This is a genomic window from Acinetobacter sp. UBA6571, assembly GCF_002434085.1.
In the GTDB taxonomy this organism is placed as follows: Bacteria; Pseudomonadota; Gammaproteobacteria; order Pseudomonadales; family Moraxellaceae; genus Acinetobacter; species Acinetobacter radioresistens.
Genome location: NZ_DJJJ01000010.1, coordinates 1 through 57671, shown reverse-complemented (window position 1 = coordinate 57671; position 57671 = coordinate 1). Strand labels below are relative to the sequence as shown.

At 43.4% G+C, this 57671-nt stretch carries 53 protein-coding genes, 1 rRNA gene and 1 pseudogene (1 of these 55 running past the window's edge); 30 read left to right on the top strand and 25 right to left on the bottom strand.

Annotation, left to right across the window (positions count from 1 at the left end):
- The 3 genes in view from B3X18_RS01495 to glmS are tightly spaced (at most 21 nt apart) and all read left to right on the top strand, a layout consistent with a single transcriptional unit that may run on beyond the window.
- Positions 1-24 carry the final stretch of a phosphatidylglycerophosphatase A family protein gene (locus tag B3X18_RS01495; protein ID WP_005404828.1) on the top strand. The gene continues 453 nt to the left of window position 1, outside the view, so 24 of the gene's 477 nt are visible here — the last part of the coding sequence; its start codon lies off the left edge, out of view; it ends in the stop codon at positions 22-24.
- Between the two features lie 21 nt (positions 25-45).
- Positions 46-1410: a bifunctional UDP-N-acetylglucosamine diphosphorylase/glucosamine-1-phosphate N-acetyltransferase GlmU gene (gene glmU / locus B3X18_RS01490; RefSeq protein ID WP_005023967.1), complete on the top strand. Its 1365-nt coding sequence runs from the start codon at positions 46-48 to the stop codon at positions 1408-1410.
- Between the two features lie 11 nt (positions 1411-1421).
- The gene (gene glmS / locus B3X18_RS01485; RefSeq protein WP_005017717.1) at positions 1422-3260 is read left to right on the top strand and encodes a glutamine--fructose-6-phosphate transaminase (isomerizing); all 1839 of its coding nucleotides are present in this window, start codon (positions 1422-1424) and stop codon (positions 3258-3260) included.
- Between the two features lie 75 nt (positions 3261-3335).
- On the opposite strand, the gene B3X18_RS01480 is transcribed toward glmS, so the two are convergent.
- Entirely contained in the window at positions 3336-4244 is a 909-nt protein-coding gene (locus tag B3X18_RS01480) for a DMT family transporter (protein ID WP_034669724.1), read from the bottom strand.
- 112 nt (positions 4245-4356) lie between these two features.
- Here B3X18_RS01480 and B3X18_RS01475 point away from each other — a divergent pair, with 112 nt between their 5' ends.
- Positions 4357-5769, top strand: a complete 1413-nt coding sequence (locus tag B3X18_RS01475) for a PLP-dependent aminotransferase family protein (RefSeq protein ID WP_034669722.1) — start codon at positions 4357-4359, stop codon at positions 5767-5769.
- Between the two features lie 402 nt (positions 5770-6171).
- Here B3X18_RS01475 and B3X18_RS01470 read toward each other — a convergent pair.
- From B3X18_RS01470 to mhpT, 3 genes and pseudogenes are all read right to left on the bottom strand, one after another.
- Positions 6172-7132 (bottom strand): annotated as a pseudogene (locus tag B3X18_RS01470) (bile acid:sodium symporter family protein).
- Between the two features lie 118 nt (positions 7133-7250).
- Positions 7251-7895, bottom strand: coding sequence for a bifunctional nicotinamidase/pyrazinamidase (gene pncA, locus B3X18_RS01465; protein ID WP_034669719.1), 645 nt, complete (start codon positions 7893-7895; stop codon positions 7251-7253).
- Between the two features lie 145 nt (positions 7896-8040).
- The gene (mhpT, locus tag B3X18_RS01460) at positions 8041-9243 is read right to left on the bottom strand and encodes a 3-(3-hydroxy-phenyl)propionate transporter MhpT (protein ID WP_034688140.1); all 1203 of its coding nucleotides are present in this window, start codon (positions 9241-9243) and stop codon (positions 8041-8043) included.
- A 708-nt stretch (positions 9244-9951) separates the two neighbouring features.
- Between mhpT and dapA the strand changes: the two genes are divergently transcribed.
- The 3 genes from dapA to purC are packed head-to-tail and all read left to right on the top strand — an operon-like array spanning position 9952 to position 12225.
- Entirely contained in the window at positions 9952-10848 is an 897-nt protein-coding gene (dapA, locus tag B3X18_RS01455; RefSeq protein ID WP_005017708.1) for a 4-hydroxy-tetrahydrodipicolinate synthase, read from the top strand.
- A gap of 13 nt (positions 10849-10861) precedes the next feature.
- Entirely contained in the window at positions 10862-11470 is a 609-nt protein-coding gene (locus B3X18_RS01450; RefSeq protein WP_005017707.1) for a hypothetical protein, read from the top strand.
- Positions 11471-11505: 35 nt separating this feature from the next.
- Positions 11506-12225, top strand: a complete 720-nt coding sequence (purC, locus tag B3X18_RS01445) for a phosphoribosylaminoimidazolesuccinocarboxamide synthase (RefSeq protein WP_005017705.1) — start codon at positions 11506-11508, stop codon at positions 12223-12225.
- 119 nt (positions 12226-12344) lie between these two features.
- Here the strand turns inward: purC and B3X18_RS01440 are convergent, their stop codons facing one another.
- The 5 genes from B3X18_RS01440 to B3X18_RS01420 all read right to left on the bottom strand — a co-directional run bounded on the left by B3X18_RS01440 (position 12345) and on the right by B3X18_RS01420 (position 18163).
- A complete protein-coding gene (locus B3X18_RS01440) occupies positions 12345-13916 on the bottom strand; it encodes a histidine-type phosphatase (RefSeq protein ID WP_286935071.1) in 1572 nt (523 codons plus the stop codon).
- Between the two features lie 357 nt (positions 13917-14273).
- Positions 14274-14510: a DUF378 domain-containing protein gene (locus B3X18_RS01435; protein WP_005017702.1), complete on the bottom strand. Its 237-nt coding sequence runs from the start codon at positions 14508-14510 to the stop codon at positions 14274-14276.
- A gap of 530 nt (positions 14511-15040) precedes the next feature.
- Complete coding sequence (locus B3X18_RS01430) at positions 15041-16312, bottom strand: replication-associated recombination protein A (protein ID WP_005017697.1); 1272 nt, start codon at positions 16310-16312, stop codon at positions 15041-15043.
- Between the two features lie 143 nt (positions 16313-16455).
- On the bottom strand, positions 16456-17628 hold the full coding sequence (locus B3X18_RS01425; RefSeq protein WP_034688863.1) for a PQQ-dependent sugar dehydrogenase: 1173 nt from the start codon (positions 17626-17628) through the stop codon (positions 16456-16458).
- 130 nt (positions 17629-17758) lie between these two features.
- Entirely contained in the window at positions 17759-18163 is a 405-nt protein-coding gene (locus tag B3X18_RS01420) for a MerR family transcriptional regulator (protein WP_005017695.1), read from the bottom strand.
- A gap of 72 nt (positions 18164-18235) precedes the next feature.
- Here B3X18_RS01420 and B3X18_RS01415 point away from each other — a divergent pair, with 72 nt between their 5' ends.
- Positions 18236-18853 (top strand): cation transporter, encoded by a 618-nt coding sequence (locus tag B3X18_RS01415; RefSeq protein ID WP_005017694.1) that lies wholly within the window; start codon positions 18236-18238, stop codon positions 18851-18853.
- Between the two features lie 46 nt (positions 18854-18899).
- Here B3X18_RS01415 and B3X18_RS01410 read toward each other — a convergent pair whose 3' ends face one another.
- A complete protein-coding gene (locus B3X18_RS01410) occupies positions 18900-19352 on the bottom strand; it encodes a YcgN family cysteine cluster protein (protein ID WP_005017693.1) in 453 nt (150 codons plus the stop codon).
- A 189-nt stretch (positions 19353-19541) separates the two neighbouring features.
- On the opposite strand from B3X18_RS01410, the gene B3X18_RS01405 reads away from it, so the two are divergent.
- The 8 genes from B3X18_RS01405 (at position 19542) to ahr (ending at position 24804) form a co-directional block, all read left to right on the top strand.
- Positions 19542-19700 carry a DUF1328 domain-containing protein gene (locus tag B3X18_RS01405; protein ID WP_005017692.1) on the top strand — a complete coding sequence of 53 codons (159 nt, stop codon included), beginning with the start codon at positions 19542-19544 and terminating at the stop codon, positions 19698-19700.
- 179 nt (positions 19701-19879) lie between these two features.
- Positions 19880-20614 carry a dienelactone hydrolase family protein gene (locus B3X18_RS01400; RefSeq protein WP_005017691.1) on the top strand — a complete coding sequence of 245 codons (735 nt, stop codon included), beginning with the start codon at positions 19880-19882 and terminating at the stop codon, positions 20612-20614.
- A gap of 85 nt (positions 20615-20699) precedes the next feature.
- On the top strand, positions 20700-21065 hold the full coding sequence (locus B3X18_RS01395) for an HIT family protein (protein ID WP_005017690.1): 366 nt from the start codon (positions 20700-20702) through the stop codon (positions 21063-21065).
- A gap of 211 nt (positions 21066-21276) precedes the next feature.
- Positions 21277-22308, top strand: a complete 1032-nt coding sequence (mutY, locus tag B3X18_RS01390) for an A/G-specific adenine glycosylase (protein WP_005017689.1) — start codon at positions 21277-21279, stop codon at positions 22306-22308.
- A 51-nt stretch (positions 22309-22359) separates the two neighbouring features.
- The gene (locus B3X18_RS01385; RefSeq protein ID WP_005017683.1) at positions 22360-22896 is read left to right on the top strand and encodes a M23 family metallopeptidase; all 537 of its coding nucleotides are present in this window, start codon (positions 22360-22362) and stop codon (positions 22894-22896) included.
- 9 nt (positions 22897-22905) lie between these two features.
- Positions 22906-23151, top strand: coding sequence for a hypothetical protein (locus tag B3X18_RS01380; protein WP_005017680.1), 246 nt, complete (start codon positions 22906-22908; stop codon positions 23149-23151).
- A 34-nt stretch (positions 23152-23185) separates the two neighbouring features.
- Complete coding sequence (locus tag B3X18_RS01375; RefSeq protein WP_005017678.1) at positions 23186-23779, top strand: DNA-3-methyladenine glycosylase I; 594 nt, start codon at positions 23186-23188, stop codon at positions 23777-23779.
- Positions 23776-24804 carry an NADPH-dependent aldehyde reductase Ahr gene (ahr, locus tag B3X18_RS01370; protein WP_005017676.1) on the top strand — a complete coding sequence of 343 codons (1029 nt, stop codon included), beginning with the start codon at positions 23776-23778 and terminating at the stop codon, positions 24802-24804. The genes B3X18_RS01375 and ahr overlap by 4 nt, the downstream gene beginning before the upstream one ends.
- On the opposite strand, the gene B3X18_RS01365 is transcribed toward ahr, so the two are convergent.
- The gene (locus tag B3X18_RS01365; RefSeq protein WP_005017674.1) at positions 24801-26228 is read right to left on the bottom strand and encodes a PLP-dependent aminotransferase family protein; all 1428 of its coding nucleotides are present in this window, start codon (positions 26226-26228) and stop codon (positions 24801-24803) included. The genes ahr and B3X18_RS01365 overlap by 4 nt on opposite strands.
- 89 nt (positions 26229-26317) lie before the next feature.
- On the opposite strand from B3X18_RS01365, the gene B3X18_RS01360 reads away from it, so the two are divergent.
- On the top strand, positions 26318-26692 hold the full coding sequence (locus B3X18_RS01360) for a hypothetical protein (RefSeq protein ID WP_005017672.1): 375 nt from the start codon (positions 26318-26320) through the stop codon (positions 26690-26692).
- Here the strand turns inward: B3X18_RS01360 and B3X18_RS01355 are convergent.
- Positions 26671-27579, bottom strand: coding sequence for a LysR family transcriptional regulator (locus B3X18_RS01355; protein ID WP_005017670.1), 909 nt, complete (start codon positions 27577-27579; stop codon positions 26671-26673). The two genes, B3X18_RS01360 and B3X18_RS01355, sit on opposite strands and share 22 nt — an antisense overlap.
- 110 nt (positions 27580-27689) lie before the next feature.
- Between B3X18_RS01355 and dkgB the strand changes: the two genes are divergently transcribed.
- The gene (dkgB, locus tag B3X18_RS01350; protein WP_005017667.1) at positions 27690-28493 is read left to right on the top strand and encodes a 2,5-didehydrogluconate reductase DkgB; all 804 of its coding nucleotides are present in this window, start codon (positions 27690-27692) and stop codon (positions 28491-28493) included.
- Positions 28494-28499: 6 nt separating this feature from the next.
- The gene (locus B3X18_RS01345; protein WP_034674844.1) at positions 28500-29666 is read left to right on the top strand and encodes an MFS transporter; all 1167 of its coding nucleotides are present in this window, start codon (positions 28500-28502) and stop codon (positions 29664-29666) included.
- Positions 29667-29706: 40 nt separating this feature from the next.
- Here the strand turns inward: B3X18_RS01345 and B3X18_RS01340 are convergent, their stop codons facing one another.
- Both B3X18_RS01340 and dapB read right to left on the bottom strand, forming a co-directional pair.
- Positions 29707-30360, bottom strand: a complete 654-nt coding sequence (locus B3X18_RS01340) for an START domain-containing protein (RefSeq protein WP_248065551.1) — start codon at positions 30358-30360, stop codon at positions 29707-29709.
- A 67-nt stretch (positions 30361-30427) separates the two neighbouring features.
- Positions 30428-31249 (bottom strand): 4-hydroxy-tetrahydrodipicolinate reductase, encoded by an 822-nt coding sequence (gene dapB / locus B3X18_RS01335; protein ID WP_005017661.1) that lies wholly within the window; start codon positions 31247-31249, stop codon positions 30428-30430.
- Positions 31250-31545: 296 nt separating this feature from the next.
- Between dapB and B3X18_RS01330 the strand changes: the two genes are divergently transcribed.
- Entirely contained in the window at positions 31546-31905 is a 360-nt protein-coding gene (locus B3X18_RS01330; protein WP_005017659.1) for a hypothetical protein, read from the top strand.
- Between the two features lie 111 nt (positions 31906-32016).
- Here B3X18_RS01330 and dnaJ read toward each other — a convergent pair whose 3' ends face one another.
- From dnaJ to B3X18_RS01310, 4 genes are all read right to left on the bottom strand, one after another.
- A complete protein-coding gene (gene dnaJ / locus B3X18_RS01325) occupies positions 32017-33129 on the bottom strand; it encodes a molecular chaperone DnaJ (RefSeq protein ID WP_026444231.1) in 1113 nt (370 codons plus the stop codon).
- A gap of 104 nt (positions 33130-33233) precedes the next feature.
- A complete protein-coding gene (locus B3X18_RS01320; RefSeq protein WP_026444230.1) occupies positions 33234-33611 on the bottom strand; it encodes a hypothetical protein in 378 nt (125 codons plus the stop codon).
- Between the two features lie 144 nt (positions 33612-33755).
- A complete protein-coding gene (locus B3X18_RS01315; RefSeq protein WP_026444229.1) occupies positions 33756-36878 on the bottom strand; it encodes an efflux RND transporter permease subunit in 3123 nt (1040 codons plus the stop codon).
- Between the two features lie 2 nt (positions 36879-36880).
- Positions 36881-37981 carry an efflux RND transporter periplasmic adaptor subunit gene (locus B3X18_RS01310; protein WP_001050644.1) on the bottom strand — a complete coding sequence of 367 codons (1101 nt, stop codon included), beginning with the start codon at positions 37979-37981 and terminating at the stop codon, positions 36881-36883.
- A gap of 144 nt (positions 37982-38125) precedes the next feature.
- Here B3X18_RS01310 and B3X18_RS01305 point away from each other — a divergent pair, with 144 nt between their 5' ends.
- The 4 genes from B3X18_RS01305 to B3X18_RS01290 all read left to right on the top strand — a co-directional run bounded on the left by B3X18_RS01305 (position 38126) and on the right by B3X18_RS01290 (position 44248).
- Entirely contained in the window at positions 38126-38758 is a 633-nt protein-coding gene (locus tag B3X18_RS01305; RefSeq protein ID WP_026444228.1) for a TetR/AcrR family transcriptional regulator, read from the top strand.
- A gap of 151 nt (positions 38759-38909) precedes the next feature.
- The gene (ppc, locus tag B3X18_RS01300) at positions 38910-41594 is read left to right on the top strand and encodes a phosphoenolpyruvate carboxylase (protein WP_026444227.1); all 2685 of its coding nucleotides are present in this window, start codon (positions 38910-38912) and stop codon (positions 41592-41594) included.
- Positions 41595-41958: 364 nt separating this feature from the next.
- A complete protein-coding gene (locus B3X18_RS01295) occupies positions 41959-43254 on the top strand; it encodes a solute carrier family 23 protein (RefSeq protein WP_005023905.1) in 1296 nt (431 codons plus the stop codon).
- Positions 43255-43342: 88 nt separating this feature from the next.
- Positions 43343-44248, top strand: coding sequence for a LysR substrate-binding domain-containing protein (locus B3X18_RS01290; protein ID WP_005017641.1), 906 nt, complete (start codon positions 43343-43345; stop codon positions 44246-44248).
- Here B3X18_RS01290 and B3X18_RS01285 read toward each other — a convergent pair.
- On the bottom strand, positions 44245-44988 hold the full coding sequence (locus tag B3X18_RS01285; RefSeq protein WP_005023901.1) for a sulfite exporter TauE/SafE family protein: 744 nt from the start codon (positions 44986-44988) through the stop codon (positions 44245-44247). The two genes, B3X18_RS01290 and B3X18_RS01285, sit on opposite strands and share 4 nt — an antisense overlap.
- 184 nt (positions 44989-45172) lie before the next feature.
- On the opposite strand from B3X18_RS01285, the gene B3X18_RS01280 reads away from it, so the two are divergent.
- Positions 45173-45919: an HAD family hydrolase gene (locus B3X18_RS01280; protein ID WP_005023898.1), complete on the top strand. Its 747-nt coding sequence runs from the start codon at positions 45173-45175 to the stop codon at positions 45917-45919.
- A gap of 64 nt (positions 45920-45983) precedes the next feature.
- Here B3X18_RS01280 and B3X18_RS01275 read toward each other — a convergent pair whose 3' ends face one another.
- Together B3X18_RS01275 and ilvD are read right to left on the bottom strand one after the other, a co-directional pair.
- A complete protein-coding gene (locus B3X18_RS01275) occupies positions 45984-47288 on the bottom strand; it encodes a hypothetical protein (protein WP_005023895.1) in 1305 nt (434 codons plus the stop codon).
- Between the two features lie 74 nt (positions 47289-47362).
- Positions 47363-49048: a dihydroxy-acid dehydratase gene (gene ilvD, locus B3X18_RS01270; protein WP_005023893.1), complete on the bottom strand. Its 1686-nt coding sequence runs from the start codon at positions 49046-49048 to the stop codon at positions 47363-47365.
- Between the two features lie 315 nt (positions 49049-49363).
- Here ilvD and fmt point away from each other — a divergent pair, with 315 nt between their 5' ends.
- Complete coding sequence (gene fmt / locus B3X18_RS01265) at positions 49364-50326, top strand: methionyl-tRNA formyltransferase (protein WP_005023891.1); 963 nt, start codon at positions 49364-49366, stop codon at positions 50324-50326.
- Positions 50323-51630, top strand: coding sequence for a 16S rRNA (cytosine(967)-C(5))-methyltransferase RsmB (gene rsmB, locus B3X18_RS01260; RefSeq protein WP_005023889.1), 1308 nt, complete (start codon positions 50323-50325; stop codon positions 51628-51630). Before fmt ends, rsmB begins: the two co-directional genes overlap by 4 nt.
- A 23-nt stretch (positions 51631-51653) precedes the next feature.
- On the opposite strand, the gene zupT is transcribed toward rsmB, so the two are convergent.
- The 3 genes from zupT to B3X18_RS01245 form a co-directional block, all read right to left on the bottom strand.
- Complete coding sequence (zupT, locus tag B3X18_RS01255) at positions 51654-52463, bottom strand: zinc transporter ZupT (RefSeq protein ID WP_005023887.1); 810 nt, start codon at positions 52461-52463, stop codon at positions 51654-51656.
- An 89-nt stretch (positions 52464-52552) separates the two neighbouring features.
- Positions 52553-52681, bottom strand: coding sequence for a methionine/alanine import family NSS transporter small subunit (locus tag B3X18_RS01250; protein WP_005017618.1), 129 nt, complete (start codon positions 52679-52681; stop codon positions 52553-52555).
- A gap of 8 nt (positions 52682-52689) precedes the next feature.
- Positions 52690-54168, bottom strand: coding sequence for a sodium-dependent transporter (locus B3X18_RS01245; RefSeq protein ID WP_005017616.1), 1479 nt, complete (start codon positions 54166-54168; stop codon positions 52690-52692).
- Positions 54169-54703: 535 nt separating this feature from the next.
- Between B3X18_RS01245 and B3X18_RS01240 the strand changes: the two genes are divergently transcribed.
- The 3 genes from B3X18_RS01240 (at position 54704) to B3X18_RS01230 (ending at position 57335) form a co-directional block, all read left to right on the top strand.
- Complete coding sequence (locus tag B3X18_RS01240) at positions 54704-55396, top strand: TIGR04219 family outer membrane beta-barrel protein (protein WP_005023885.1); 693 nt, start codon at positions 54704-54706, stop codon at positions 55394-55396.
- A 72-nt stretch (positions 55397-55468) separates the two neighbouring features.
- Positions 55469-56554 (top strand): zinc-binding metallopeptidase family protein, encoded by a 1086-nt coding sequence (locus B3X18_RS01235; protein WP_005023883.1) that lies wholly within the window; start codon positions 55469-55471, stop codon positions 56552-56554.
- Positions 56555-56789: 235 nt separating this feature from the next.
- Entirely contained in the window at positions 56790-57335 is a 546-nt protein-coding gene (locus B3X18_RS01230) for a type 1 glutamine amidotransferase domain-containing protein (protein WP_005023879.1), read from the top strand.
- 106 nt (positions 57336-57441) lie between these two features.
- Here B3X18_RS01230 and rrf read toward each other — a convergent pair.
- Positions 57442-57556, bottom strand: a 5S ribosomal RNA gene (gene rrf, locus B3X18_RS01225).
- Between the last annotated feature and the right edge of the window lie 115 nt (positions 57557-57671).

Genomic DNA, 57671 nt, shown 5'->3' with positions numbered 1-57671 from the left:
TATTTATATTTTTCCAGGATTTAACCCTATTTTTTAGGATTACTCATGTCTACAAGCGTTATTATTCTTGCGGCAGGTAAAGGAACCCGAATGCGTTCCCATTTACCTAAAGTCTTACAACCTCTGGCAGGGCGTCCATTGCTTGGTCATGTGATTGAGACCGCAAAAAAACTACAAGCTGAAAATATTATTACGATTTATGGCCATGGTGGCCAACTGGTTCAAGATGCATTTGTTGAAGAAAAAATTCAATGGGTAGAACAGGCAGAACAGCTCGGAACCGGACATGCGGTTCAAATGACGCTACCAGTATTACCTAAAGAAGGTATTTCCCTGATTCTATATGGTGATGTGCCGTTAGTGCGCCAGCAGACATTAGAACAGCTGCTGGAGGCATCCAGAGAAACCGGTATTGGCATGATTACTTTAACTGTAGACAATCCAGCAGGTTATGGCCGAATTGTACGTGAAAGTGGCAAAATTCAGGCAATTGTCGAGCACAAAGATGCGTCGGATGAGCAGCGTCTGATTAATGAAATCAATACCGGTATTTATTGTGTTAGTAATGCCAAGCTGCATCAGTGGCTGCCGCAGCTTTCCAATGACAATGTACAGGGTGAATATTACCTGACTGACATTGTAGCGATGGCCGTGGCAGACGGTCTGGAGATTGCATCAATTCAACCAGAACTGGCATTTGAAGTTGAAGGAATAAATGACCGCCTGCAACTTTCTGCACTGGAACGCGATTTTCAGCAGCAGCAGGCGAAAGATCTTATGCAGCAAGGGGTGCATTTGATTGATCCTTCACGCTTTGATTTACGTGGAACATTAAAAGCCGGCCAAGATGTGCGAATTGATATTAATGTCATTATTGAGGGCGACTGTGAACTCGGTGATTTTGTCGAGATTGGCGCAGGCTGTGTTCTCAAAAATACTAAAATTGCGGCTGGAACCAAAGTCCAGCCATATAGCGTATTTGAAAACGCGGTAGTGGGTGAAAATACCCAGATTGGGCCATTTGCCCGCCTTCGTCCGGGCGCAAAACTTGGCAATGATGTACATATTGGTAATTTTGTTGAAGTGAAAAATACCTCTATCGGTACAGGCTCGAAAGCCAATCATTTTACTTATTTAGGGGACGCTGAAGTCGGCGAAAATTCCAATATTGGTGCAGGCACAATTACCTGTAATTATGATGGTGCCAACAAGCATAAGACCATTATTGGTAATGAGGCCTTTGTCGGTTCAAATAGCTCACTGGTTGCCCCGGTCAGAATAGGTAATGGCGCAACAGTTGGTGCAGGCTCAGTCATTACCCGTGATGTTGAAGATTATTCTCTGGCTTTTGAACGTGCCAAACAGCTCTCCAAAGAAAACTATCAGCGTCCACAAAAAATTAAAAAATAGAGGAATAAACTATGTGCGGTATTGTTGGTGGCGTTGCTGAACGTAATATTATTAATATTTTAATTGAAGGCCTAAAACGCCTTGAATACCGGGGTTATGACTCAGCCGGTGTTGCCCTGCTGCATAATGGCCAGATTGTACGCGAACGCCGTGTCGGTAAAGTAGCCATGCTGGAAGAGGCAGTTCGTGACAGCCAGATTAGCGGTTCGGTCGGTATTGCTCATACGCGCTGGGCCACTCATGGTAAACCGACTGAAGATAATGCTCACCCGCATATCTCTGGTAATGTTGCAGTTGTTCATAACGGTATTATTGAGAATTACCAGGAACTCAAAGATGATCTGGAAGCTCTCGGCTATGTTTTCACCTCACAGACCGATACCGAAGTAGTGGCACATCTGGTTAATGATGCCCTTAAATCAACCTCAAATCTGCTGGAAGCAGTTAATCAGGTGGTTCCACAGTTAAAAGGTGCCTATGCACTGGGAATTATCCATACTGATCATCCGGATGAGTTAATTACAGTACGTGAAGGCTCACCTCTTGTGATTGGAGTAGGTATTGGCGAGAACTTTATTAGCTCTGACCAGCTGGCATTGCTTCCGATCACTAACCGTTTTATCTATCTGGAAGAAGGTGATATTGCACGCCTCACCCGTAACAGTATTGAAGTTTATGCTCATGGCCAGCGTATTGACCGTCCGGTAAAAGAGCTGGATGCTACAGTAAGCAATGCATCTAAAGGTGAATATAAGCACTATATGCTCAAAGAAATTTATGAGCAGCCGGAAGCGATTCAGCAGACAATATCTCAGGCTCTAAATAGTGACCACCTGCGTGAAGATTTTCTGGAAAGTGCTGAAAATGATTTCAAGAATATCCAGCAGGTACAGATTATTGCCTGTGGCACCAGCTATCATGCCGGGATGATTGCCAAATACTGGTTTGAACAGATTATCGGGCTGTCCTGCCAAGTCGAAATCGCCAGCGAATTCCGTTATCGTTCGCCGGTAATTATAGCAAATACCCTATATATCTGTATTTCTCAGTCTGGTGAAACTGCCGACACACTTGCTGCCCTGCGTGATACCAAAAAACGGGCTGCCGAGAAAAATATCCCTATTACCACCATGACGATTTGTAATGTTGCAACTTCATCAATGGTACGTGAAACAGATCATTATCTGCTGACTTTGGCAGGGCCAGAAATTGGTGTCGCCTCAACCAAGGCCTTCACTACCCAGCTGGCGGCATTAATGCTGTTAATATTAAAAGTCGGTCAGGTCAAGCAAAGTATTAGTGCTCAGCAGATTGCTGAGATTACGGCAGAATTATGGCACTGTCCAAAAGTAATACTGGATACCTTGCAACATGACAGTGAGATTTTACGTCTCTCTGAGCTGTTTGTAGAAAAACAGCATTGTCTGTTTTTAGGCCGGGGAATTCATTATCCGATCGCGCTAGAAGGCGCGCTTAAATTGAAAGAAATTTCCTATATCCATGCTGAAGGCTACGCAGCAGGAGAATTAAAACACGGCCCACTGGCATTGGTAGATAACGATATGCCAGTAGTTATTCTCGCGCCACAAGATGACATGCTCGATAAATTAAAATCGAATATGGAAGAGGTACAGGCGCGTGGTGGAGAATTATTTGTTTTTGCAGATGAGAACAGCGGTATACAGGAAAAAGAGCGTCAGCATGTGGTCAGCATTCCCACTGTAACTGCCTGCTTGGCGCCTATTGTATATAGTGTTCCAGTGCAGCTATTGTCTTACCATGTTGCAGTGCTACGTGGTACTGATGTGGACCAGCCACGTAATTTAGCCAAGTCCGTTACTGTTGAATAATTTAATATCTGATAATAAAAAAGAGAGTTTATTGCTCTCTTTTTTATTATTTAAAAGAAATGATCATCTTCATAATTAAGATTGTTTTACATTGTTTATAGAATTAGTAGACGAGGGATATACCGAAAATTTTTTAGCTCCTGCTACGCAAATGACAACCATGAGTGAAATCCCCCACATTATCGGGCTTACGGTTTCATTCAATAACCAAGCAGACAAGCCTAAACCTAAAAACGGTTGTAGCAGTTGTAATTGTCCTACTGCCAGTACCCCACCTTGTGCCAAGCCTTGATACCAGAAAATAAAACCGAGAAACATACTAAAGAAAGCGACATATAACAGCGCCAGTAGCTCAGAAATAGTAATCTGGCTAAAATTTTGTGGTAGATAGACATAACTCAGCATGAGCATAAGCGGTAAAGAAATTACCAAAGCCCAAGAAATTACTTGCCACCCGCCAAGCTGTCTCGACAGTTTTCCTCCTTCAGCATAACCCAGTCCACAAACCGTAATGGCAGCTAGCATCCAAAGGTTTCCAGACATGCTATTTTCACCCTGTACTTTAAGCAGCATAAAACCCATGACACCACTGCTCCCCAGAAGTGCAAATAGCCAAAATAAAGGCTGGGGCCACTGTTCACCACGTATTACCCCAAAAATAGCTGTAGATAGGGGCAGCAGAGCAATAAAGACAATTGAATATGATGCACTAATGTATTGCAACGCAAGTGCAGTACATAAAGGGAAGCCTATAACAACGCCTAAAGATACAATTACCAGAGAGCTCACATAAGTACGTTTAGGCCATTTCTCTTTCAATATTTTTAAGACCAATAAGGCCAGCAATCCGGCAATTGCTGCACGGGCAACAGTTAAAAACTCTGGGGTAAAACCTGCTACAGCGACTCGGGTTGCAGGCAGGGAGCCTGAAAAAATAATTACGCCAATCAGCCCATTTAACCAGCCTCTAGATGACTTATACATACTCTATCTTCCTATAACGGTTGATATGTTATAAGACATCTTATAGTTGTACTAACAGATACAGCCCCATACAATTTAAACATACTGTATTGCTCTAGAAATTGGCACTGTTATGGAAAATAATGTAAAGAAAACAAAAATAGAAATAGTCATGCAAAGTGTGCGTGAAAAAGTGGCAAACCGCCATCTGGTCTCAGGGGCACGCTTACCTTCAGTACGGGCAATGGCCCAGGAATTTAATTTTTCGGTCTCTACCGTTGTAGAGGCTTATGAACGGCTGGTCACGGAAGAACTTATAGAAGCACGTGCCGGAGCGGGCTATTTTGTTTGCTCGTCGGTCAGGGCTTATCCTTTAAATACGGTTGAACCTTGTTTGACCCGGGAAATAGATCCGCTCTGGATCTCACGGCAATCTCTTGAAGCAAAGCCAGATTCTCTTAAACCAGGATGTGGCTGGATGCCGGCAAACTGGATGCCAGAAGCTGCTTTACGAAAAGCACTGAGAAAAACCTCACGAACTGAACCTTATGGTCTGGTCAGCTATTCTACACCTGCCGGTTATGCACCCTTACGCCATCTGATTGCCAGACGTATGGAGATGACAGGGGTATACAGTCTACCTGAGCAGATAATTTTATCTGATAGCGGTACACAGTCAATCGACCTGATCTGTCGGCTCTTTTTAAATCCAGGTGATGTTGTCCTGATTGATGACCCTTGCTATTTTAACTTTCACGCGTTACTCAAGGTGCATAAAGTCGAAACCATAGCAGTTCCTTTTACAGCTCAGGGTCCAGATATAGCAGCGTTTCAAGCTGCACTGGCTAAACGGCCGCGACTTTATATTACCAATGCCGGTATACATAACCCGACCGGGGCCAGCCTCTCGATTTCTACTGCATACCAGATACTCAAACTGGCCGAGGCAGCTCAACTGATTATTATAGAAGATGATATCTTTGCTGATCTTGAATTAATTCCGGCGCCCCGTTATGCAGCATTAAATGGCTTTCATCAGGTAATACAGATTGGCAGTTTTTCTAAAACCCTGTCAGCATCTATTCGCTGCGGTTATATTGCTGCCAAACCGGAATGGGTTGAACGCCTGATCGATCTAAAGATCGCTACCTGTTTTAACAGCAATCATTTAAATACTGAAATTATTTATCATGCCTTGACAGATTCAGCCTACCGCAAGCATCTAGACTGGCTGCGCCTACATCTGGCAGAGGCTATGAGTAAAACCGCAGGAAACTTAAAGAAACTGGATATTCACCCTTGGTTGTTACCTAAAGCAGGTATGTTTCTCTGGTGCCAGTTACCTGCGGGCTATCAGGCGGATAAAATTTCTAAAGATTCGCTCAAACACGGCGTAATTCTCGCACCAGGCGGAGCATTCAGCTCATCACCAACCGCTAACCAGTTCCTAAGATTTAATGTGGCACAGTCCAATCATAAGAAAATCTACCAGATCCTGGAGAAAGTCTTAAACAAACAATCCAGAGCTGGCAGCACCGACATTTAACTGCAGGATTATTCCTGATTAGTATAGATGTCTAGTATATCCATCCTATAAGCCGATTAGAAAAGTTAGTCTCTGGGTGATCAGTTATATTTGTACCACTGACAGCTTCAATACTCATGAATTTTCAAGATTATGCGTAACGTCTATTTTCCAATATTATCGCTCGCTACATGGTATGGCCGGGTGAAGACTATAAGTTGTACCTGTTTTATCTGGTGGTTTAAAGCCAGGTAAATTTTATATTATACCGGCTAAAGGGCATGTAGTGCTTAAACCGGTCTGGTCACCAATCTATCTTATATTGAGCTTAATATTGCGCACTCTTATTGAACACTACCACTCTAGCTCTTTAAATGATCATCTCTGAGAAAAGCTGGGTTCACAGTTTAGATACAACCAGATTTATTCCTCATGCCGCTGTGGGGCTACTTCCTGCCGAGTTCGGCTGGCCCAGTAAGTTGCCAATGCCGGGCCGGAAATATTATGCCAGAGGCTAAAGATAGCACTTGGTACTGCTGTAACTGGTGAAGCAGCAAAATGTACGGCGGCAAGTGCAACACCCAGTCCTGAATTCTGCATGCCAACCTCGATTGCCACCGCTTTACTGTCTGCATAAGGTAACTTAAACAGGCAACTGGCCCAGAATCCCAACAAATATCCCAAGGTATTATGCAGCATGACTACTCCTAGAATCATTAACCCGGATTCCAGTATAGAAGCCTTGCTGCCACCAATGATCGCAGCCACAATGGCCACAATAGCAACCACTGAAACCAGAGGCATGACCTGAATATACTGTTCTACCTTTTGCTTAAGTAAGCTACGGACAATAAGCCCTAGCAGTATTGGAAATAGCACCACCTGCAAAATAGAAACCAGCATAGAAGCAGCATTAATTTCAATCCACTGGCTGGCCAATACATAAAAAATTGCTGGTGTAAAAATAGGTGCTAATAAGGTAGATACCGAGGTACAGGCTACTGATAGCGCCGTATTGCCCTTGGCCATATAAGTAATTACATTAGAAGCTGTACCTCCCGGGCAACATCCGACTAGAATGACACCAATGGCAATTTCAGGCGGTAACTGGAATAATTTACATAAAATAAACGCCAGGCCCGGCATGACTACGAACTGGGCAGCTTCCAATGATTACTGCTCTTGGGCTTTGTAATACGCTTTTAAAATCATTTGGTGTCATGGTCATGCCCATGCCAAACATAATAATACCCAGCATCCAGGTAATATAGGCCTTGAGCCAGACAAAAGCCTCAGGCACTAATAACGCAATCCCTGCAAACAGGACAACCCATAATGCAAAAGTTTTCTGAATAAACTGGGTCAAGCGTAACAAGGCAGCCATAAAATTCATCCATGTATTGACAGAGAAAATCAAACTTTAAAGTTTTACTATAAAAATATTCTTTTTCTGTTGAGGTAAGCGGGTTTAAACACCCATTCTGCCATATTCTTTGAGCGCATCATTCATCTTGAACTGTGACTTTAAATAAATCATCTGATTGGATACGCTGTACGCCCCTATCGAGCATCTGCTGCCAGGCTTGTTCAAGTGAACCCTCAAGGTCAATTGCCTTGGTGGCATCTTCAATTACAAAAGTATTAAAACCGAATTGACGTGCATCCATTGCTGTCCAGGCCACACAGAAGTCTGTAGCAATCCCTGCAATATATACTGTATCAATTCGGCGTTCTTTTAAATAACCTGCCAGACCGGTTACAGTTTCCTGGTCTGCTTCCAGAAAAGCTGAGTAGCTATCAATGTCAGGATGAAATCCTTTTCGAATTACCAGCTGTGCAGCTGGAACATTAAGCAAGGGATGTAACTCAGCATCGTCAGTGCCTTGAACACAATGTGCCGGCCACAGTACTTGTGTCCCGTAAGCTAGCTCAATACTGTCATAAGGCTTTTTATTTAAATGGTTTTTTGCAAATGAAACATGATTTTCCGGATGCCAGTCCTGAGTCAGAATAATATTTTTAAACTTTTGAGCCAGCCGGTTAATTAGCGGAATAATCTGGTCCGCCCCATTGACTGCCAGATTGCCACCGGGACAAAAACCATTTTGCACATCGACAATAATCAAAGCACTGTTTTGCGGAAGCATGCGGTAGCTCCTCTAAGCTGTATCTGAAAATTAAAATAGTGTAGCGTGGTTTCAGCACAGTTTAACCAGACAAGTTGAATTTCTGTGTTTTTCTCGTCACACCAATAAAAAAGCCCGGCAGATGCCGGCTTTTAAATGATCAGATTCAGGTCTGTGCAGGCAAGCAGCGTACTAAAAACAGCATGAGTATTGCTGAAATAATAATACAGGGAATAGCTGCAGAAATGACTCCAACAGCACCAAAACCGGCAGACAGCAACTGACCTGCAATTGCTGGCCCAAGCATAGCTCCAACCCGTCCTACAGCAGATGCCATACCTACTCCACTAGCCCGGATATTAGTCGGATAAACAATACTGCCAAACGCATACAGTACCCCTTGGCAACCAATGACAAAAGCACCAGTTAAAGCAGCTGCCCAGTAAATCTGCTGCAAGGAACCCGCTGCATTTAAACTAAAAAGCCCGGCAGCAATACCGCCATACATGAGGACTATGACATAGGCCTTTTTCCAGCGATCTGTCAAAATACCCAGAATAATTGTACCAACGGTAGCTGCGACCATGAAGAAGAACTGTGCAGTGCTGCCTTCTTTACGCGAGAAACCGAGTTCCATAAACAGGGACGGTAACCAGCTTAACATGATATACACCACCATCAGGGTCAAAAAATAACTGCCCCATACCAGCAAAGTCCGTAATAAATTTTCTTGGTTGAACAGTGGTTTAAATGAACTTGGTGTTTCGATTCGGGGTTGTAATTGTCGGGATTGCAAAAATTCATGTGATTCTGGCAAAAATTTAACCATGATCGGAATAACAATAATCGGTAGCAATCCACCCAAGTAGAAAATATTTTTCCAGTCAGCTCCAAACTCCAGACTGGCGATATAGGATAGTGCGGCAGCGCCGACCGGCATACCGCAATACATTAAACCTACAGCACGGCCACGCTGGGCAGGACTCACGGCTTCTGAAGCCAGAGTAATCAGATTCGGCATAGCCGCGCCGAGCCCTGCACCTGCCAGCAACCGTACCAATAGCAGGCTATAGAAACTGTTGACCCATACCGTACATAAAGTAAATACCGCAAAGGTTGCAACTGACCAGATCAGAACTTTTTTACGGCCAATCTGGTCCGCATAACGTCCCCCAATTAATGCGCCCGGTAACAGCCCCAGAATACCTGCACTAAAAAATATGCCTAACTGTGAGCTATCTAGCCTAAAATGTTCACGGATACCGGCAGCTGCAATTCCCGCAGCCTGAATATCTAGCCCTTCAATGACAGCAATTAAAAAACAGATAACCACCGTAATAATGGAATGCTTTTTATTTGATCCACCCATCTAGCGTATCCTTAAAGTAGAGGTGATGACTTAGCCTCACATCATCCAGAAGGCCAACATTTAATATAACTAGCCATAAATTCTAGAAATTTCTATTTTTTTTATTAATTACTGGACTTTTCTTCTAATATAAAAATACTGAGATAGTGATAAAAACAATAACTGGCAAATAATACTGACTAAAAAACTCAACAATAGAGCTGTAAATACTATATTTTTTTAATTTTTAGACTAACTTCTACTGATTTTCTGATAGCTGAAACCAATAACTTATTATTTTTTGAGTAGTTTTAGTACATCAGATTTTAAAATTTTTTTATTATATTCCTCTATAAGCTCATCACAATTAGCTCTTAATCAGGTGATTTTTATCTTTCTGGCTCTCCAGACTATTAATTTTAATATTTGATGATTTACCTGGTCATTTCACTGTCCTGAACTACAGGTTTTCTAAATTAAAATAATTCGGTTCAATTCATTATCAGACTGGAAATTAAAAATTTTTGGTCGCCTGAATATGTTTCATCAAAGTTTTTCATCGCTTTGGCGAAAGTATATTGTTCTTCACCAGATGTTCAGTCATAATTTGCATAAGCATTATGCAATGGGCTACGCCTGTTCATATTTTGCTTACACTCAAAATACTGCAACCATCCAGACACTTAATTCTTAAACTATCCGGATGGACAACAAGGATATTTTTTTAAAATGACTCAGCAAGCACAGACCATTCAAGGCTCAATTGTCGCCATTGTCACCCCAATGTTTGAAGATGGTAGCGTAGATTGGAAGGGTCTTGAGAAGCTGGTTGAGTGGCACATAGAACAAGGCACTAACAGCATTGTTGCTGTTGGCACAACAGGTGAAGCATCGACTTTAAGTATGGCTGAACATACACAGGTGATCAAAGAAATCATTCGTGTGGCCAACAAACGTATTCCTATTATTGCCGGCACTGGTGCGAACTCAACACGCGAAGCCATCGAACTGACTAAAGAAGCCAAGGAACTGGGTGCAGATGCTGCCCTGCTGGTGACTCCTTATTATAATAAACCGACACAAGAAGGTCTTTATCAACATTATAAAGCGATTGCTGAAGCTGTCGATTTACCACAGATTTTGTATAATGTACCAGGTCGTACTGGTGTAGACATGCAGAATGAAACTGTAATCCGTCTAGCCGATCTTCCACAGATTGTTGGTATTAAAGATGCTACCGGCGATATTATGCGGGGCTGCAAACTGATCGAAGGGCTGAAAAACAAGATTTCAGTATATTCAGGTGATGATGCTACAGCATGCGAGCTGATTCATGGCGGGGCTCAGGGGAATATTTCTGTAACTGCCAATATTGCACCTAAGATCATGAGTGAAATCTGTGCAGCTGCAATCAAGGGAGATAAGACTTTAGCTCTTGAACTTAACAATAAAGTATCAAATTTACATAACATTCTATTTTGTGAATCGAATCCAATTCCTGTGAAATGGGCTCTTCATGAAATGGGTCTGATTGGCACTGGTATTCGCTTGCCGCTGACCCCACTTGCAGAACAGTATCGCACCCCACTGCGTGATGCCCTCAAAGCAGCGGGTATACTTGAATAAGAGCACAAAGATTATGCAGTTACGTATTGGTTTAGCCCTGACCCTTTCAGCCTTGAGTCTGGCTGGTTGCAGTTCCATGAGCATCAATAATGGTTCTCTTGACTATAAAAATACAACCACACTAGAACCACTTAAATATCCTGAAGGTTCTCTGGTACGACCAGTTACGCCGCTGTATCCGGCACCTACAGTTGAACAGCTCGCCATTGATAATGCGCCTAAACTTGAAAATAAGCGGGGCAACCGTTTTGCTTTGCCTCGTCCAGAATCAGCTCAGCAAGGTGCAAATCAGTCTGCTACAGCTCAGAATGTGACTGAAACTGGGCGTCCTCAAGTAGTGATGGATGGTAACCGCAATCCGTTACTTAAAATTGAGGGTAACTCGGCAACGATCTGGCAATACACCCTTGCCACGCTGAGCAGCCTTAACTATAGCGTAGTTGGCCAGAGTAAAAATGGTCATGAAGCCACTATTAAAGCTGATAACCGGACATATGTTTTAAGACTAACCTCCGTAGGTGCAAGTCATACACTTGCTGTGTTTAATGCCGATAATAGTTTTGCAGATCCACAGCAGGCTGCAGAGCTGTTAGCTCAGATTTACCAAAATTGGCCAGCCTAGTCGTACTAGGCATTTTTTTGTAAAAAGGTTCCTCCATGTTAAAACAAACCTTGCTTTATACGGGTAAAGCGAAATCTGTATATGAAACAGATTCTGCCGACCATCTGATTTTAGTCTTTCGTGATGATGCCTCTGCGTTCAATGGCGAAAAAATCGAACAACTAGATCGTAAGGGCAAGGTGAATAACCGTTTTAACGCCTTTATCATGGAAAAACTCGCTGCTGCCGGGATCGAAACTCATTTCGAGAAGCTGCTTTCACCTACAGAAGTTCTGGTCAAGAAACTGAAAATGATTCCGGTAGAATGTGTGATCCGTAATTATGCTGCAGGTTCATTATGTCGTCGTCTAGGTATCGAAGAAGGTAAGGAACTTAATCCACCTACCTTTGAACTGTTCTTTAAAGATGATGGTTTAGGCGATCCAATGGTAAACGAGTCTCAGGCAATTGCCTTGAGCTGGGCTACTGCGGAGCAGCTGGAACAGATGAAGGTTCTTACCTATAAAGTAAATGAAGTTCTAAAAGACCTGTTTGCTCAGGGCAATATGCTTCTGGTAGATTTCAAGCTTGAATTTGGTGTGTTCCATGACCGTATAGTACTTGGTGACGAGTTCTCTCCAGATGGCTGCCGTCTATGGGATAAGGATACCAAGAAAAAACTCGACAAAGACCGTTTCCGTCAGGGATTAGGAGGTGTTGTTGAGGCCTATGAAGAAGTAGCCGCACGTTTAGGTATTGATCTATCTGATATCTGAGATAGCAGTAAATTAAAAAACCGGACATAGAGTCCGGTTTTTTAATTTAATAGTATTATGTTTGCACACTTCAATCATGGATTTATTATTCAGATAAGTATAATTTTTTACCCAGTAATTTAACGGCTCTGATAACACTGTTTTAATTTTTGATAATCATAATAAAAACTTGTGGGTTGGTAACGTGCATAATTGCAAGCTGGTTTAAATAAAGTTTCTTTTTCGTTATAAAGCATTTTTACTAGCGTATGGCCTTGAGGATTTTGATAAATATCCCACTGTATATTGGTGGCCATAGGTGAAACTGTTTCGCCCCGCCATGTGCTGGTAGCATAACTATAAGTCTGATGCAGGGCTAAAGGTTGCATCATACTATGCAGATCAAGACTGGTCGCAAGCGGAATAATAATTTCTGCATGGGCAAAACGTAAAACAGCTTTATAAGGTTGTGTTTTCTCGATAACCTGATCAGCTTGTTGAAATAAATCCTGTTTTAGGCCATATGCTATTTTACTTGTTACCTGATTTGATTCTAAAAAGCTTGGTCCTTTTTCATAAAAGTCATGAGCATCATTAAATTCAGCGTAAAACCTGGCAGCATTTAAAGGCATGTATTTAGCAAAGTCTGTTCCTCGTAATTCACTTTGCATTCCACCTGAAATCGAATAAAGCTCATACAGATAAGCTGCAGCATCTACCGAGCTTGCGATTGTATTTTTACCCTTACCCTTTTCTGTAACTTGCTCCCCTGCAGGAGTAGTGACCGTAAATGAGCCTGTATTACTGAAAATATAGTCAGGTAAACCGAGCTTTCGAATAAAATCTGCCTTAAAGATGGGTTCGAGTACAGTTAATGCAACTGCCTCAGCCTGAGTATGGTTAGATAATTCATCAAGTTTCTTGTTCAAGTCATCATTATTTTCTTCAAACTGTTGATAGGTCTGACTCGCCTCATAAATTTCCTGTTGATGAGGGTTAAGTGCTTTAATTAAATCTTCCTCTGCATTTAAGCGGTGAAAATAAAGCTTGAAGCGGTCGACTCCACCTTCTTCAATGGTAGGAGAAATAGTACTGGTCAGACTGGTATAGGAGTCAGGTTCTATTTTATTTTTAAGCTCACTTCGCTGCTGAATTAATTCAGCTGTGAAAAATTTTGCACTATCGACTGCCCGGTCCACTCCAGAACTTTGTATCCAGATTGAAGCATCCTGATTAAACAAGTTTGGTAAACGCTGCAGTAACCGGTCAGCAATTCCACGATGTTCCAAAATACCTGTCACAGTTTCATTACCATAACCAAACTGGCGAATACCTTCTACCCCATAGCCTAAAAGTATATTAGCTTGCATCATAGTTTCCAGGTCTTTACCCAGTTGTTCCCCTAAAGGAGTTAAGGCATTTTCTGCTTTCGCCTGTTTCCATAAATGATATAAGGCTAGATCATACTTAAGGCTTGATAATCCCCTTGATCCATGACGTGCAACCATTTCTGTAAAAACAGGCTGAAAGCCTGAAGGAACTGGCTCGTAACTTTTTAAATCCTGTTGTGGCTGATAAGGGGTTTTAGTTTGATAATATTTTGACTCAGTATGATTTGAAGGTGGTATGACTAAATTATTACTGGTTTCATCGTTACAGGCAACTATAAATAAATTTAAAGCTAATATACTGATTTTAAATATTTTATTCATATAATTTAAATAATACATAAGGAAATGCTGGGTATAATAATTTAATGTTATGTCAATTTTATTACTAATTTTAAAAGAGGATCTCTGCTAGAATATTCTGTTAATTGTTTTATAATTGGGTGAATAGTATTGATTAAATATTTTCTATTAAAATAAGAAGTTAATTTTTAAAATAGAAATTTAATATTTAACTGTAAAGCAGCAGTAGGAAATTTACAAAAAATAATAGAACAGCTATAAGCTAATATTTATAGAGTGGCTTTTAAATATTAAGTAAAAGGTAAAAATGGTAATTTATAAAAATAAAAATGGAGCCAAGACTCCATTTTTATATAAAATTTATAATATTAGGCTTACTTAGCGAACAACTTTTGCATGAGGGTCATGGTGCACTGTTTTACCCAGTTTAGTACCCGTATAAATTAGATAAAGTGCAGACAAACCAACCAATACATAAATAATTCGGGATAGAGTACTCATTTCACCAAAAATTGCAGCAACTAGATCAAAATTAAATGCACCAACTAGGCCCCAGTTAATTCCACCAATAATTGTTAAAGCATATGCAATCCAGTCGATTGTATTAAGTCTCATAGGTTACTCTCCAGCCATCTATTTGATATATTAATTATGAGAATTTAATTAAATTTAATATGTTGTTTTGATGCTAAAAAGCTGTTTTCTATGTTGAGCTAGTGTCATTTTATAGAGTTTAAATTTTAACTAGGTTACTTTTATTTGTACAATTAGTGTTCAATGTAAACTTATAAAAATTGAGTTTTTTAGCTATAAAAAAATACTATTAAATATTTTACGTAATTTAAATTCCTTATATAGAGTGCCTAAAGATTAAAAATTTTGGAATTTTCTATTTAAAAAATTTATCTCCAGCCAATTACTAACTTATACTCTTAAAATTAAGAGAATAAATAACTTTAAAATATTTAATGAAATTTTTTTCTTTTTTATATAACCCATTAAGTAAATATAAATAAATATACTGAAAATAAAAATGGCTTATCGGAAGACTCAACTTATTCAAAATAATATCTAGAAAAATAGGCTGAATATCATTAACAGACTTTTTAAATCCTAAAAACAAGAGCCCGGGTTCGGGCCTTGATTTACTGTTGCTGTTGTTGCTGCCAGCGGCGCTGTTGTAGCTTCTCACCTTCTACTTCCCGCTTATTACGTGCCGACTCATACAATTGAGTACCTTTTAGCTCAGGGGGCAAGTACTCCTGTAATACAAAATGCTCCGGATAATCGTGCGGATATAGATAATTCACTCCATAACCTTGATCTTTCATCAGTTTAGTAGGCGCATTTCTTAAATGTAGGGGAACAGGCAGGTTGGCAGTTTTCTCGGCCAAGGCCAAGGCTTTATTAATTGCCAGATAAGTACTATTACTTTTCGCACTGGTGGCCAGATATACTGCTGTCTGACCTAAAATAATCCGTGCTTCAGGCATACCCACTGCCTGAACTGAACGGAAGCATTCTCCAGCCAGTAAAAGTGCATTCGGATTAGAATTGCCAATATCTTCTGATGCTGCAATCAGCATACGGCGAGCAATAAATACCGGATCTTCTCCACCTTTAAGCATCCGGGCCATCCAGTACAAAGTTGCATCCGGATCACTTCCCCGAATTGACTTAATAAATGCTGATACTAAATCATAATGCTGTTCACCGGATTTGTCGTAACGTGCGATATTCTGCTGTGCAACCTTAACCACGATGGCATTATTAATTATATTTTCAAGGCCGGGTTCAAAGGTACTGGCAATCAGATCAAGTAGATTGAGTGCCTTGCGAGCATCTCCAGCAGCAAACTGGATGAGTGCATCATATTCTTCAATCTGGATATGCCGTTCTTTTAAAAATTCATCTGTTTGAAGTGCTTTATCAAGCAAGGTTTGAATAGATTCGCTATCAAGAATATTTAAGGTATAAACCTGGCAGCGTGACAAAAGCGCACCATTTACCTCAAAAGACGGGTTCTCAGTTGTCGCTCCAATTAAGGTAATTTTACCTTTCTCTACCGCATTTAATAGTGCATCCTGCTGAGACTTGTTAAAGCGATGAATTTCGTCAATGAAAACTACAGGTGTCAGCAGATCGCCACTTTCAGCAATAATTTCCCGTAGTTCTTTAACTCCAGTATTGAGCGCTGAAAGGCTAATAAAGGGTCGATCTACAGCCTGTGCCAGAAGCAAGGCAATAGTAGTTTTACCCACACCCGGTGGACCCCAGAAAATAATAGAAGGCAAATGCCCCTGATCAATCATCTGCCGTAAAGGTGCCTGCTCACCGAGCAGATGATCCTGTCCGATAATTTCTGAGAGGTCACGTGGACGCAGACGTTCAGGTAGAGGGATTTGAGTATCTGACATATTCTTTTTGCATTACTGTATAAGCTTTTATAGTAGCGTATTTTCAGACTGCTGCACGGCAGTTTTTAAGCAGTACTGTATATAAGTGCGGGGCAAAAATAGCAAATATTCTGGCTAAAATATCAGCTTCATACTTGGATGCTTCATACGCCAGCCGTTAGTTTCAAAAGTTTTGCATTTTTGCCATCCTCAATCACCCAGATCGAACCATCCTGAGCTTCCTGTAATCCCCGAATACGCTCCTTCATATCAATACGCTGAATTTCTTTCACCGGGTTTTGCTCCAGGTCTACGATAATCAAAGCCTCTGAAGACAGCCCTCCAATCAGTGCCTCCCCCTGCCACTTGGGAAATTGCCGGCCTTGATAAATCAGCAAACTCGAGGGAGAAATGACAGGTGTCCAGCTTAGCTCGGGTTTTTGAAATTCAGGTCGGGTTGAATGGTCAGGAATCGGTTTACCATCATAATGATCTCCATTGGAAACGATGGGATAACCATAATTTTTCCCCTTTCTAATCAGGTTCAGCTCATCCCCACCTTTCGGTCCCATTTCTACAACCCAGAGCTGATTTTTAGCATCAAATGCAATCCCAAGCGGATTTCGATGACCGAATGACCAGATCTCGGCGGTTACTCTACTCTGCTGTGCAAATGGATTATTACTGGCCGGTGTACCGTCATCGTTTAGATGCAGTACTTTCCCAAGATTAGATTTCATATCCTGTGCCGGCGTAAACTTCTGGCGCTCACCTGAGGCAATCCAGAGTTTTCCTTCATGGTCAAAAGCCAGACGATGACCATAATGGCCTTGCCCCGAAACTTTTGGTATCTGACGCCAGATTACTTCATGGTTTTTTAAAGCTGGCACTGCACTGTTCAGGTCCAGCCGGGCTCTGGCGACAGCTGCTCCCTGTCCTCCAGCACCTTTTTCCGCATAACTATAGTAAACCCACTGGTTTTGATTAAAATTTGGATGCAATACGATATCGCCCAGACCGCCTTGCCCACCGTATGCTACTTCAGGAAGACCTGTGATATTTACTGTACGTTTTGTCAGCGGGTCAAATAGCTTGAGCTGACCTTTTCGTTCAGTGACCAGTAATCGCTGGTCAGGTAGAACAGCGAGTGCCCAAGGTTCATTAAACTGGGTAATTTGCTGTACTTTAAATGTCTGTAACTGCTTAGAAGTTGAAGTCTGGTCAGCCTCTTGATGGCTTTCCGGAGTATTAGTGTGTCCCTGATTTGAATTACAGCCATACAAGGTAAACAGGCTAAAAAATAGTATGGATGTTATGCGGAATTTATTGTTATACATCACTTCTCTCTTAAATTCTGACTATATTTTCCATCATACAAATGAATGAATATATCTGTCCGATTTAATCAAAGTATTGCTTTACCAAATATTTCCTTTTGATTTAGTTAATTTTCAGGGAAGTTAAAGCTTATGGTTCAGGGTGCTTAAGGCCAGAAACAATTTTGCAGTCCTGAATAGTAAGGTCAGCCCGACAGGTCTGGCGCAGCTGCTGTAACTTTGTACGGAAATTTTCAAGGCGTTGAAGTTTTTGTTCAATATGTCCCAAATGATCTTCTAGCAGTTGGTCAACTGTATTGCACTGTTGCTGCGGTTTTTTCAACAGTTCAGTCAGCTGCCCAATTTCTTTAAGTGACATTCCCAGTTCACGGCAATGCCGGATAAAGATAAGCTGTTCAAGCGCAGTGTCATCATAATAACGATAGTTATTATTACCCCGTAATGGCAGCGAAAGCAGATTTTTCTTTTCATAAAAGCGGATACTGTCTACCGAAATTTTACTTTTCCTGGCCAGTTCACCAATCGAATACAGCATACATTCCCCTCTTGACTCTGGAGTTACTCCAGACTTTTTAATTATTCTATCTGATCTTTCAGGAGTTGAATAATGGCAGGTTGCTGTAGTTGTCAGGAAACACAGGCCAAAAGCCGTAAATTCAGAAATGCGCTGTGGATAGCCCTATTTTTAAATTTCACTATGTTTATTGTTGAGGTTACAGGTGGAGCACATACAGGTTCCACTTCACTCTGGGCTGATGCACTGGATTTTGCAGGAGATTCTTTCAATTACCTGATTTCTATTTTTGTACTGGGTCTTGGATTATACTGGCGCGCAACAGCTGCCCTGTTAAAAGGACTGATGATGCTGGTTTTTGCTTTCATTGTTCTGGGCAAAGTGGTCTGGTCCTATATACATGGTGTACCACCAGAAGCGATTACTATGGGTATTATTGGTACACTGGCACTGATCGCGAATATCCTGACTGCCCTGATTCTATATGCTTTTCGGGATGGTGAAGCCAACATGAAGTCAGTATGGCTGTGCAGTCGTAATGATGCAATTGGTAACGTTGCGGTAGTTCTGGCAGCTGTAGGCGTATTTGGAACACAGCAGGTCTGGCCAGATTTAATTGTAGCCTCAATTATGATTTTACTTGGCTTAAGTTCCAGCCTTACTATTATCCGGACCTCATGGAAAGAACGGATTCAGGCCAAGCTCGGATGAGATAGAATAAAAGAGAAGCTTGAGATACTTCTCTTTTATTTTTAATTTAACGTACCCAGCGCACGATATATTCTTCTATCTGGTCTTCCTCAATGTCCAGTTCAGAAATACAGCGGCCGGCTGCTGATTTTTTGGCTTTCATCACACTTTGGCGGCTACCGGTATTCAAATAGTGCCATGAAGGTAAATTTTTACCTTCAGACAGACGGCGATAAGCACAACTCGGAGGTAACCAGTGAATTGTAGTGAGCTTTTCTGGAGTCAGCTGGATACAGTCAGGAACCTGCTGTTTCCGGTTGGTATAATCACTGCACCGCGCTGTCTTGCAGTCCAGTAATTTACAGGCAACTTTGGTATAGGCAACCTCTTGAGTCTCTTCATCTTCAAGTTTGACCAGACAACACAAACCACAGCCATCACAAAGCGCTTCCCACTCTTCCGGGCTAAGTTGTTCAAGTGGATAGACTTTCCAAAACTGTGGACGCAACGGCTTGACCATAATACTTCATACAAATTTACTACCTGAACAGTATATCATTGTGTGTTTTGACTTTTAAAAAATACATCTCTCACAAATCATTTACTTAACGCAATACCTGGTATAATTTTTAAACACAAAGCTCACACTTATATTTTATTTTGCTCTCTATACTAAAAACACATTAATAAAAAATTATGGAGATAAATTATGTTTCGTTGGGCGATTATTTTTGCGGTGATTGCACTAATTGCAAGTCTGTTAGGTTTTGGTGGCGTAGCAGGCTTATCTAAAGACTTTGCAGTGATTCTGCTTGTGATTGCAGTTATTCTGGCAATCGTTGGTTTTATCTCACGCGGCCGAGTATAAATATATATTCATCGTGTTATAAAAAAGAAGGATTTATCCTTCTTTTTTATTTTTTCATCTTATTAAAAACATAAATTTTCACATTTCTTCTTTTATATTCTTTTTCTTTTCAGTCATTTTAAATATTTTTTATGATTTAATCAGGTCATTCTCTTAAGTTTATACAAGGATTGATCAGAATGACTTCAACAATCAAAACCCGCGAAATTCATTATAACGCAGCAGATGGAACCAATTTAGTTGGCTATTTTGCTGCGCCAGAATCTGATGCACCAGTAGCGGGTGTGATTGTAGCGCCAGAATGGTGGGGCAGAACTGAATATACTGAACAACGTGCCCGTGAGCTGGCTGAGCATGGTTATGCTGCACTTGCAATTGATATGTATGGTGACAAAAAGGTAACTACCGATGCGGGCCAAGCCAATGAATGGATGACTCAAACTTTTCAGGATCCGGACACAATAGTGACTCGTGCGTCAGCTGGCCTAAAGGCTCTGGCTGAACAAAATGAAGTAAATCCGGATAAACTGGCAGCAATAGGCTTTTGCTATGGGGGCAAGGTCGTCCTTGATCTGGCACGCTCAGGTGCACCACTTAAAGCCGTTGCTACTTTTCACGGTAATCTCTCTGCAAAAGAGCCGGCACAGCCTGGAAAAATTCAGGCTGAAGTTCTGGTATTGCACGGTGAACTCGACAGCATGGTCACTCTAGATGATGTAGCCAGTTTCAAGCAGGAAATGCAGGCAGCCGGTGTAGAGCATGATGTTATTGTATTTGAAGCAGCAAAACATGGTTTTAGTAATCCATTAGCCGATGAACGTGCCCGGGCCAATGGAGTAGATCTGGGCTATAACGTAGAAGCAGAGCGACAAAGCTTGAAGGCCATGTATGATTTGCTACAACGTCACCTTTAACCTATAAAATATTAAAATCGCAGTAAGGTGCTGATTACCTTACTGCATAGATTCAACCTATAAATAAAACGATGAGGGTATAATCATGAGTGAAAATAATTGTCCATATTGTGACTTTGATGAATATGATGTGATTGATAAAAATGACTTTGGTGCCATTTTGCCTGAGCCAAAACCGTTATCTAAGGGACATTCTGTTATTATTCCCCTGCGCCATATCAGTTCATTTTTCGATGTCACTGATAAAGAACGTAAAAGCCTGATGTCGCTTCTGGAACTGGCGCGTAATGAACTTAAAATTCGTCATCAGCCTGAAGGTTTCCATATCGGCTTTAATGATGGTTCTGTCTTTGGAGAAGCTTCCCAGCATCTCCATATCCATATTATTCCACGCTATGCGGGTCAGGCTTTAAGACTGGACGAGCGCTGGGGAATACTGGACGAAGAGTAAATGAGTAGATGATGCCCAAGGCATCATCTTTTATCCTGGTTACTGGGTTTACTGATTTCTGCCGTTTACTATAACGGTGCTATTTATCTTTAATACTTAATCTTTAAGCTGTTTAAAACACCTAGCATGAAACATGCCTTTTTCCAACTAAAAAATCTATTCTCGCTGTAGTTCAGCTATAATCTCCAAGTAATTCCTGCCTGAAATTTATATGTCCGAATTTTCCTTTTCACATGCTTTACTTGAATGGTTTGATGTTCATGGCCGGCATGATCTGCCTTGGCAAGTCAGTGATGATCCCTATAAAGTCTGGGTTTCAGAAATTATGCTTCAACAAACCCAGGTTAAGACTGTGCTGCAATATTTCGATCGCTTTATCCAGCGGTTTCCTACTGTAAATGACTTGGGACTGGCTAGTTGGGATGAAGTAGCCCCATACTGGGCTGGGCTGGGCTATTATGCACGTGCCCGAAATCTGCATAAAGCAGCTGGAATAGTTAGCCGTGAAGGCAAATTTCCAGACAGTCTTGACGGCTGGATTGCTTTGCCCGGTATAGGCCGCTCGACAGCAGGCGCATTAATGTCACTCGGATTGCGCCAGTATGGTGTCATTATGGATGGCAATGTTAAACGGGTACTGGCACGCTTTTTTGCAATTGAAGAAGATTTGAGCCAGCCGGTACAGGAACGCAGACTCTGGAAACTGGCAGAAGAGCTATGTCCGACTGAACGTAACCATGATTATACGCAAGCTATCATGGATCTGGGTGCTACCATTTGTACCCCCAAAAAACCGTTATGCCTTTACTGCCCGATGCAGGAGCACTGTCTTGCCCATCAGCAGGGGTTAGAAACTGAATTGCCTTATAAAAAACCCAAAAAGCCTGTGCCGCTAAAACAGGGCCATATCTTATTATTACAAAGCCAAGACCAATGGTTATGGCAGCAGCGGCCAGCTAGCGGTCTCTGGGGCGGCTTGTATTGTCTGCCTATAATTGAAGATAAGCAGCAGTTTTCTCAGCTGCTGGCACAATATGGTTTAAAGCAGAAGCAAGCACCTGTTCAGATTACACATGGCTTCACTCATTTTACCTGGCTGCTAGATACCTATCTGTTCCACGTGGAACCAGAACAACGTGAGTTTCTACAGACTGAACTGGGTGGTGAATGGCTGAGTCCTGAACAGGCTCTAATGCGTGGTCTGCCAACGGCTATGAAAAAATTGATTCAGCTTATCGAGTGATGACATACTGGTTACTGTCATTTTATAAACTTATTTAATCAAGGAAGTCGTGTGTCACGTTTTGCCGGTTATATTTTTTTAAGTTTGTGTTTTATCTTGATAGCGGCCTGTACCTCTGCGCCGAAAAAACCTTCTGCCCTACCCGCTGCCCAAGTAAGTAAACTTCATGGTATGCAGCTTGATTCGCGTTTGCCGGTTCCAGTGAAGAGTGTGGAGCGTCAACAACTCAGTGATACCTGGGGAGTGTCACGTAGTAAAGGACGCACTCATGAAGGTATTGATATTATGTCTCCACGCGGTACAAAAGTTTATAGTGCCACAGAGGGGCTGATCGCAGATCTGCGCAATAACAATCTTGGAGGTAAAGTCATCTGGATTCTGGGACCAGGTGGCAGCTGGCACTATTATGCCCATCTTGATGGGCACAAAAGAGGTCTGGAAGTCGGTGATTATATTAAAAAGGGACAGCTCATCGGTTACGTAGGCAATACTGGTAATGCCCGTCATACAGCCCCTCATCTTCATTATGGAATTTATCTGCAAGGCAAAGGTCGTGGTGCAGTGAATCCTTATCTGTATCTGCGTTAGGAAAAAAATATGTCAGAAGCTTTAATTCAACGGCTGGTCGAATTTGCAGAATCTGGAAACCAGCAGAAAATTGTGCTGGCCGGACAGAGTTACCAGGGCTGGATAATGGAAATTACTGAAGATGCGCTGATGATCAGCACAGGTTTTAATGATAAGAATGGTAAAGATTGCTGGTTAAAGTTTGACGATCTTGCTATCGCCGAACTATATTTTTGGAATAATCTTACCAGTGAGTGGATAAGATTTACTATTTAAGAACCTTAAGTTAAACCACTCAGGGAGCACCATGATGACCCCTCAGCGCTGCGGATGGTGCTCGGATGACCCGCTTTATATTGCCTATCATGACCAAGAGTGGGGAAAACCTGAATATGATGAGCAACGCCTATTTGAAATGCTGTGTCTGGAAGGTCAGCAAGCCGGCCTCTCCTGGATTACCGTTTTAAAGAAGCGCGAGGCTTATCGGCAGCATTTTTTTCAATATCCGATTGCTGAGATTGCTGGCTTGAGTGATGAGTCGTTACAGCAAAAAATGCAGGATTCAGGTCTTATCCGTCACTTGGGCAAGTTGAAGGCTATTCGTGACAACGCAGTTGCCTGGCAAAAACTTAAAGCTGAAGTCGGTGATGTAGGCCACTGGTTATGGCAAGTTGTCGATGGTCAACCTTTATATCGGAATGTGACAGATTTTCGTCAGGCTCCTGCCCAGACAGAGACCAGTCTTGCACTTTCAAAAACTTTAAAAAAATATGGTTTCAAATTTGTTGGACCGACGACCTGTTATGCTTTTATGCAGGCAGTCGGTATGGTTGATGATCATGAAAATAGCTGTAAATTTAAGTCTAAGCCAAACATCCGCTTTTCTGCCAAGGAGTTGTTATGAGTCAGAAGAATACTATTCGTGCCTATGCTGCCATGCAGCCAGGTGCAGCACTGGTTCCCTATGAGTTCGATGCCGGTGATTTACAGCCACATCAGGTTGAAGTCAAGGTTGAGTACTGTGGCTTGTGTCACTCTGATGTTTCAGTACTAAATAATGACTGGGGCAGTTCGGTTTATCCGGTTGTGGCTGGTCATGAAATCATCGGTACAATTATTGGCTTAGGCTCAGAAGCCAGAGGCTTGCAACTGGGTCAACGTGTGGGTATCGGCTGGACAGCAGAAAGCTGTCAGCATTGTGATTACTGTATTGCCGGTGATCAGGTAATGTGTAATGGTGGCTCTAAAGCGACTATTGTTGACCATGCTGGCGGTTTTGCTGAAAAAGTACGTGCCGACTGGCAATGGGCGATTCCTCTTCCCGATGATCTGGATCCACAAAGTGCCGGACCCCTGCTCTGTGGCGGTATTACTGTATTTGATCCCTTATTAAAACATCAGATTCAATCTGTACATCATGTCGGTGTTATCGGAATTGGGGGCTTGGGCCATATGGCCATCAAGCTGCTTAAAGCATGGGGCTGCGAAATTACCGCCTTCACTTCCAGTCTGGATAAAACACCCGAGCTGATTGAAATGGGTGCAGATCACGTAGTAAACAGCCGTGATTCTGCGGCACTTAAAAACCAATACGGCAAGTTTGACTTATTGCTCAGTACCGTTAATGTCAGTCTGGACTGGAAATCCTATCTACACACACTGGCACCACATGGTACCGTACATATGTTGGGACTCACCCTTGAACCGATGCAGGTACCGGTAGGAACCCTTATTGGAGGGAACAAATCAGTGACGGGCTCACCCACCGGTTCACCGGCGGCTTTGCGTCAGTTACTCAAGTTTGCAGCACGTAAAAATATTGCTCCACAGATTGAACTGTTTCCAATGTCACAGATTAATGAAGCTATTGAACGCCTGCACTCAGGTCAAGTACGTTACCGGGTGGTTTTAAAAGCAGATTTTGACTAACTGTCTGTGTTATCAAGTTTTTGTTTTACCCATTCTGCCAGTTTATCAATCGACTGGCAGATCTCATGACTTAAGCCATGTCCGGCATTTAAACGGATAAAATGCCGATAGCGCCGGTCTTCTCCAAATACTTCTCCCGGTACAATATTAATGCCATGCTGCTGTGCAAAATGATACATTTCCAGTCCGTCAATCTGCACCGGAAATTCCAGCCACAGGGCATAACCACCCTCAGGCTGACTTAGACCGATTTTAACGCCTTGAAAAACCTTTAAAATATATTCCTGATATTGTCTTACCTGCTGCATAAGACGGGGGCGTAAACTATTTAAATGTTCACGGTAACTACGGCTATATATCAGATCGGCCAGTGCAAGCTGCAATGGTGTATTAACGATGGCATTTCCATTTAATAACCCAATTCTAAAAGACTGTAGCTGCTGGCTGATACATACCCACCCAATGCGGTAAGCAGATGATAAAGACTTGGAAACTGAACCGCAGTAGATGATGTAACCGGCCTGATCCCAGTACTTAATAGGTAATGGTCGTTCCAGATTAAAGCCGCATTCAGCATAAATATCATCTTCAATCACATAACAGCGGTAGCGTTCTGCCAGCTGTGCAATCTGTGCCTTTTCTGTATTGCTCAGACAGTAGCCGAGCGGATTTTGGTAATTCGCAGTCATCAGGCAGGCCTTTACCTGCCCGCTTTGCATCATCTGTTCCAGCCGGTCCAGATCAACGCCTGCATGGCTGGCCGGTATTTCGATAATTTTACGCTTCAGACTGGCCAGTAGCTGTAACTGGCCATTAAAACTTGGGGTTGGTACCAGAATGCTATCACCCACTTCAGTAAGCTGCTGAATAATGAGTGATAACGCAGGCATACAGCCACTGGTAATTAAAATATCTTCTGGCTGAATATACAGGCCATCTTCTGCCCAGTGTTCGCTTAAAGCCTGACGTAACTTTTTATGGCCCTGCCGGTCACTGTATAGAAAGTCTTCCGGCTGGCTATGCTTGAGCGCACGCTGGATCGAACGGCGTAAAGCCTCTACAGGTACCAGTTGTGGTGATAGCTGGATAGCCCCCAGATGTACTAAATTATTCTGAATGGAAGCCTGTTGTATTTCAATTTGCAGTTCAAGATTACTGACATCACGCGGTCTGGACTGGAAATCTAAATGACGGGGTAACGGGTTTTGTAATGACTGCCCTTTCACAAAATAGCCAGATCTGGGCCGTACATAAATTAAGCCTTGAGCTTCTAGTAATTCATAACAGCTTTGTGCAGTGCTGAGGCTCACTTCATGCTGCCGGGCAAAATCCCGAAGAGAACTGAGCCGCTGATCGGCTTTTAAAGCTTGGCTGTGAATTTTTCCGGCCAGCTGACTGGCAAGAAGTTGGTAGTGAAATGCCATATCTGTACTGCTTTTTTAAATTTTTTTGTGTCTGTAATGCTCTATAGCATAGGTTTAAGCTGAAAAAAATTAAAATTGAGCAAAACTTGATGAAAACTTGTACTTTATTATTTATTTGTCTATGGCTAGCAGCTTGCCAGCCACAATATCAGCAGAATACTTCTCAAAATGCACTGTGTCAGTCATTAATTGGAGGTTATTTAAAAATGCAGTCACTGCCTGGCTATCAGCTCTGGAAAATTACAGCACTCCCTTCCAGCACAGAGTGGCATTATCTTTATAAGAAACCTACTGAAAACGGGCTGATTATGACAGGTCTACTCCAGCCTAAAATCGAGTTTGTCTGTTCACAACAGCAGCAGCATTTACGACTCGAATTATTGCAGACATCCAGACAGCTCAGGCTCCCATTATTTGAGCTCCGTTTGCCTGTGCCAGCCTCTCAGGTAAATGGTTCAAAATGAAAACCCGAGCTTAATTCCTGTACCAGATATTCGATCAGTAGCCTGACCCGTTTTGGTAAATGTTCCTGCTGATAATAAACCGCATGAATAGGCTGATAATGTAATTCAATCTGGTCTTCAAACAAGGCAACTAGTCTGTTCTGGGCCAGATCCTGACCCACCAGAAATTCAGACAGGCAGGTAATTCCATGATGCAACAGGGCCAGCTGCCGTACAGTCTCACCATTAGATGCCCGAATTGGTGCAGTTGCGGTAAAGTATTCATTACCCAGTTTGAGAGGCCAAGTGTTCAAATGCTTGGGAGAACTAAACCCGATTAACTGATGCTGCAATAGCTCCCCAGCAGTTTGTGGAGTGCCATACTGTTCCAGATAAGCGGGGCTTGCAACTATATATAAGCGGCTTTGAGTGAGTAAACGAGCATGCAGACTTGAATCATTCAGCTGACCAAAACGGATAGCCACATCGGTCCGATGTTCTAAAAGGTCAATAATCTGGTCATGGCTGTTCAGTTCAATTTCAATATATGGATAGCGCTGCATAAATTTCTGCATGAGTGGAGCAATTACATGTAGCACAAAGGGGGTGGCCGAGTCGATCCGGATTTTACCGGAAACCTCGTGGTCAGATTTAAGCAGCAGCTCTTCAGCATCGTTCAGCTCATTGATAATCTTGCGTGCACGCTCTAGAAACAGCTGGCCTTCCTGTGTCAGCGAGAGCTTGCGGGTAGTACGTTCCAGTAACGTAACGTTTAACTTACTCTCCAGACGCTGCAAAATACGGCTTAAACCAGAAGTTAACTGGCCGAGCTGTTCAGACGCCTTAACAATCGAACCACTATCCACAATACTGACAAAAACCTGCAGCTCTTCAAAAGTAGATTTCATCACATCCAATTAATGACAAATTAACAATAATATTTTGCAGATTATCTACTTTTTTAGCAACAAAGCTTCCGACAAAATAATCTTAACTTTTAAAAATAGTCGAGGTTACGATGATTATTCCTAAAATCGGTGTAGGTACCTTTCGCCTGTCCGGTCAAACCGTCATTGATTCAGTCAGCCAGGCACTCGATGTTGGATACCGGGCGATTGATACAGCCCAGATTTATGGTAATGAAGCAGAAGTTGGTACAGCCATACAGCAAAGTAAGGTCTCCCGACAGGAGCTTTTCTTAACCACCAAGATCTGGACTGAAAATTATGCACCAGAACGGATGATTGCCAGCCTGAAGGACAGCCTGCACAAGTTACAGACAGATGCTGTGAACTTGACACTCATTCATTGGCCAGCCCCCGGTCTGGGCTACTCTGCTGCTGAACTGGTGCAGAGCCTGTATCAAGCCAAAAAGCTGGGACTCACCGAACATATTGGTGTGTCCAATTTCAATATTGCCCAGACAGAAGAGGCGATTGCAGCAGTTGGACCAGACCAGATTGTAACCAACCAGATCGAGCTAAGCCCTTATTTGCAAAACCGTACATTAGTGCAATATCTGCAGAGCCAGAATATACAGGTTACCTCTTATATGACACTGGCTTATGGCAAGGTGCTGCAAGACCCTGTTCTTATGCGTATTGCAGCCTTACATGAAGCGAGTACCGCCCAGATTGCCCTGGCATGGGCTATGCAGCAGGGCTTTTCAGTAATTCCATCTTCTACCAAGCGTGAGCATCTGCTCAGTAACCTAGAAGCCCAGAAAATTCTGCTGAGCCATGAAGAAATGCAGAAAATCGCCGAACTTGAACGTAATGGACGGGAAATCAGTCCGGAGCAGCTAGCACCAGTATGGGATTAAGTACGGATGAAAATTAATTTTCCGCTGCTTGCCCTTGCAGTCGGTGCGTTTGCGATTGGTACAACCGAATTCTCGCCAATGGGACTGTTACCTGATATTGCCGGGGATCTTGATGTTTCTATTCCGAGAGCTGGTATGCTGATTACTGGTTATGCGCTGGGCGTAATGCTTGGCGCACCAGTGATGACTTTATGGTTTAGCAGCTTTAGCCGCCGTAAGGCACTTATTCTGCTTATGGCTATTTTCACTATAGGTAATTTGCTGGCAGCAGTTTCTCCCAGTTATATGAGTCTGATGGGTGCACGTCTTATCACCAGTTTAAACCACGGTGCATTTTTTGGAATCGGGTCTGTAGTAGCCGCCAGTGTCGTTCCGGTCCATAAACAGACCAGCGCAGTAGCAGCTATGTTTATGGGTTTGACTGTTGCCAATATTGGTGGTGTCCCTCTGGCAACCTGGGTTGGACAAAATATTGGCTGGCGAATGTCCTTTCTGGCAATTACCGGTCTTGGTCTGCTGACGATGCTATCTTTATGGAAAGCCTTACCTAAAGACCATAGAGGTAGCAGGCCTGATGTAAGAGCTGAGCTGAAAGTATTGACACGCAGGCCGGTCGTACTGGCAATGCTGACCACAGTATTGGCCTCTGGTGCAATGTTTACCCTGTATACCTATATTGCCCCGAGCCTGGTTGAATTTACCCAGGCATCTCCAGGATTCATTACCTTGATGCTGGTACTGATTGGTATAGGTTTCTCGATCGGCAATCATTTAGGCGGAAAATTTGCTGACCTGTCTCTGGACAAAACCCTAATCGGTTTCTTTGTATTGCTGATCGTCAGTATGCTGCTCTTTCCGTTACTGGCAAAAAATCCACTGGGGGCAGCAGTCGGACTGGTGATCTGGGGCATAGCCACCTTTGCTCTGGTACCCCCTTTACAGATGCGGGTAATGTCAGCCGCTCATGATGCACCAGGACTTGCGTCCTCAGTTAATATCGGGGCATTTAATCTGGGTAATGCGCTTGGCGCTGTAGCGGGTGGTGCCGTACTTAGCATGGGCTGGAGTTATATGGCAGTGTCGGTCAGTGGCGCAGTACTGAGCATAGTAGGCCTGCTTCTGGTATTCATCCAGAGGAAAGGACAACAGCCTTCCATAGCCTGTGAATCATAAGTGTTATCAATTTCAGCCTGTAAGGCAGGCTGAAATAACGTTATTGAATAGCTACAGGAAGTTTGGCATTGATATACATAGGCCGTTCAAGCTCGGATCGCATGATTTTAAGCATTTGGTAAGGCTGCTGTTCCACAAACATGTTCATAAAACTGATGGGTAAACTGCCTTCCGGGTTTACATATCCCATTGTGGTGACTTTAACTTTATTTGCACCTAGACGCTGAAAAGTCCAGTCTCCCTGATAGTCTTGAAGACGTATATAGTCAGGCTGACTAAAACGGGAGTCTGCCATACCCCGGTTACGGATATTCACTGTACCATTACGCTCTCTAGTAATTTTACTTTGAATAATAAGGTCACGATCTTTAAGCGGAAAAGGTAAGTCCATTACCACATGCAGCAAAAATTCTCCAGCTTGATCATCTCGGTTTAATATACTGATTTTCCCCATATAGGGGACCCATTGTTGGGCACGCTCAACATCCATAATCAGCGCAACAGCCCGTTCCAAGGGTACATTAAATACTGTCTCTGCCTTATAGGATGCAGCCGGGTTGCGAGACATCTGGTAAGTCCAGACTTTGATATTCTGTTTATTAATTTTTAGTCTGGCCTGCTCTGCCGAGGTAAATTGAGTAATTAACAGACTCAGTAACATCAAGCAAATATTGAATATAGTTTTCTTTCTCATTTTTATTTTTCATACTTTTTATATAAGTGTAATCAGGCCCCTTTCTTCCTGAAAAGGGCCATTAGCGCTACATCTGGATATCATTGAATCCAAGCACATCTTTCATATCATATTTACCTGCTTCACGTCCAACGACCCATGCGGCTGCACGTACTGCACCGGCGGCAAAATTCATCCGGTTGGTTGCCTTATGGGTCACTTCGACACGCTCACCTTCCCCGATAAACATGACAGTATGCTCACCAACAATATCGCCACCACGAATAGTTTCAAAGCCAATGGTCTGACGCTCACGTGGGCCAGTATGGCCTTCGCGGCCATAAACTGCCACTTCTTTTAAATTACGGCCCAAGGTATCCGCAATCGCTTCACCCATCATGAGCGCAGTACCCGATGGAGCATCGACTTTATGACGGTGATGTGCTTCAATCACTTCAATATCAACTGTATCACCAAACACTTTTGCTGCAAGCTCGAGCAGTTTGATCGACACATTGACTCCAACTGAATAATTGGCTGCATAAACTACAGGTGTCTGGCTAGCACTTTCTTCCAGTACGGCTTTTTGTTCATCATTCATGCCAGTGGTTCCAATGACCATTGCTACCCCTGCTTCACGGCAAAGTTTCAAGTGCTGTTCAGTGGCAGCAGGTGCAGTAAAATCAATGATTACATCACAATCATTAAGCACGTCAGCCAGCTGACCAGATACTTTGACTCCCAGCGTACCAATACCTGCCAGCTCACCCGCATCGGCTCCTACCAGTGAGCTCTCTGGACGCTCTACTGCTGCTGCCAGCTGGTAACCTGCCTGCTGGACAGCCTGAACCAGAATCCGGCCCATACGGCCACCTGCACCTAAAACACCAATACGTGGAGTTGCTGACATAACATTTTCCCTGCAGTCATCTTTAAAATTGCTCTACTATAACAAAACTCTTCCCGCTCTCTGAAACTTGTCTGGAAAAATTATGGCTTAAAGTTCCTTTATAAAAATGAACCATTAAGAAAACAAGCAGTTCAAAGAAGAAGCAATATTTTTAGCTCATTCATGACTTTATTTATCCAGTTAACTGCTGAAAAATATTAAAAAATGTTCAGACAATTTCGTATTTTTCACAATTCTTTAAACAAGCAGGCGCAGACTAGCCAGCACCATTGGGTGTCATCAAATAAGGAAAAGATATGCGCTTTCACTTTACGGGTTTGGGAATCGTTTTAATACTGTGTACGGGTGCAGTCTGGGCTGAGCCGGTAGTTCAAGCGGGCGATACACTGGCAAATTTATCTACAGCACGCATCACGACGACTCTGCGCCAGACCTCTTTACCGTCTGGGACAGTACAGGTTCAGAATGAAACAGCTACAAGTATTGCAGTCGAGGAAATTGACACTATTATGCCCGATGAGCAGACAAGTAGAATACAGGAACAGTCTTCTGCGGCACAGGTTACCCAGCAGAGTATACTCCAGGCCTCTACCTCAGCCACTGGGCAGGAAGAACTGGTAAGCTGGAATGATATTGATGCCATACAGCCAGAATAAACCTATGACTAAACAGACAGGTTTGTTAAGTATTCCAGATTATTTTAAATAAGAAAAAGCAGCTATGAAGAAAAGCTCCTCAATAGCTGCCTTTTATCTCAGAGCACCTGCTTAGTCAAACAGGCGATCAAAGAATGACTTTTTCTTCGGTGAAGACGTACTGTCTTCACCATCAAAAGAGGCCTGCAATTCTTTTAGCAGTTCACGTTGATGGCTGGTCAGATTGACCGGAGTTTCAATCACGATACGGCAAAGCAGATCGCCTACCATGCTGCTACGTACCGGACGTACGCCTTTACCCCGTAAACGGAACAGCTTTCCGGTCTGGGTACCTTCAGGAATTTTCAGACTTACACGGCCTTCAAGTGTAGGAATCTGGATTTCCTTGCCAAGCGCTGCATCAGCAATGCTGACAGGCACATCCATATACAGATCAGCCCCATCACGCTGGAAGATTTCATGCTCACGCACTACGACTTCAACATAGAGGTCACCTGACTGGCCATCACGAATAGCTTCGCCCTTGCCACTCAGACGTACCCGGTCACCATTATCCACACCTGCAGGAATCGTAACCTCCAGAGTCTGCTGACGGTCTGCAACACCGGAACCATGACAGGCATGACATGGGTTTTTAATAATTTTACCTTGGCCACGACAAGTGCCACAAGTTTGTTGTACAGAGAAGAAACCTTGCTGCATACGCACTTGTCCTGAACCGTGACAAGTTTTACAAGTTTCTACATCTTTTGGATTTTTAGAGCCTTTACCATCACACACATCACATGGTGCTGGAGCAGTAAAGGTAATTGTTTTTTTAACCCCTTTTACAGCTTCCTCAAGGGTAAGTTCCATTACATAGCGTAAATCTGAACCGCGACGTTGGCGTTGCTGACGTCCGCCGCCACCAAACGCTCCACCAAAGATATCACCGAACTGGCTAAAAATATCTTCTGCACTGAAACCGCCAAAGCCACCACCAGCGCCACCAAAGCCGCCTTCAAACGCATTATGTCCCATACGGTCATACATGCTGCGTTTTTCGCTGTCCGATAAAATCTCATAAGCTTCAGAAGCTTCTTTAAATTTTTCTTCAGCCTCGGCATTGTCAGGGTTTCTGTCAGGATGATATTTCATCGCCAATTTACGATAGGCTTTTTTAATCTCATCATCACTTGCGGTTTTTGAAACGCCTAAAACCTCATAATAATCACGTTTAGCCATGTTTGGCGGTGCTCCTCACGGAAATTTTATCAATACTCTATTGCCGACTAAATGGGGGGCTTTAGCCGAATTTACAAGGGGAAAACTTTCAAAAAACAGATATATTAAAAAACTGCCTTATTTTTTAAATATTTAGACAAGCCTTTTAACCATGCATTTAATAAAAATAACCAGGCAATAGCACTAAAAACTACACCAGCAACTGTTGAAGCCGTTACCCAAAGGTTGCTATCCCATGCAAAAAAGAAGAGAGGAATAAACCAGACCACAGCAAAAACTGACATGAGGAGGAATAGAATACCATTGCGCATAATCCATAGCGCATGAGCATGAATCCAAACTTCCGCATCATCCACAACAGCTACTTTACGAGCGACCAGATAAGCAAAGGCCGCAAAAATAACCGTAAACAATGCAAGAAACATGAACGCATAAGAAATTACAATATAACGGCGATGCTGTTCGATATGGTCTTGCCTCATGGATTCTCTGACCTCATTCATTGCATGCATCAGTTATTTTTATGCAATGAAATTTGCTGTGTTATTTTGTGTAAAAGATAAGGTGCTACTATATTGAAGTTTTCAATATTTCGCACCTCATATTCAGCAAAAATTACTGCATATTTACGGTTTTTTCACCTTAAACCATGCTGCATATAAAGCTGGCAAGAAAAATAGTGTTAACAGCGTCGCAATAATCAGTCCACCCATAATCGCTACAGCCATCGGACCGAAAAAAATACTGCGTGATAGGGGGATCATGGCCAGAACCGCCGCCAAGGCCGTCAGAATAATAGGACGGAAACGCCGAACCGTCGCATCAATAATGGCATTCCAGCGATCATGACCGGCCTGTATGTCCTGCTCGATCTGGTCAATCAGGATCAGAGAGTTACGCATAATCATGCCAGACAGGGCAATCGTGCCCAGCATGGCAACAAAACCAAATGGTTTATTAAACAAAAGTAAGAATAAAACAACGCCAATTAAGCCTAATGGTGCAGTCAAAAATACAATTGTTGCCCGAGACAAACTCTTCAGCTGAATCATGAGTAATGTCATGACCACTGCCAAAAAGAGTGGCATACCGGCATTGACCGAACTTTGTCCGCGTGCCGACTCTTCCACTGTTCCCCCCACTTCAATGAGGTAGCCACTTGGCAGCTCAGCGCGTAACTTGTCCATTGATTCAGCTAACTCACCAACAACAGTAGCTGGCTGTAAATTGGTACGAATATCTGCACGAACAGTAATTGTCGGTAACCGATTCCGGTGCCAAATCAGACCATCTTCAAATTTGTATTCAATTTTCGCAATCTGGGCTAGAGGCACAGTTGTTCCATTCGCTGTTGGTACTGCAAGGCTCGCCAGTGAAGCTACTTCAACGCGCTCAGCTTTATCACCACGTAATCGGATTTCGATCAGCTCACGCTTTTCACGATACTGTTCAATTGCGCTACCTGTAATTGAGGCGTTCAAGAAGTTAGCTAAATCGAGACTGGACACACCCATTTGTCGCGCACGGTCTTGATCAATTTGAATGGAAATAATCTTGCTTGGCTCGCCCCAATCCAAATGCACATTGGTGGTATTCGGGTTTTCACTAATTACTCTAGCAACCTGCTGTGCTTCTTTACGTACCAGATTTAAATCTTCACCTGAAACCCGGTACTGAATCGGATATCCGACCGGAGGCCCATTTTCCAGTAATGACACACGAGTACGGACTTGTGGGAGTAACTGCTTAATTTGGGTTTCTAACGAACGGCGAATTTCATCACGATCATCAAGCGACGATGCCAAAACAACAAACTGCGCAAAGCTGGCTTGCGGTAATTGCTGGTCTAGAGGTAAATAAAAACGTGGTGAACCTGTACCGACATAGGCTACATAATTATCAATACCTTTTTGTTTAGACAGGAATTGTTCAACTTTTTTCACCGCTTGCTCTGTAGCGGTTAACGATGCGCCTTCTTCGAGTTTTAAATCGACTAAAATTTCAGCGCGGTTTGAAGGCGGGAAAAACTGCTGTGGCACCATCTTAAACATGAGTACAGACAGCACAAAAATCCCCACCGTTGTTGCAATCACGGTTTTACGGTAGGTCACACAAAACTCGACCATTTTCCGAAAACGTAAATAGAAACTAGATTGATAAGGATCGTAATGATGGTCCTGTGAAATGGCCACACTTTGCGGTTGCGGTTTTTTAGTTATTCTTGCCCATAAACGGACATACCAAGGTGCTTGATGACCTGTCTTGGTAAAATCAGGTAGTAGTTTTTCACCCAAATAAGGTACAAATAAAACTGCGGCAACCCAAGACACCAATAAAGCAATCGTCACGACCTGAAAGATAGAGCGTGTGTATTCACCTGTACTGGACTGAGCCGTAGCAATAGGTAAAAAGCCTGCGGCGGTAATTAATGTCCCCGTCAACATCGGAAATGCTGTTGTTTTCCATGCAAATCCGGCGGCCTTAATTCGGCTATACCCCTGCTCCATCTTAATGGCCATCATCTCGACCGCAATAATGGCATCATCTACAAGCAAACCCAAAGCTAGAATTAGGGCACCAAGCGAAATCTTGTGCAGACCGACATCAAATAAATTCATGCCAGCAAAAGTCATTGCTAAAACCAAAGGAATGGAAAAAGCGACGACTAAACCCGTCCGGAAACCTAATGAGAAAAAGCTCACTAACAAGACAATAATGACTGCTTCAGCAAGTACTTTGACAAACTCATGGATACTACGTTGTACCGCTACTGGTTGGTCAGATACTTTTTGTAGTTTCATACCTAGAGGTAATGTTTTTTGCAGTTGGGCAAATTCTGTTTCCAGATTTTTACCTAAGGCAATAATATCGCCGCCTTTACGCATAGATACGGCAATACCAATACCATTGTCACCCATAAAACGCATACGCGGCTGAGCAGGTTGGCTAAAACCACGGTAGACATCAGCAACGTCACCAAGCTGAATGGTTTTATCGCCTACCAGTAAAGGCATTTTTTTAATGTCATCTACGCTTTGTAGTTGGCCACTTACTCGAATTTGAATACGATCCGTTCCAGTTTCAAAAAAGCCTGCACTTGCCATGCTATTTTGCTTTTGTAGGGCTTCTTGTATGGCAGAAACAGGAATACCGAGCTGAACCGCTTTAGTGTTTGAAATTTCAATCCAGATTTTCTGATCTTGTAGCCCAATCAGCTCAACTTTGCCTACATCTTTGACTCTCTGTAGTTGTAATTGCAAACGATCGGCATATTCTTTCAAAAGCGCATAGTCAAAGTCTTTGCCTGTCAGTACATAAATATTACCGAAGGTATCGCCAAATTCATCATTAAAAAATGGACCTTGCACCCCACTTGGGAGTTCATGGCGAATGTCATTGACCTTCTTCCGAACGTTGTACCAAACATCAGGAATTTGCGCAGAAGTGAGAGAATCTTTAGCAACAAAAGTCACCATCGACTCGCCTGGACGGGAATACGCCATAATCTTGTCATACTGACCTGTGGTCATCAGTTCCTTTTCGATACGGTCCGTAACTAAAGTAGAAACTTCTTTGGCTGTTGCCCCTGGCCAGTAGGTTTGTACGACCATGACTTTAAAGGTAAATGGCGGATCTTCACTTTGTGAGAGTTTTGAATAAGAAATTGCACCAATAATGCCTAGCAAGAGCATGAAATAAAGGACAATACCTTTATTGTTCAGTGCCCATTCAGAGAGATTAAATTTCATGGTTATTTGGCTCCCTGAATTTTCACTGCACGATTTTCACGATCAATCGGGTGAATCTTCTGTTTATCGCGCAGCAAGTGCACACCACCAATCACAACCCAATCATTTGGTGTTAAACCCGATAATACCGGCACACTATCTCTGCCATAAGCACCAATCGTTACAGGTACTTTACGTAAGGTCTGATTCGCATTTACCACCCATACATAAGGTTGGTTATCTGTTGCAGATACACTCGAAAGTGGCACACTCATGACATTAGTTTGAGTCGAACTAAAAAATACGCGTGCACTTTGTCCAAGCTGAATAGCAGACTGACCTTCTTTGAGTGCCACCTTAACTGTGAATGTACGGGACTGGTCAGCAGCTGGAGAAACTTCGCGTACATATCCGGCAAATCGTTCGTTCGGTTTAGACCACAAAGTTATCCATGCCGCTTGGCCAACTTTAATCTCGCTAACTGCTTGTTCCGGTACGCCGATGACCACTTCACGTTCACCATCAATTGCCAGTTGATAAGCCGCTTGCCCTGCTGCAACCACCTGTCCAATTTCAATATTACGCGCTGTAATCACCCCGTTTTTATTAGAAACAAGTTGGTTATAACCAGTCTGGTTGGCAGAAACTTCATAATTAGAACGAGCTTGTTGTAATGCTGCCTGAGCCGCATCATATTGATTTTTTACCGTATCGTATTGCGAACGGCTTACGGCATTTATGGGTAATAATTGTTGAAACCGCTTAAGCTCATCTGAGGCTGTTTTTGCTGCTGCCTGTGCGTTTTCTAATTGAGCTTTGGCAGCATTTAATTGTAGCTGTGCATCCGCCACATCGAGTTTTGCTAATACTTGCCCAACTCTAACCCGGTCACCTACATCCACATAGCGAGCCGTAACTTGTCCACCCACCCGAAATGCCAAGGCAGTTTGTTGTCGAGCCTGTACATCTCCAGCATAGCTTTTTTGTTCGTGAAGTGTGGTTGAAGGCTGGGTCACCATCACATAGGGTATTTCTTCTGTTTTGGGAGCCTCTTTACTACACCCCATTAATGTGACCATGCAAACAATCATCATACTCATGATGAGAGGTTTTAACAGATTCATATCTTATCGCTCTTATTCAAACTGGTTTTTTAAGGCACAATATATTTGCATCATAGTTTGTTTGTTTTTTAATTAATATACCGCGCGGTACATAAATTAAAATATTTTTAATTCTTCTTTTATTTAAAGTTTCTGGATAATGGTGTGCAAATAACAGCAGGTCGTCCTAAAGATTTGGAAAAACGAGCCCGGATCCTGGCCGCAGCCAAGTGTATGTTTTTAAAACAGGGCTATCACGGCTCCAGTATGAACCAGATTGCATCTGAAACCGGTGTAACCAAGCTGACGGTCTATAATCATTTTCAGGACAAAGCCACTTTATTTACCTGTGCCATTGAAGAAAGTTGCGAGGAAGCGATACCGGCCCGCCAGTTCAGTCTGCATGCACAAAGCCATTTTGCTAAAGAGCTGTATCAGGTCTGTAGCCGGGTATTACATTTAATTTACCTGCCAGAAGCGCTCAAGCTCGAATATATCCTGCTGCAGCTGGCAGCCGAGCAGAGTCCTCTGGTAGAACAGTTTTTTAAGGCTTCGCATCAGCGCCTGACCAATAGCCTGACAGATTTCTTCCGCCAGGCTATTGAGTTGAGCTTTATTCAGCCAGCTGCCCCGGTCATGTATACCGAGCTATTACTTTCCCTGTTATTGGGTATCCGACATCAGCATGTATTACTTGGTATGCAGCCGGTCCCAGATCAGCAAGAACGTGACTGCATGATTCAGCAGGCCATTGAACTGTTTTTATTACGCTATCAGGTTCGCTCATCTCTACCTTGAACCAGACCTCTACTCTATTTTAAAAAATTTAACTGTATTGCCTGTTATTTTTTGCACAAAAGATCAGGAATTCAAATTCTCTGTCTTGGCAAGTCACATAATCGCGGTATAGTCAAAAAGATATAAGGAAAACAGCCTCAGGAGAAAGGTGATGATTCAACAAATTGATGCCCCGTTACGTGAAGATGTCCGTTTGCTCGGTAATCTTCTGGGTGAAACCCTCAAACTGCATGCGGGACAGGATTTGTTTAATCAGATTGAACAGATTCGTGCTTTAGCTAAAGGTGCGCGTGACGGACAAAAAGAAGCAGAAAAACAGCTCGAAGAACTATTTTCAACATTAAAAGATGAAGAAATTCTGCCCCTGACCCGGGCTTTTTCCCATTTTCTGAACTTTGCCAATATTGCCGAGCAATATCATCTGGTCCGCAGCCGGAGACAGCATGAATTCGATGAAAATGCTCCTTCTCCAAACCCGCTTGATCACCTGTTTCAGAAATTTAAACAAAAAGATATCAGTGCTGATGCGCTCTACCAGCAAGTTTGTGAACTCAAGATCGAGCTGGTACTGACCGCACATCCTACAGAAGTCAGCCGCCGTACCCTGATTCAGAAATATGACGGAATCAACCAGTGCCTGTCGCGTCTGGACCAGCAAAAACTGACCCCTCATGAACGTCAGAGTGTGCTGGATGAAATGAAGCAGCTGATCTGTTCAGCCTGGCAAACCGATGAAATCCGCCAGCATCGTCCAACCCCGATTGATGAGGCAAAATGGGGTTTTACCACTATTGAACAAACCCTGTGGAATGCTGTACCTAAATTTATTCATGAACTGGATCAGCTGGTACTCGAGCATTGTGGCCGACCTCTGCCGCTCGAAGTTGCACCTATTCGCTTTGCTTCATGGATGGGCGGCGACCGGGACGGGAATCCGAATGTAACCCATCAGGTTACACAGGAAGTTTTATGGCTATCACGCTGGCAGGCTGCTGATCTGTATGTACGTGATATTGAAGCCTTGCGCTGGGAACTTTCCATTCAGAACTGCTCCGAGGAAATGAGCGAAGCGTTGGGATATACCCACCCTGAACCCTACCGGGAATATCTGCGTCAAACACGCGAACGTTTACGCGCTACCCGTCACTGGCTTGCACAGAAATTACAGGGGCAAGATGCTGACGCCAGCCTTGTTATTCATAGCAAGGACGAATTACTCCAGCCTTTACTTCTCTGTTATCGCTCACTGATGGCCTGTAACCTGCCAGAAATTGCCAATGGCCGACTGCTGGATTTTATCCGTCGGGTTAACTGTTTTGGTATCGAACTCTTAAAACTGGATGTCCGTCAGGAGTCGGGCCGTCATCGCCAAGCCATCTCGGCCATTACTGAATACTTGGGTCTGGGAAATTTTGACACCTGGACAGAACAGGCACGCCAGAACTTCTTGTTGCAGGAATTACAAAGTAAACGGCCTTTACTGCCTAAACACTTCAATGAGCCGGCACAAAGTCTGATCCTGCATCCCGATGTTCAGGAAGTGTTTGCGACCATGCAGACCTTGGCCGAACAGCCATCTGAAAGCCTGGGTGCTTATATTATATCTATGGCGGAGTACCCGAGCGATGTACTGGCCGTACTGCTACTGCAAAAAGAAGCAGGTATACAACGACCATTGCGTGTTGTGCCCCTGTTCGAAACCTTAAAGGATCTGGATGGTGCAGCCGCTACGATGGCGACACTGTTCAATATGCACTGGTACAGACAGCACATTCAGGGTAAGCATGAGGTAATGATCGGATATTCCGACTCCGCAAAAGATGCCGGCTTTATGTCTGCCAACTGGGCACAATACCGTGCTCAGGAAGAGCTAACTGCGGTGGCCCGGCAACATGCTGTTCAGCTGACTTTGTTTCATGGTCGTGGTGGTTCTATTAGCCGTGGTGGAGCACCGACCCAGCAGGCTTTATTCTCCCAGCCGCCCGGTTCAATATCAGGGGCTATTCGGGTAACAGAACAGGGTGAAATGATCCGCTTCAAATTTGGTGTGGAAGGTATTGCCCTGCAAAATCTGGAAATTTATACCGCGGCAACGCTAGAGGCAACTTTATTGCCACCGCCAGAACCTAAAGCCGAATGGCGTGAACTGATGCATTGCATGACTGATCTTTCAGTACAGGTCTATCGCCAGACTGTACGGGAGAATCCACACTTTGTGCAATATCTGCGTACTGTAACTCCTGAGCTGGAACTACAGATGCTGCCGCTAGGCTCACGCCCGGCCAAACGTAAAGTTAGTGGCGGTATCGAATCCCTGCGTGCTATTCCATGGGTATTTGCCTGGACCCAGATTCGGCTGATGCTCCCTGCCTGGCTGGGTACAGGTGCTGCGCTGAATCAGGTACTGGATGAGGGCCAAAAAGAACTGCTGGATGAAATGTTACAGCAATGGCCTTATTTTCAGACACTGATAGACATGCTGGAAATGGTGCTGTCCAAGGCCGATGCCCATGTAGCGCTATATTATGAGGCTCATCTGACTGATGATCCTGAACTCAAAGCACTTGGACAAGAGTTGCGTCAGCGTCTGCAAGATGCAGTTCAGACTTTACTGGCACTCAAGGGCGAATCCAAGCTGCTCAGTCATAATGAAGTACTGGACCAGTCAATGCGGGTGCGTAAACCGTATCTGTTGCCCCTGCACCTGTTACAGGCCAAATTGATGAAACGCCGCCGGATCTATCTGGCTGAACAGCAACTTGAACATACACCGGTTGACCATGCCCTGATGGTCAGTATTGCGGGTATTGCCGCAGGTTTACGTAACACAGGCTAATCCATACTTTAGCAAATAGGTTTTAAATACTTAAAATCTCTGCCAGTAAATAAGATTTAATTTACTGGCAGATCAATATGTAGCTCTCATCCGTTTTGCCATTCCGATTAGGCTCCTTTAAAAAAATACTGCTTAAAACATATTATTTTTATCTCATGCAAAAATTATTTTTAAAGTCAATACTCTAAAAAATCATAAATTAATTGATTGATTTCGTAAAATTTAGCGTATTCAACCTTTTTACCGGTTGGTAAAAAAACCAAAAAACTATTGTAATTATCATCATTTAATTTTACTGGAGAGATTAATTCTCCAGAAAAGAAAGAGTATGATGTCGCCAGTTTGAACTTCAAGAGCTCATTTTATGTCCAATTGGTTTCCCAAATGGCGTCCTTATGCCGGTCATATTGACCAGCGACCCGTCTCTACCAATGAATATCTCCCTCCGGCACAAAGTGTAGTTTTAGGTATCCAGCATGCATTTGCCATGTTTGGCGCAACGGTACTTGCACCTTTACTGATGGGCTTTGATCCTAACCTAGCTATTTTGATGTCCGGGATCTGCACCATTTTATTCTTTTTAATTACAGGCGGCCGGGTACCAAGTTATCTGGGTTCAAGCTTTGCTTTCATTGGTGTAGTCGCAGCAGCAAGTGGCCATGCCATTGGTAGCGGTGTCAATCCGAACCTGGCTGTTGCTTTGGGCGGTATAGTGGCCTGCGGGGTATTTTATGCCATCATCGGTTTCATTGTCATGCTGACTGGTACCCGCTGGATCGAGAAACTGATGCCTCCTGTGGTAACAGGCGCAGTGGTAATGATTATTGGCCTGAACCTTGCGCCAGTGACTGTCAAGAGTGTAGCAGGCAATCAGTTTGATATGTGGATGGCGCTACTAACGGTACTTTCTATGGGTATTATCGCAGTCTTTACCCGTGGACTTTTGCAGCGTTTATTATTGCTGGTTGGGCTACTACTGTCTTACCTGCTTTATTTTATCATTAGTAATGTGCTGGGCTATGGTAAACCGATTGATTTTTCAGTCATCTCGAATGCAGCCTGGTTCGGACTTCCAAGTATGACCACGCCCCGGTTTGAAATGAATGCCATGCTGATTATTGCACCTGTTGCACTGATCCTGGTAGCTGAAAACCTGGGACATATCAAGGCAGTTGGGGCGATGACAGGTGAAAACCTGACCCCGCATCTAGGCAAGGCATTTGTTGCAGACGGGATTGCGACTTCACTGTCAGGCAGTGTTGGTGCTCCCGGTATGACCACCTATGGTGAAAATATTGGGGTAATGGCAATTACCCGGGTTTACTCCACCATTATTTTTGTGATTGCCGGTATCTTTGCAATTTTTCTGGGCCTTTCACCAAAATTTGGTGCAGTCATCTCTACTATTCCTACCGCTATCCTGACAGGTGCATCAATTGTAGTATTTGGCCTGATTACCATTGCCGGCGCCAAAATCTGGATTGAAAACAAGGTCGATTTTGCTAATAACAAAAATCTGGTAGTTGCTGCCGTGACTATTATTCTGGGAGCCGGTAATTTTGAGCTGGTCTTTGGCAACTTTAATCTGGGCGGTATTGGTACTGCAACCTTCGCAGCAATTTTATTGAACTGGTTTTTTAGCCTTAAAGATAAAACCTGATTTGATCTGTTGATTTCGGCAGCCTTCGGGCTGCTTTTTTTATGGGGGTTTTAGTAAGATAGAGGTACTTTCCCAGAACAGCTCAGCCATGCGCCTTGACTTATTTGATCTGCAGCTTTTTTTGAATATTGTAGACAGTGGCAGTCTGACCCGGGGTGCCGAGCGCTCAGCCATTTCCTTGCAGGCAGCCAGTGAACGTATCAAAAAACTGGAACAGCAGTTTACCGTACAGCTGTTTATCCGGCACTCTTCTGGTGTTAGTCTGACCTTAGCCGGACAAGCCTTTGCCGAGCAGGCCACATTGATGATCCAGCAAGGGCGGCATTTACAGCACAGTATGCTACCTTTCTCCAGAAATTTAAGCTGTGAAGTCGCACTCTGGTGTAACTCATCTGCACAAAGTGAGTATCTGCCACAGTTGCTACCCCAGTATCTGGTTGAAAATCCTCAGGTCAGAATCGATCTGAAAGAGGCAGAAAGTAACGATATTATTTATGCATTGGATAAGGGGACGGCGCTCCTGGGCCTGATTTCCAGTTTCTTTCAGGCCCATCAGTTACAGACACTGGAGTTCTCTGATGATCCTTTGGTACTGATCTGCCCCCTAAAGCATGAACTGAGTCATTTTAAAGAATTGGTTCTGGCCGATACGCTCACCCAGCCTTTTGTCGGATTAATGCAGCATCATTCTCTACAGCAGTCAATTGAAACCCAAGCCCAGCTTCTTGGCTGCGCTATCCAGTACCGTTTACGCCTGCCAAATTTTGCAGCCATTGCCCAGGTAGTTGCCAATGGCGTAGGGGTGGCAGTTATGCCTAAACGTGCAGCCATGCGACTAAGTGTTCATTACACCTTCCATCAGATCAAGCTGAATGGTGCTTGGGCCAATCGTAAACTCTTATTGGCCGCACGTAGTTTTGACGAGCTGCCTGTGCCATATCAGCATTTCAGCCAGTTTTTGCTGGCAAAGAAAAGTCAGCTCAGTCTGGGCTAGAGCCAGCCTAACTGGTGTAGCATCATATAACTGCCGAATAAAACCAGACCAATAAAAAACACTTTCCGGAATTTCTGCTCGCTTATCTGATAACGGATTTTAGTACCCAACCACATGCCAATAAGTGCCGGAATCAAGGCAATCATTGATAGAGTATAATCAATCGGTGTATTATCAACCGGGTTTTGATGCAGAAAAATAGCCAGACACAGTGTGGAAACGGTAAAAGCTAACCCCAAGGACTGTACCAGATCATCTTTTTTAAGCTGTAAAGACTGCAAATAAGGGACAACCGGGATGACTACTACCCCAGTTGCTACCGTCAGTGCTCCGCCCAGATATCCTATTGCTGGAGAAAGCCATTTCTCATACGGTGCCAGATTCGGCATATTTTTAGCGCACAGGCCATATAGTCCGTAAAGCGCCAACATAGCCCCTAGTAAAATTTCGCTATGAAACGCCATATCTGTTTCACCCAGGGTTGGAAAAATACTCCATATTGTCCCGGTGACTATTCCCACTAGCATCGGCCAGAAACGTCGGATCAGTCGTACCACATGGCCTTCGGCAAAAAGCTGCCAAAAGTTGGTGACCATGGAAGGTATAATCAATAAGGTAGCCGCCTGAAATGGATTGATCACCAGACTTAGCAATCCCATTGAAACTGCGGGCAGGCCCAGACCAATAGTTCCCTTGATCATTCCCGCTACTGCAAATACACCTATGACATAACCAAGCATTCAACTCATCCCTTTGGGTAGAGCGATTATTTTAAGTAAAGTCAGCAACTTCCAATATCAGGGTTTTATGGAGCAGGCCTCAACAGAAGATTGAGGCCAAATGATATAAGGGACAGAGCGGAAAACTGTTTTAGCCGCCCATGTTATACTTCCATGCGCTTGGGCTGAGTAAAGAATACGTACCATGTTTAGTAACAAAAAAGTAATCTGTTTTGATCTGGATGGAACATTGATCGATTCAGTTGGTATCTGGAATGATATTGATGCCCACCTGATTGAAAGCTTGAGGGGCCAGAACATCTCACTGTCACAGATTCAACAGCAGCGCGACCAGCAACTGAATCTATTCAGGACTCATGCTGATCCATACCTAGAATATTGTGGTTTTTTAAAAGACAGTTATGGTTCTGCTTTATCAAAACAGGAAATCAAAACATTACGTTATACCATCTCCCAGCATTTTCTTGATCAGGTAATACGTTTAAAACCGTATGCCGAGCATTTCATAAAGGAATTACAACAGCAGAATTTTCTGCTGGCCCTCGCCACCACAACCAGTATTCATAATATCCAGCGTTATCAGCAGAATAATCCCAACATTTACCAGAAGATAGATTTTAATACCCAGTTTTCCCTCATTCTTACCCGCGAAAATGTTACGCGCATTAAACCGGATCCTGAAGTTTACCTTAAGACCTTGGCACATTTTCAGATTACAGCCAGTGAATGCCTGATTATTGAAGACTCGCTGGTCGGTGTAGAGGCAGCACATGCGGCTGGCATACAGGTCGTGGCCATATATGATGAACATTCCCAACATGAACAGGATCAAATCCGTCTTAAAGCGGACTATATAGTGCAGGACTATAAAGAATTGTTGGAGGTTCTGAACCAGCAGGCTGTCAGCTCAGTCTGGTCAAAGAAAATATAACTGATATATTACTGCTTGGAACTTACAGCTGTTTTTTTATTCCAGTCGGGTTCAGGTTCTTTGATTAATCCCTCTGCTGATGCTCTGCATCATTTTCAGTTTTATACTTTTCTTCCAATACATTGTTAAAAATACTTTCAATCATCCAGACCCGGTACAGGCTGTTAAAGGTATAGCTCTGCCCATCAATCCGTAATTGCAATACTGGTAAACTAGGTTGGTGCATGTTTTCACAGTGCATATCATTCTTTTCCAGTAATGTCACAACATCCTGTTCACCAAGCTGCTCAATTCCCAGACTATGCTGTAGTTGCATAAAATGCGGTTTATACGACAAATCTTTGCCTTGCGTCCACACTGCTTTGAGTAGAGTGTACATGGTTTCAATACGCTGTTCTTCCGGCACACTATAAAATAATCGTGCCATATTTAAAGTTGCTTCCTGAGTGGGGCGGCAAAATGGCGTAAAAGCAACTTCGGTGCGTTTTGATAGGCGGGTGGCCAGACTCCAGTCAAACCAGTCACGGCCATGGTAACTGAGCGGATAAACCTGCAACTGGATATTATAATAATCTGCCAACTCTTCTTTAATATAAGCCAGCAGTAGCCAGCTAATAGGGTCTTCAAGTGCAATATACAGATCAAGCTCCGGATGCATACTCTGAATATCTGACAGCTCTTCAGCATCACTGAGCAGATGCTCACGCCACTCGATATGATTGATCAGGAAAATCGGATTACCCGTCAGCAGTTTTTGCTGTTTGAGACGGCGGGTTAAACGCAGCAGATCATCAACTGCATGGTATTTTCGTCCACCGAACTCAAAGTAGCTGGACAAGATTGCATTATCTGTAAAGATTCGCTCCGGATAGTCATGCGGCTGTTGATGGCGCTTGGCCATTGCATACAGTGTGCGCAACTTGCCATATTGCTGCTGCCAGAGCATATGAAACACATCCTCAAGCAGATACAGGAAATTACGCCCCTGTAACGGTGTATTACGAAGTATCAGTTCGGCCTGTTGCAAGGCCTCTGCAGTAGGCAGTTCCGGAGTTTCATGAAAGCTAAAACGGTGCTGCTTTGCCAGAATCTGCGCATCATTAACGCAATAGGCCTGCCATTCACTGGCAGTCATGTTATTAGGTGGTTCAGCTGCCCGGCTTGAAATAATAATTTTGAGCGGCTTGATGTCATCACTGAGAATATTGTCGAGCTGGGTCAGCTGCTGTGCAGCCAGATAACTATAGACATCATCCAGCCGCAGATAAATACTCAGCCCCTGATCTGTAGGCAATACCGCCTGCCGGGAAGGTTTTTGATAAAACCAGCTCGATCGGATCGGATCAAACCAACGGCGTAACAGTGACATGTGAGTAGCCTCTAAAAATAAAAAACCCTTGTCTTAATACAAGGGTTTATAACAAGTCAGGACAAAATGTTCAATTACACATCCAGATTTAGATCAGTAACGGCACCCTTGTCTGCGCCTGCTGCCAGTTTAGCAAACTTGGCCAGCGCACCCGAAGTATAATTTGGTTTCGGTTTAACCCAAACGGCTTTACGAGCTGCCATTTCTTCATCTGAAATATGCAGGGTCATCTCACGGGTCTCGGCATTAATCGAAATCCGGTCACCATTTTTGACCAGACCAATCGGTCCACCTTCATAGGCTTCCGGAGTTACATGACCAATTACAAAACCATGACTACCACCCGAGAAGCGGCCATCTGTAATCAGGGCAACTGTCTGGCCCAAGCCCTTACCGATAATGGCAGAGGTTGGCTTGAGCATTTCTGGCATACCGGGTCCACCTTTTGGCCCTTCACCACGGATGACCACAACTTCGCCTTCTTGAACTTCGCCATCCAGAATACCGCGCATAGCTCCAATTTCACCTTCAAATACCCGCGCCGGGCCTTCAAAGTAAAGCCCTTCTTTACCGGTAATTTTTGCCACGGCACCCATAGGAGACAAGTTGCCCTTCAACACTACCAGATGTGAATCCTTTTTGATTGGTGCATCAAACGGCATGATAATCTGCTGACCCTCAGGATAATCTTCTACATCAGCCAAGTTTTCAGCCAGAGTCTTACCAGTTACTGTCATGCAAGAACCATCCAGCATGCCACGGTCCAGCATCCGCTTCATCAGGGGCTGAATGCCTCCGATTTTAATCAGTTCCGACATCAGGTATTTACCTGAAGGGCGTACATCAGCAACGACCGGAATATCCTTGCCAATACGTACGAAGTCATCCAGTGTCAGTTCGACACCGGCAGTATGTGCCATCGCAATCAAATGCAATACACCGTTGGTTGAACCGCCCAGAGCAATCAGAACTTTAATTGAGTTTTCAAATGCCGCCTTGGTCATGATATCGCGAGGCTTGATATCCAGACGTAACAGGTTCATTACTGCTTCGCCAGCACGCGCACAATCGAGCTGTTTGTCACTTGATATAGCTTCTTGCGAAGATGAACCCGGCAAGCTCATGCCAAGCGCCTCAATGGCAGAGGCCATTGAATTTGCGGTATACATTCCACCGCATGATCCCGGACCAGGCAATGCCACTTCTTCAATCTGCTTGACCTGAATTGCACTGATTTCACCTTTGGCATGCTGGCCTACTGCTTCAAAGACCGAAATCATATCAGTGTGACCTTCACCCGGTTGAATCGTACCACCATAAATAAACAGGCCCGGGCGGTTCAGACGGGCAAGTCCCATGATGCATCCCGGCATATTCTTGTCACAGCCACCAATTGCAATTACGCCATCATAAGCCTGACAGCCAACAACAGCTTCAATTGAGTCAGCAATAATTTCGCGGGATACCAGTGAATATTTCATACCTTCAGTACCATTTGAGATACCGTCAGAAATAGTAATGGTATTAAAAATGATTCCTTTACCACCGGCTGTATTCACGCCACTTTCTACTTCACGCGCCAGACCATCAATATGCATATTGCATGGTGTAACATTTGCCCAAGTCGAGGCAATACCAATAAATGGACGGGTAAAATCATCATCATTAAAGCCCACCGCACGCATCATGGAACGTGCCGGCGCATTTTCGATGCCCTCATAAACTGGTGCTGAATGCTCGCGTATATTTTCTTTGCTCATGAAAACTCACTCCGTGGCTTAGGCGATGGCCGTAGCTATGATCGCATCATCTGTATTTTTTAATTGTGATCATTCTATAGAAGCCTCTGTATTTCTTAAAGCTGCAAAGGGCTTTATCTCTCGAATAATCCCGAAAACTTGCATGAATAATTTTTTATTTTTCTATAAAATAAAATTATCAATAAATAGTTTTAAATAAATTTTTGTTCATATATAGCATCCAGTTTGTTCAGGTTACAGCCGGATACGCATCGCTTTTAGGCCTCCAGCCGATTATGCCTTATACTTGAAACAAGTTTATAGCGGATTGCACTTGTGAGAATCATTTTTGCCGGCACCCCTGAATTTGCCGCAGTAGCTTTAAATGCATTATTAAAAACACCTCATGACATTGTGGCGGTTTATACCCAGCCAGACCGCAAGGCAGGTCGCGGCCAGAAATTGACTGCCTCAGCGGTAAAACAGCTGGCACTTGCACATGATCTACCCGTTTTTCAGCCTCTGCATTTTAAAAGCAGTACTGAAGAAGGGCTGGCCGCACAGCAGCAGCTGGCCGCACTTAATGCAGATGTAATGGTGGTGGCGGCTTATGGTCTAATTTTGCCACAAGCTGTTTTAGATACTCCTAAATATGGTTGCTTGAATATTCACGGTTCGCTGCTGCCACGCTGGCGTGGTGCTGCCCCTATTCAGCGCGCTATCGCTACAGGCGATCAGGTTACTGGTGTCACTATTATGAAAATGGCTGCCGGGCTGGATACAGGCGATATGATGCTTAAAACGCTATGTCCGATTCTGGCCAGTGATACCTCGGCAACTCTGCATGATAAACTCGCAGTACAAGGCGCTGAAGCCATCTGTACAGTGCTCGAATCTGAGCAGACCCTGCAACAGGCACTTGCTGATAGTGAAGTCCAGAATGACAGCTTGGCTGTGTATGCCCATAAGCTGAGCAAGGCTGAAGCAGAAATTGACTGGACTCAGGATGCAGTAGCTCTGGACCGCAATATCCGGGCGTTTAATCCGTGGCCGGTAGCATTTTGTCAACTAGATGACCATACTGCGCTGCGTGTCTGGGAATCACGGCTTTCAGACCAGCAAGATACTGCCGCCCAGCCAGGTGAGATTGTTGCGGTCGATAAAAAAGGGGTTCATATAAAGTGCGGTCAGCACACTGTACTTTGCTTGACCAGCCTGCAATGGCCAGGCGGTAAACCGCTGAATGCTGTACAAATTAATCAAACCCAGAAACTGAAGGTTGGGCAAATCCTACAATGAGTTATATTCCCTCTCCCGGTCCAGACCTGAATTTACGTGCACAAGTGGTGCATAGTCTGCTGGCAGTACAACAAGGCCAGTCTCTGTCACTGATCCTGAACCAGCAGCTAAACCAGGTGGCCGACCGTGACCGAGCCTTGTTCCATGAGTTGTTACTAGGTACTTTACGCCAATGGTTCGCCCTCAAGTCACTGGCCCTGCCATTGCTGACCAAGCCCCTGAATAATCCTGTAGTCGAAACCTGCCTGTATTTAGGATTGTATCAGGTACTTTGCACCCGTATTGCGCCACATGCTGCTATTTCGGAAACGGTCACTGCAACTAAACAGCTGGGCTTTCATCCGCTCAGTGGCGTGGTTAATGCCATTTTAAGGCGGGCCACACGGGAAACCGAGCAATTTCAGCACACCCTGAACCAGGCGCATGGTCTGCCAAGCTGGCTGCTTAAACGACTAAATAAAGACTGGCCCGAGCAGATCCAGTCACTCAGCCAGAACCTCAAGCAATCAGCCCCACTGACCCTAAGAGTAAACCAGCGTAAAATCAGTCGTGAAGCCTATCTGGAACAACTGCATAATATACAGATTCAGGCCCATGCCTGCGTTGTATCAGAGGTAGGAATTGTACTGGACCAGAGTATGCCTATCCGTGAACTACCAGGTTATGACGAGGGCTGGTTTTCAGTACAGGATGAACATGCCCAGCTAAGTACCAGCCTTTTGCCCAATCTGAATACCAAAACGGTTATTGATGCCTGTGCAGCGCCTGGCGGGAAAACGGCGCATCTTTTAGAAAAGTACCAACCTGCGCTACTGGTTGCATTAGATCAGGACCCACAGCGTTTAAAACGAATTACAGAGAATCTGCAACGGCTTGACCTTGAAGCTGGTCATGTTCAGATTGAAACAGGCGATGCAACACGCTGGCAGCCTGAACAGCCAGTAGATTGTATTATTTTAGATGCGCCCTGTTCGGCTATTGGGGTCCTGCGCCGGCATCCCGACATCCGGCTTTTGCGTCAGCCCTCAGACATTGCCCAGACTGTCGATCTGCAAAAACGGATTTTGCATCATATGTGGCAACAGCTTAATGTTGGGGGAACTTTGCTTTATATCACCTGCTCGATTTTAAAAGTTGAAAATGAGCAGCAAATGACCCAGTTCTTTATTGAACACAAAGATGCTGTAGAAGACAAGATCCAGGCAGATTGGGGGATTGAGCAGCTCTATGGCCGTCAGCTGCTGCCAGAACCTGGACATGGCGATGGCTTTTATTACTGTAGAATTAAGAAAGTGGCAATTTAAGCCACTTTTTTATTCAGCCACTCTTAACTGATAAATCTGAACAGTACCAGACTTGAAGCCAAAATCGCCATGCCGGATACCAGTCCATATACGGTTTCATGGCCTTGGCTATAACGTTTGGCTGTGGGCAGCAGCTCGTCTAAGGCCAGATAAACCATCACTCCACCAATAATTCCAAAGACAATGCCATAAATTGCATCACTCATGAAAGGCTGCAAAATAAAATAGCCAAGTGCTGCACCTATAGGTTCAGCAAGACCGGAAACAAAGCTTGCACCTAAAGCAAGTTTTTTATTCTGAGTGGCTATATAGACGGGTAAAGCAATGGCTACCCCTTCAGGAATATTATGAATAGCAATTGCAACTGCAAGTGGTGCTCCCAAGGTCGGACTTTCCAATGTGGCAAAAAAAGTTGCCAGACCTTCGGGCAGATTATGGGCAGTAATAGCAAACAGGGTCAGCAGTCCCGTCCGCATCAGCTGCTGCTGATCCAGTCCATGCTCTGTACCTTTTTCTACACTTTCATGCGGGTTAGGAATGAAGTGATCAAGTAGTAATACCAGAATAATGCCCAGCAGCAATGAAAAAGTTCCCAAGGCATAACCGGTTTTAGGGTCAAAAGCACCAGAGAAAGAAGCAATAGATTTATTAAGAATTTCAGTAAGCGAAACGTAAACCATCGCACCGGCTGAAAAGGCCAGACCGAATGATAAAAACCGGAAGCTGGGCTGCCTAAAAAACAGGACCAGCGCTCCGCCAATCACTGTGGCCAGTCCGGCCAATAAAGTGACCAGAAAAGCTGTCAGGACTTCTTGCTGCATGAAGTTATCCATGGTTTGTCCCTTAAAAGTAAAAAGTCATTATCTACAAGAGATAATGACTTTTTTTATAGGCTTTCAGTATTGAAGCAATGTATTTTTATTTAGAGTCTATGTTGGTCATTAATATCGATCTCTTCAGGATGTCGCATCAAGTGAAGAATAGATAAAATTAGACCACCCCATAGAAAGACAATGGAAATGACCAGCATAATAATTGCAGATGTATTCATATCACCTCCTAACGCTGACTGAGCTTAGTAAACAGCAATGCGCCTAGCGCACAGAAAATAATACTGCCCCAGCCAAACCAGACCTGAAGGCTTAAGGAGTAATCACCATAGCCTTTTTGCAGTAAGGCATTTAAAGTCAGTGCCAAAGTTGACAGCAGTACCACTGGAGTAACTACAGTTAGTGTAAGTTCCCAAGTACGGCCCAGTTTAACTGTAGAAATCGAGTTGATGTGAATTTCTAGTTCAGTCATCAGTACACGTTTGAACCAGGAAACGATAATAATTGAAACTAAAGCACCCGACACAATTCCAAGGTTATTAATAAAGTGGTCAATAATATCGACCAGCTTGATGGCATTGACACTTGAGAACAGGAAAATAGATACCGCACCTGTACTGAAACCAATCACACTTACAGCTTTCTTGCGGCTCCAGTTTAACTTGTCCTGCATGGCAGCAATTGGCACTTCCAGAATACTGACCATTGAAGTTACACCAGCTACAAACAGTGAACCAAAGAACAGAATACCAAACAGATCAGCCCCGGCTCCCAGACTTGAAATCAGTTTAGGAAATGCAATAAAGGCCAGTCCGATCCCGCCACTTACTACTTCCTGTACGCTAGTACCGGCCGAGTGAGCCATAAAGCCCAATGCAGCAAATACCCCAATACCAGCTAGAAGCTCAAATGACGAATTGGCAAAACCGACAATAAGACCCGAACCCGTTAAATTGGTTTTTGGCTTTAGATAGGAGGCGTAGGTCACCATAATACCGAAGCCAACAGACAAAGAAAAAAAGATATGACCATAAGCTGCCAGCCAGACCTTATAATCCATCATGGCTTTCCAGTTCGGGGTAAAGAAGGCATTCAAACCATCAGCTGCCCCTGGTAAGCGTAACGCCTGAATCACCAGAATAGTGAATAGCACTACCAGTAAAGGCATAAAGATACGGTTAGAAAGCTCAACTCCTTTTTTTACGCCTCCATAGAGAATAGCCAAAACCAGCGCCCAGACACCCACCAGAGGCCAAAAAAGATGGCTAACAAAAGACATATCAAAATTGCTGGCTTCTGAAGTTCTCAGGAAGGTTTTGAAGAAGAAAGCCTCCGGGTCATTCCCCCATATTTGTCCCATAGAGAAAAATATATAACTACCCGCCCAGGTGAGCACTCCTGCATAGTACAAAGCAATAATGATACATACACACACCTGCCACCAGCCCAGTGATTCAGCAGGTTTAAACAGTTTTTTATAAGCCTTAGGCGGTGCGCCATTGCTTCGGTGCCCGACGGCATAGTCCAGAAATAGCAGGGGTAATCCTGCTGTTAATAAAGCAATAAGATAGGGAATTAAAAATGCACCACCGCCATTTTCATAGGCAACATAGGGAAAGCGCCAAATATTTCCCAACCCCACGGCTGAACCGATGGCCGCAATAATAAAACCTGATCGCGCGGACCAATTTTCACGAGTATCTGTCATAAAACACCTAAATCTTAGGTTTCTTTTAATGCTGCTTTTTTTTGGGATAATAACGCAAGCAAAAAAAGTATCCTGAATAAATCTTCCTTGTTTGAACTTAGGTCAGCCTTTTGAGCTGTATGTCTAATTCACAAACCTGCAAAGTCAGAAAGGCCTGCTTAAAGCCGAATCTGGAGTTTTGCTTTTTTATGAAGAAACAATACCTGTTTTTGTTTTACTTTGCTGTAATTTCTACAGTCACATTTTTAAATCTTTCGTCTATTCATCCTTCACTTGTTTTAATTTCAATTATTTAGAAAAATAATTTATAAAGTACAGTCTTATATGGTCCTAAAAATTATAAAAATCTTATTAAAAATTTTCTGTTTTATCCAATATAACCCAATATTTTTCTCTTGCTGACTCTACATTTAAATATAAGTCATCAAATAAAGTTTGCTATATGATGCGCTCTATTACCCGTAGAAATAGTAAAAAAACACTTTTTACTGCTCCGGTTTTTAATTTGCTTTTTCATCATTATAAAAGGGACCTTATGAAGTTTTTTCAATATTCAGGTATTGCATTAATGGTCAGCCTAGCCCAGCTTAGCCATGCAGATATCATTGGTGCAAAAGCCGGTATAGATTACTGGTTCTATGATGGCCAGCTCAACCGCAACCAACAGAACCTTAATGATCAGGACCTTGACCAAAAAGGTAGCCCTCAGCTGTCGCTTTCTATTGAACATCCTGTACCGTTGATACCGAATGCCAAACTTAAATATGTTAATTTAAACAGTCAGACAGAAAATGAGCTTGCCGGTGTACCATTACATGAAGTAGATCTAGATCAGACTGATGCTATTTTATATTACGAGATACTCGACAATATTATCAGTGCTGATGTCGGTGTGGGAGCACGTTTTCTTGATGGTAAAATTTCTTCTGTAGGGCTAAATACCCTCGACATTGATGAGACCTACCCGGTACTTTATGGTCTGGTGCAGGCCAAACTTCCCTTTACTGGTCTAAGTGCTCAGGCAGAAGGTATTTATACTAACGTTAATGATGCCAAAATAACTGATCTACAAGCTGAAATAAAATATAACGTAATTGACAGTCTGCTCGTTGATTTAGGTGCAAAAGTTGGCTACCGTAGTTTGAGTATCGACCTGGATGACTATGAAGATAATGATCTGAAATTCGAGTTCAAAGGTCCATATCTAGGATTAGAAGCACATTTTTAACAAGAACATCCAGACGGCCAGCCAATAAAACTTCATTACTGGTTGTCATCACCTATGCATACTGAGTAAGCAATGAAAATCTTCTATTGCCAACAATGCCAGAACCAAGTTTTCTTTAATAATATCTACTGCGAAAAGTGCCAAGCCGCTCTAGGCTATATTGTCGAAAAGAAAATAATGGGTACTTTCAAGCCAGTTAATGACCAGCTTTGGCAACATGTGGATCCCAAGGACTCCAAGCCGGACTATAAACCCTGTTATAACTACGTTCACCACCAGGTCTGCAACTGGATGATTCCGGTAGATGACCCGAATATGTATTGTCCTTCGTGTCAGTTAACCCATAAGATTCCGGATCTATCCATTCCCGAAAATAAACAGTATTGGGGAGCATTAGAACAGGCCAAACGCAGATTTTTATATCTAACCCAGCAGATGAATATCTTGCCGCGTCCGAAAACAGATGATCATGACCGTTATGGCCTGCGTTTCAATTTCCTGATGCCCCTTCCGCATGAGTCTGTGATGACTGGCCATGCTGATGGTGTGATTACCTTAAATGCTTCAGAAGCGGATGTAGTGCATCGTGAACGGACACGGCTTAACATGGGTGAAAATTATCGCACCCTGCTCGGCCATTTCCGTCACGAAAGCGGCCATTATTATTTTGATCTGCTGACCCATACTTATCCAGAATGGCTGGAAGAATTTCGCCAGCTGTTCGGTGATGAAAGACAGGACTACGCCAAGGCCTTAGAGCATCATTATGAACAGGGTGCACCAGAGAACTGGAGTGAGAGCTATATTAGCCAATATGCCTCTGCACATCCTTGGGAAGATTGGGCGGAAACCTGGGCGCATTACCTACATATGATGGATACGCTCGATACCGCATATCATGCTGGTCTAAGGTTAGAGCCTAACCGTCCATCTGACCCTGCCATGAAGTTTAAAGAATCTCCTATTGGCTCACAGGACTTTGAACAGACCCTAATTAACTGGTTTGCTTTGAGCTATAGCTTAAATGCACTTAATCGCAGTATGGGGCTTGAAGACGCTTATCCGTTTACCTTATCCGATACAGTACTGGATAAACTCCGTTTCATACATAATGGATTACTCAAAGTAGCATTACAGCCAGAAGTACGGGAAGCCTGAATCATTGAAATTGGACAATGATTATTACTTAAATTAGACAATTTAATGCTGAATAAAACATAGTATTTAAAAAGCCCTGCTTTTAGTAGGGCTTTTTAAATGAGACGTAAAAATGAATGTAAATAAATTTGAAACTGTATCTGTTTTATACAAAGCTGCTTAAGAACTGCTATAGGGGGTTCTATAAAACTCGACTAATCTAAAGAAATATAAAACCAGTAAGGAGTTCAGGAACATGGCAAAAAAAGCATTAATTATTACTTCAAATGCCGGTGTAGAACATGACGAGCTGATTAAACCGCTTGAATTTTTGAAGAGTAAAGGCATTGAAGCAATTCATGCTGCCGAAAAAAATGAAGAAGTACAGACCATGAAAGGTGATAAAGAACCTGGACCAGCCTACACACCTGATAGTACTTTTGAAAAGGTCGATCCGATCGATTATGACATTCTGATTGTACCAGGCGGTACGGTAAATGCTGACACCCTGCGCATTAATGAACAGGTGCAACAACTCATTCAGCATTTTACAGATAACGGTAAACCCATTGCCATGATCTGTCATGCACCTTGGACATTAATTAATGCCGGGCGAATTGAAGGTAAAACCGTTACTGGTTATCAAAGCCTGGAACTGGACCTGAAAAATGCAGGTGGATTATGGAAAGATGAAGCGGTGGCCTATTGCAAGGCCCACGGGTGGATTTTAATTACTTCACGTAATCCAGGAGACCTGCCTGAATTTAATGAAGCAATTTTAAAAGAACTAGAAGCCGCTTAAACCGGGCTATCAGCCATTGCCAGCATCGCGATGGCTAATTCCCCTTCTATTTCAAAATCAAAGCATAAAAAAGCCCCCTCGATGAGGGGGCTTTTTTAGAATAATGAGCTGGCGATGACTTACTCTCACATGGGTAACCCCACACTACCATCAGCGCTAAGAGGTTTCACTTCTGAGTTCGGGAAGGGATCAGGTGGTTCACTCTTGCTATGGTCGCCAGCACAACTGTTGATGGACTTGTTCGGGTCTGATTTAACTGCGGTGCAGTATGTGCCGTACTTTGGTCCAAATGAGTTATTAACAGCGGGCAGATCCGGGTCTGAATTGTATGTTCCA

Coding starts and splice junctions, on each gene's coding strand:
- glmU (WP_005023967.1), top strand. CDS start 46: ATGTCTACAAGCGTTATTATTCTTGCGGCAGGTAAAGGAACCCGAATG.
- glmS (WP_005017717.1), top strand. CDS start 1,422: ATGTGCGGTATTGTTGGTGGCGTTGCTGAACGTAATATTATTAATATT.
- B3X18_RS01480 (WP_034669724.1), bottom strand. CDS start 4,244: ATGTATAAGTCATCTAGAGGCTGGTTAAATGGGCTGATTGGCGTAATT.
- B3X18_RS01475 (WP_034669722.1), top strand. CDS start 4,357: ATGGAAAATAATGTAAAGAAAACAAAAATAGAAATAGTCATGCAAAGT.
- pncA (WP_034669719.1), bottom strand. CDS start 7,895: ATGCTTCCGCAAAACAGTGCTTTGATTATTGTCGATGTGCAAAATGGT.
- mhpT (WP_034688140.1), bottom strand. CDS start 9,243: ATGGGTGGATCAAATAAAAAGCATTCCATTATTACGGTGGTTATCTGT.
- dapA (WP_005017708.1), top strand. CDS start 9,952: ATGACTCAGCAAGCACAGACCATTCAAGGCTCAATTGTCGCCATTGTC.
- B3X18_RS01450 (WP_005017707.1), top strand. CDS start 10,862: ATGCAGTTACGTATTGGTTTAGCCCTGACCCTTTCAGCCTTGAGTCTG.
- purC (WP_005017705.1), top strand. CDS start 11,506: ATGTTAAAACAAACCTTGCTTTATACGGGTAAAGCGAAATCTGTATAT.
- B3X18_RS01440 (WP_286935071.1), bottom strand. CDS start 13,916: ATGAATAAAATATTTAAAATCAGTATATTAGCTTTAAATTTATTTATA.
- B3X18_RS01435 (WP_005017702.1), bottom strand. CDS start 14,510: ATGAGACTTAATACAATCGACTGGATTGCATATGCTTTAACAATTATT.
- B3X18_RS01430 (WP_005017697.1), bottom strand. CDS start 16,312: ATGTCAGATACTCAAATCCCTCTACCTGAACGTCTGCGTCCACGTGAC.
- B3X18_RS01425 (WP_034688863.1), bottom strand. CDS start 17,628: ATGTATAACAATAAATTCCGCATAACATCCATACTATTTTTTAGCCTG.
- B3X18_RS01420 (WP_005017695.1), bottom strand. CDS start 18,163: ATGCTGTATTCGATTGGTGAACTGGCCAGGAAAAGTAAAATTTCGGTA.
- B3X18_RS01415 (WP_005017694.1), top strand. CDS start 18,236: ATGGCAGGTTGCTGTAGTTGTCAGGAAACACAGGCCAAAAGCCGTAAA.
- B3X18_RS01410 (WP_005017693.1), bottom strand. CDS start 19,352: ATGGTCAAGCCGTTGCGTCCACAGTTTTGGAAAGTCTATCCACTTGAA.
- B3X18_RS01405 (WP_005017692.1), top strand. CDS start 19,542: ATGTTTCGTTGGGCGATTATTTTTGCGGTGATTGCACTAATTGCAAGT.
- B3X18_RS01400 (WP_005017691.1), top strand. CDS start 19,880: ATGACTTCAACAATCAAAACCCGCGAAATTCATTATAACGCAGCAGAT.
- B3X18_RS01395 (WP_005017690.1), top strand. CDS start 20,700: ATGAGTGAAAATAATTGTCCATATTGTGACTTTGATGAATATGATGTG.
- mutY (WP_005017689.1), top strand. CDS start 21,277: ATGTCCGAATTTTCCTTTTCACATGCTTTACTTGAATGGTTTGATGTT.
- B3X18_RS01380 (WP_005017680.1), top strand. CDS start 22,906: ATGTCAGAAGCTTTAATTCAACGGCTGGTCGAATTTGCAGAATCTGGA.
- B3X18_RS01375 (WP_005017678.1), top strand. CDS start 23,186: ATGACCCCTCAGCGCTGCGGATGGTGCTCGGATGACCCGCTTTATATT.
- ahr (WP_005017676.1), top strand. CDS start 23,776: ATGAGTCAGAAGAATACTATTCGTGCCTATGCTGCCATGCAGCCAGGT.
- B3X18_RS01365 (WP_005017674.1), bottom strand. CDS start 26,228: ATGGCATTTCACTACCAACTTCTTGCCAGTCAGCTGGCCGGAAAAATT.
- B3X18_RS01360 (WP_005017672.1), top strand. CDS start 26,318: ATGAAAACTTGTACTTTATTATTTATTTGTCTATGGCTAGCAGCTTGC.
- B3X18_RS01355 (WP_005017670.1), bottom strand. CDS start 27,579: ATGAAATCTACTTTTGAAGAGCTGCAGGTTTTTGTCAGTATTGTGGAT.
- dkgB (WP_005017667.1), top strand. CDS start 27,690: ATGATTATTCCTAAAATCGGTGTAGGTACCTTTCGCCTGTCCGGTCAA.
- B3X18_RS01345 (WP_034674844.1), top strand. CDS start 28,500: ATGAAAATTAATTTTCCGCTGCTTGCCCTTGCAGTCGGTGCGTTTGCG.
- B3X18_RS01340 (WP_248065551.1), bottom strand. CDS start 30,360: ATGAGAAAGAAAACTATATTCAATATTTGCTTGATGTTACTGAGTCTG.
- dapB (WP_005017661.1), bottom strand. CDS start 31,249: ATGTCAGCAACTCCACGTATTGGTGTTTTAGGTGCAGGTGGCCGTATG.
- B3X18_RS01330 (WP_005017659.1), top strand. CDS start 31,546: ATGCGCTTTCACTTTACGGGTTTGGGAATCGTTTTAATACTGTGTACG.
- dnaJ (WP_026444231.1), bottom strand. CDS start 33,129: ATGGCTAAACGTGATTATTATGAGGTTTTAGGCGTTTCAAAAACCGCA.
- B3X18_RS01320 (WP_026444230.1), bottom strand. CDS start 33,611: ATGAGGCAAGACCATATCGAACAGCATCGCCGTTATATTGTAATTTCT.
- B3X18_RS01315 (WP_026444229.1), bottom strand. CDS start 36,878: ATGAAATTTAATCTCTCTGAATGGGCACTGAACAATAAAGGTATTGTC.
- B3X18_RS01310 (WP_001050644.1), bottom strand. CDS start 37,981: ATGAATCTGTTAAAACCTCTCATCATGAGTATGATGATTGTTTGCATG.
- ppc (WP_026444227.1), top strand. CDS start 38,910: ATGATTCAACAAATTGATGCCCCGTTACGTGAAGATGTCCGTTTGCTC.
- B3X18_RS01295 (WP_005023905.1), top strand. CDS start 41,959: ATGTCCAATTGGTTTCCCAAATGGCGTCCTTATGCCGGTCATATTGAC.
- B3X18_RS01290 (WP_005017641.1), top strand. CDS start 43,343: ATGCGCCTTGACTTATTTGATCTGCAGCTTTTTTTGAATATTGTAGAC.
- B3X18_RS01285 (WP_005023901.1), bottom strand. CDS start 44,988: ATGCTTGGTTATGTCATAGGTGTATTTGCAGTAGCGGGAATGATCAAG.
- B3X18_RS01280 (WP_005023898.1), top strand. CDS start 45,173: ATGTTTAGTAACAAAAAAGTAATCTGTTTTGATCTGGATGGAACATTG.
- B3X18_RS01275 (WP_005023895.1), bottom strand. CDS start 47,288: ATGTCACTGTTACGCCGTTGGTTTGATCCGATCCGATCGAGCTGGTTT.
- ilvD (WP_005023893.1), bottom strand. CDS start 49,048: ATGAGCAAAGAAAATATACGCGAGCATTCAGCACCAGTTTATGAGGGC.
- rsmB (WP_005023889.1), top strand. CDS start 50,323: ATGAGTTATATTCCCTCTCCCGGTCCAGACCTGAATTTACGTGCACAA.
- zupT (WP_005023887.1), bottom strand. CDS start 52,463: ATGGATAACTTCATGCAGCAAGAAGTCCTGACAGCTTTTCTGGTCACT.
- B3X18_RS01250 (WP_005017618.1), bottom strand. CDS start 52,681: ATGAATACATCTGCAATTATTATGCTGGTCATTTCCATTGTCTTTCTA.
- B3X18_RS01245 (WP_005017616.1), bottom strand. CDS start 54,168: ATGACAGATACTCGTGAAAATTGGTCCGCGCGATCAGGTTTTATTATT.
- B3X18_RS01240 (WP_005023885.1), top strand. CDS start 54,704: ATGAAGTTTTTTCAATATTCAGGTATTGCATTAATGGTCAGCCTAGCC.
- B3X18_RS01235 (WP_005023883.1), top strand. CDS start 55,469: ATGAAAATCTTCTATTGCCAACAATGCCAGAACCAAGTTTTCTTTAAT.
- B3X18_RS01230 (WP_005023879.1), top strand. CDS start 56,790: ATGGCAAAAAAAGCATTAATTATTACTTCAAATGCCGGTGTAGAACAT.